A 56,400-nucleotide genomic window follows, 5' to 3' on the forward strand; every position below is an offset into this window, starting at 1 on the left:
GCCGAAGCCCGGAGCGTGGGCTGTGACCTGCACACCGACGAGTTCCTCGCCGGTTCTGCCGGTGATCGCACGCAGACCGTCCACCGCTACGCCGAACGTGTCACCGGCTGGCCCGCCGACCGGATCCGCGGCGCGGGCCACTGCTGCCGCCTGTCCCAGATGGATGGGGCGGAACTCGCGGACACGGCGTCCTCCCTGAAAGACGCCGGGATCCACGTCATCGCCCTGCCGGCGACGAACCTCTACCTGCAGGGCGGCGACGGTCCACCCGGTCCCCGGGGACGGGGCATCGCCCCGCTCACCGCCCTGCGCAACCACGGTGTCGCCGTCGCCGCCGGCGGCGACAACATCCGTGACCCCTTCAACCCGACCGGCCGCGGCGATCCACTCGAGACCGCGTCCCTGCTGGTCACCGCCGCGCACCAGACCCCGGAACAGGCCATCGACCTGGTCACCGTCGGCGCCCGCGCCGCCCTGGGACTGCCACCGGCCGGCCCCGTGCCCGGGCAGACCGCCGACCTGCTGTGCATCCGCGCCCCGGACACCCCGGGTCACGCCACCGCAGCGACATTCCTCGCCGCGGCACCGGCCGACCGCACCGTCATCTCGGGCGGACGCCTCGCCGCACAGACCACCCTGACCACCCACCTCCCCGACCTCCGGCCGGTCGGCTGAGCTTCACGGCTCATCAGAGCAGCTCAGCGACCGACCCCGCACCTTGAAGCGAAAAAGGAGAACCCCCGTGAGTACCCCGACCACCCGGAGCGACCCGACCACCCCACTCGTCAGTTTCACCGGCACCGGCATGACATTCGACGGCGGCACGACCGCCCTGACCGGAGTGTCCCTCGACGTGCGCCCCGGTGAGTTCATCAGCGTCGTCGGCCCGTCCGGTTGCGGCAAATCCACCCTGCTACGCCTGGCGTCCGGCCTGGAGACAGCCACCGACGGCGTGATGTCCACCTCCACCGACCGGATCGCCTACGTCTTCCAGGACGCCACCCTCCTGCCCTGGCGCTCGGTGAAGGACAACGTCATGCTCCTCGGTGAACTCGATCACCTGCCGAAGGCCGAGCAGGAGCAGCGCTGTACCGAAGCGCTGGAGACTGTCGGGCTCACCGGGTTCGAGGACCACCTGCCCCACCAGCTCTCCGGCGGCATGAAGATGCGCGTCTCCCTGGCCCGCGCCCTGACCATCGAGCCGGAACTGTTCCTCTTCGACGAGCCCTTCGCCGCCCTCGACGAGATCACCCGTGAACGTCTCGGTGTGGAACTCACCCAGCTCTTCGCGGAGAAGAGCTTCGGCGGCCTGTTCATCACCCACTCGGTGAGCGAGGCGGTGTTCATCTCCACGCAGGTCGCGGTGATGTCCGGCCGCCCCGGCACCATCGTCGACGTCGTCGACGTGCCCTTCGACTTCCCCCGCAGCCCCGAGCTGCGCTTCACCCCGGAGTTCACCGCGATCGCCGAGCGGGTCTCCACCTCCCTGATGGCGGCCCACTCATGACGACAACTGCACCCACCCCCACCGCACAGACCACGTCCAAGGAGGACGCCGTGTCCGTCTCCACCGCCACCACCACCGCTGCCGCGATCCCTGCCAGCTCCGCACCCGCCCCCGGCCGGCCGAAGCGGAAAGTCAACATCCCCTACGCCCCGGTCCTGCTGCCGCTGGCCGTCCTCGCCGTCGTCGTCGCCGTCTGGTACCTGGTCAGCTACGTCTTCCTCGACGAATCCCGACGCTTCCTCATGCCACCGCCCGACCAGGTCGTCACCGAAGGGTTGTTCGGCCCGAACGCCGGCGAGATGTGGCAGGCCCTGTGGCAGACCACGAAGATCGCGATGACCGGCCTGCTCATCGCCGCAGTCGTCGGCATCGTCTGGGCGATCGTCATGGCCCAGTCGAAGCGCGCCGAAACGGCCCTGTTCCCCTACGCCGTCTTCCTCCAGTGCATCCCGGTGCTGGCCCTCGTCCCGCTCATCGGCTTCTGGTTCGGCTTCGGCTTCTCCGCGCGCGTCTTCGTCTGCGTACTCATCGCCCTGTTCCCCATGGTCTCGAACACCCTCTTCGGTCTGCAGTCCGTCGACCCCGGCATGCGTGACCTGTTCGCCCTGCACAAGCCTTCCCGACTGACCGTCCTGCGCAAGCTCGAACTGCCCGCCGCGATGCCCTCGATCTTCGTCGGCCTGCGCACCTCCGGTGGCCTCGCAGTCGTCGGCGCGATCGTCGGTGACTTCTTCTTCAAGCAGGGGACACCTGGCATCGGCGTCCTGCTGGACAACTACCGCTCGCGACTGCAGTCCCCGGACCTGTTCGCCGCGATCATCCTGGCGTCCCTGCTCGGTGTCGTCGTCTTCCTCGTCTTCGGCCTGATCAGCAACCGTGTCGTCGGCCGCTGGTACGGCAAGTAGTCCCTTCTGCACGTTTCCCCGCACGTTTCCTGACAGGAGCCCCCCACCATGAAGTACACCGTCTCTGCCTTCCGTACTCTCGCCGCCACCACTCTCGTCGCCACCACCGCCGTCTCCCTCGCCGCCTGCGGTGGCGACGACAGCACCTCCGCCGCGTCCTCCTACGACGGCGAGATCGGATCGACCGACCTCTCGGCCGTCTGCCCGTCCACCGTCACCGTCCAGACCGACTGGTTCCCCGAGGCCGAGCACGGCCACCTCTACCAGCAGCTCAACTACGGCGGCGAGGGCAAGGACGCCGTCACCATCGACGCGGACAAGAAGACCGTCTCCGGCCCGCTGTTCGACGGCGACAACGGCTACACCGGTGTCGACCTGGAGATCCGTTCCGGTGGCCCGGCGATCGGCAACCAGTCCGTCACCTCGCAGATGTACCAGGACCAGGACATTCTCCTCGGCTACGTCGACACCGACCAGACCATCCAGCAGTCGGACGCCATGCCCACCGTCGGCGTCATGACGACACTGGAGAAGTCACCGCAGATGATCATGTGGGACCCGGAGACCTACCCGGACGTGCACTCCATCGCCGACCTCAAGGACACCGGAGCGACCGTACTGACCTTCGCCGACATGTCCTACATCAAGTACCTCACCGGCGCGGGCATCCTCGACGAGTCGCAGATCGACGAATCCTACGACGGTGCACCCGCCACCTTCGTCGCCGCCGGTGGCGAAAAAGCTCAGCAGGGCTACTCCTCCTCGGAGCCCTACAACTACGAGAACACCATCGACGGCTGGAAGAAGCCCGTGGACTACCAGCTCATCCACGACGCCGGTTTCCCGACCTACAAGTCCTCACTGGCCGTACGGGCCGACGCCAAGGACGACAACGCCGACTGTCTCAAGGAACTCATCCCGGTGCTGCAGCGCGGCACGAAGGACTACATGGAGGACCCGACGGCCGCCAACGACCTCGTCGTCCAGTCCGTCGCCGACTTCAACTCCGGCTGGGTCTACGACCAGGCGAACGCCGACTACGGCGTGGCCAAGATGCGTGACGAGGGACTGGTCGCCAACGGCGCCGACGGCACCCTCGGTTCCTTCGAGGACGCCCGCCTCGAGGAACTCGTCGACATCCTGACCCCCATCTTCGCCGAGCAGAACACCCCGGTGAAGGACGGCATCACGATGGACGAGATCGCCACCAACGAATTCCTCGACCCGTCGATCGCGCTGGGGTGATCCGGTGAGCCAGGCAGTGCACGAGGGTGTGAAGGTCAGCACCGACGTCGGCCATCTCTTCGCCGTCGCCGATGACTCCGGACGCCCCGACTTCTCGCCCACGGACGTCGACGCCCTGGTCGACGACCTCATCGCGGTGCTCGGCCCCCGTGGTGTCTCCCAGCTGCCGCGTGCGGTCGACCGGGCGTCCCGCGACGGATCGGGCATGTCCCCGGTGATCACCGCGCAGTTGGACGCCGGGGAACTCAGCGTCCCCGATGTGGTCTGTTACCCGCGGGCCGCCGAGGAGGTGCCGGAGATCATGCGCGCCGCGGTGCGCCACGGCGTGCCGGTGACGACGCGTGGCAAGGGCACCGGCAACTACGGGCAGGTGCTGCCCCGGTTCGGCGGGCTGGTGCTGGACATGACCTCACTGACCACCATCCACGAGATCGACACGGAGGCCGGCACGGTCACCGCCGACGCCGGGGCGAAGATGCTCTCGCTGGAAAGCTACGCCCAGGAGCACGGTCAGCAGCTGTGGATGTACCCCTCGACGGTGCAGTCCACGCTCGGAGGGTTCCTCGGTGGCGGCTCCGCCGGCACCGGCACCATCGTCCACGGCCGCAACCACGAGGGCTTCGTCACCGCGGTCGACATCGTGCCCGCCACCGCCGACGCCCGGATCATCCACCTCGAGGGTGAGGACGCCCAACCCTACGTACACACCTACGGGGTGGCGGGCGTCATCGTCCGGGCGACGGTGAAGGTCGAACCGCTGGGTGACTGGCGGTCGGTCTACGCGTCCTTCCCCGACCGGTCCTCGGCCTTCGCCGCGGCGACCGCGGTGATGCGGGCGCGGCTGCAGCCCCGGCTGATGTCCGCCGACGGTCCCGACATCGTCGCCGCCCTGCCCGATGACGAGGCGCTGGTGCCGGGTCGCGGCAGTGTGCGCGGCATTCTCGACGTCTCGCGGCTGCCGGAGTTCGAGGCGATCGTCGCGGACCGCGGTGGACGCATGGAGGCGTCCCGCACCGGGGTCACTGCGTCCGTGAAGCTCTCGACACTGTCCTACAACCACCCGACGTGGTGGCTGCAGAAGAAGGAGCCGGGCCGATGGTTCCACATGGAGTGCCAGGGCACGGCGGTCGTCGACCGGTTCGAGGAGGTGCTCGACGTGTACTCGGTGACCGGCGACGACGGGACCGCGCAGCGGGCGAACTTCCACCTGGAGGTCGGCAACGACATGATGTTCGGCATGCTCAACGGGCCGGTCCTGCCCGGAGAATCCATCGGGACGGTGCGGGAACGGATAGCCGCCGGCGTGCCGCAGCTGGAGGCACTCGGGGTGTCCGTGCACTCCCCGCACCAGTGGTACATCGACCTGGAGCCTGAGCGGGTGCGCCGGTTGGCCGCGGACTTCGACCCGTACGGCCTGCTCAACCCCGGGAGGTGGATGTGAGTACCGCATCCCGTCGCTGGGCCGATCTCACGACCGCGGAGGTGGGCCGGGTGATTACCGCGTCCTCCCTGGCCGTGGTGCCGGTCGGTGCCGTGGAGCCCCACGGACCGCACCTGCCGATGTCCACTGACCTGGTGATGGCCGAGGCCGTGGCGTCCACGGTGGTGTCCCGTGCCGTGGCCGCCGGGCATGACCTGTGGCTGCTGCCGTCGCTGTCGATCACCAAGTCCGATGAGCACGCTGCGCTGCCGGGGACGCTGTGGCTGTCCGCGCCCACGCTCTTCGCCACGTTGGTGGATCTCGGCCGGTCGCTGGCCGCCGCCGGGGTGCGCAGGGTGCTCTTCGTCAACGGGCACGGCGGCAACTCCGCACTGCTGGAGGTCGCCCTGCGTGAACTGCGTCGACGCTTCGACCTGCGGACTTTCCTGGTCTCTTCTCCACCGACCCCGGGCGAGACGGAATGCGGCTTGGGCATCCACGCCGGCTGGTCGGAGACCTCGATGATGCTGCATGTCGCACCGTCGCTGGTGGACATGGACGCCGCTGCGGCGTTGGGGCCGAAACCTGCGACTGCCGTGGCGTCCTGCGACCATGTCGGATTCGGGAAGGCGGTGAAGTTCGGGTGGTTGTCCACTGACTTCGATGCGTCCGGGGTCGTCGGCGATCCGACGGGTGCGTCGGCTGAGGTCGGTGAGCAGCTCTTCGAGGACTACGTCGCCTCCGTACTGGATGCGGTGCCGGAGATCCTGACCTTCAACCCGGGGAACCTGTCATGAGCACTAGCGTGGGTGTCATGGACCAGACCGCTGACCCCGCCGTCCTGTTCGACGCCTGGATGGTGGAGTTCCGCGCCCTCATCGCCGAGGACGCCGGGCTGACCTGGCCGCCGACGTCCACAGACCTCTCGGAGGTACCGCCGGTGCTCATGACGCTTGCCACGGTCGGTCCCGACGGCTACCCGCGGACCCGGAATGTCATGGTGAGCCGGACGGACGCCGGCCAGATCTTCTTCCACACCGACTCACACTCGGAGAAGGTGCGGCATCTGGAGTCGAACCCGAAGGTCTCGCTCACCGTTCTCGCCGCCGACCGGTCGAAGCAGGTCACCGTTGTGGGAGACGCTGTCCGGTCGACACCGGGCGAGGAGGCGGAGGCTTTCGCTGCGCGTTCCCGCTACCTGCAGCTGCTCGCCTGGCTCAGCGACCGGGACCTGGCCGAGAAGCCGGCGGAGGAACGGCACCGGGAGTGGGCGCAGTTCAGCGCTGAAAACCCTGACCTGGCGTCCTGTCCGCCGGAGACCTGGGCCGGCTTCGCCGTGGTCCCCCGGGAGTACCTGTTCTGGACCGCCGACAGTGACGGGCCCTCGCAGCGGGTGCACTATGTGTGCGCTGAGAATTCAGTGAACGGCTGGACCACTGAGGTGCTCCCGGGCTGAATCCACCTCGGACCACCCGTCGCCATGTCCGCATCACGCAGTGTGAGGCTGTTCTGACATGGCCCGCAGCGACCTCAGGCTGCGTGATGCCGACACCTGCTCCGTGACGCCCCCTGACGCCCCCTGACGCCCCGTGACGCTCCATGACGCTCCGTGACTGCCGGGAAACGTGCCGGAAACTCCCGGCCCGTAGCCTCGTCACAGTCAGCGAGAACAAGCAAGAACGAGCAAGAACGAGCAAGAACGAGCACGGACAACCACATAGCCGCGGTGCACGACCGTTGCCTTTCCCCGTCGGCAAGCGCAGGAGGGGCACAAGAGAGCATTCCTGCACACCGCCGACTGACCGTCAACTGACATGTCACTGACCCCAGCCGGACCCAGGAGGTTCCATCTGCCATGAGCACGCTCTTCACCGACGCCGTCATCATCCCCGTCGACCCCGCCCAGCCCCGCTGGTTCCGCGGCTGGCTCTCCGTCGACGACGAAGGACGCATCAGCGGTCTCGGTGAAGGTGCACCGGACCAGGCGACCATCGAAGCTGCCGACACCCTCGTCAACGTCGAGGGCGCCTTCCTCGCACCCGGGTACATCTCCGCGCACAGCCACATCTACACCGGCGGCATGCGCGGCATCGCCCACACCGAACCGCTGTACACCTGGGTCACGCAGAACTCCGCGATGCTCGCCGAGGCAGACCCGGAGATCATGTACTGGCTCTCCCGCGCCGGTGGACTCGACCACCTCGCCGCGGGTGTGACCAGCGTCTACAACTTCACCCAGTCGCGCGTGGTGTGCCGGTTCGACTACGCATCCTCCACGCTGAAGGCGGTGAAGGTCCACGACCCGGACTTCGTCACCCGCCAGATCGACGGCGTGGCGGACGCCGGTATCCGGTTCGTCACCTCGGTACGCGTCGACGACGAGCAGCTTCCCGAGGCGGACGCCGTCGCCGGATTCGACGCCGCGATGTCCCACCTGACCACCATCGACGCCAAGACCCCGGCACTGAACCTGGGCGGCTCCGTCTACGGCGCGGTGCAGTGGGCCTCCGGCCGACGGACCGCCGAGCTGGAGAAGGAGCTGATGGCGAAGTGGGCGATCACCAACCAGGCACACTTCGTGGAGACCGCCGAGCAGATCGAGATCCAGCAGGCGAAGTTCGACTGGTACGACGACGCCGGTGTGCTCGGCACCGACTTCGCCTTCGGGCACTTCGTCCACCCGACCGAGCGGATGGTGGACCGGGTGGTGGAGTCCGGCACATCGGTGGTGTGGCAGGCGATGTCCAACGGACGGCTCGGCTCCGGCATCGCCGACATCACCGGGCTGCTGGCGAAGGACGTGACCGTGGGTATGGGTGTCGACGACCAGTCCTGCACGGACACCTCCGACCCCTTCGAGAACATGCGCACCGGACTGTTCACCCAGCGTGCGGTCCATTCGGACGCCTCAATCATGTCAGTGGACCAGGTGCTGCACCTGCACACCCTGGGCTCGGCATCCTCGATCGGAGTGGCGGACAAGGTGGGTTCGCTGACGGTCGGCAAGTACGCCGACCTGGTGGTCGTCAATCCGCGGCACCCGGCGACCGGTCCGGTGTGGGACCCGGTGGCGACCTACGTTCTGGCCTGCGGGCTGCGACACCTGCGCCGGGTATACGTCGGCGGCAAGGTCGCCTTCGACGCGGACCTGCCCGGTGGTGTGACCGGTGCCGACGGCGTGACCTACGACGAAGTCAACCGGGCCGCCGACGAGGGCATGGTCCGCTCCGCCGTCGCCGGCGGGTTCACCCCGGCGTACTGAGCATCCCTACCGGGGCGGGTGATCCGCTGACAGCGGATCCGCTCCAGGCAGCATGGCCTTGTCGGCGCGTCCTCACCGGTCGCAGGGTGGACGCCATGTCAGAGAACACACCCGACCCCACCCGAATCCTGGACGCCGAGATCTACCGCGACCTCTTCGAACGACGCACCGTCGTCCTCGGCGACGCCCTCGAACAGGACACCTCCAACCGACTCTGCGCCTCGGTCCTGCTCCTGTCTGCCCGTGATCCTCAGGCGGACATCGCCCTGCTCATCAATTCCCCCGGCGGCTCGGTGCCGGGGATGCTCGCCATCCGCGACTGTCTGCGCGGCATCCCCAACGACGTCGCCACCGTCAACCTCGGTATGGCCTACAGTGCGGGCCAGTTCCTGCTGTCAGCCGGGACGCCGGGCAAGCGCTACGCCCTGCCACACTCCAAGGTGCTGCTGCACCAGGGGTCCGGCGGGATCGGCGGCACCGCACAGGACATCGAGATCCAGGCTGCGGACATCGCCCATACCCGCGATACCGTGCTCGGCTGCATCGCCGACGACACCGGACGCCCGCTCGAGCAGGTCACCAGGGACTCGCTGCGCGACCGCTGGTTCACCGCCGAGGAGGCGAAGGAGTACGGATTCATCGACCACATCGTGCCTGACCTGGAATTCCTCATCGGACCCGGCGCACTCACCGCCCGCCGTTCCCGGCTCGGGCTGGGGGCGTGACCATGACCAGCTACCCGATCCCCTATGTCACCACCTCCACCCCGACCGGTGAGAAGACGGTCGACATCTACAGTCGCCTGCTCGATGAACGCATCGTCTACCTGGGCACACCCGTCGATGACGGCGTGGCGAACGCGGTAATTGCGCAGTTGCTGCACCTGGAGAGCGAGAGCGCGGACGCCCCGGTCTCGCTGTACATCAACTCCCCCGGCGGTTCGCTGTCGGCGACGATGGCGATCGTCGACTGCATGGAATTCATCGGGCCGCAGGTGGAGACGACCTGTGTCGGCCAGGCTGTCGCGTCTGCTGCACTGCTGCTGGCCGCCGGTACGCCGGGCCACCGCGCGATCCTGCACCACGGGCGGGTGGTCCTGGCCGCACCCGTCACCGAGGGAGGACGCGGCACCATTCCGGATCTCATCATCGAGGCCGAGGAGATGGAGCGGATCCGTCGGCTGCAGGAGTCGGTGCTGGCGTCCCACTGCGGTCGCACCGCGGACCAGGTCAGGGAGGACACGGAGCGGCAGCTGGTGCTCGCCCCGGATGCCGCGGTCGACTACGGGATCGTCGACAGGGTGCTCACGCAGCGCACATGAGGACGGCCCCGCCGGTGCCGGTGGTCGTGGCAGGGGACGTCGGCGCCCAGGACCGGATCGCGCCACGGGTGAGCTCGAAGGAGGACTTCCCCAGTGCCCCGGCCACCGCCTCGAGCATCTCCGACGACGGGTCCTTCATGCCCCGTTCGAGTTCAGAGAGGTACTGCGGCGAGATCCCGGCACGGTCGGCGGTGTCCCTGAGACGTTCTTTCCTGGCGGTACGGTGACGTGGCAGGAGGATGTCGGCATCACGCAGCCTGAGGGCGCTCAAGCCCCCTCGCCAACGACCTCAGGGCGCGTACTGCGGACATGCCGGGGTGTCTCCCTGAAAACAAGTGCAGACCGGGACCGGCACGGATAGGCTCACCTTCATCGATGTAGTCAACCAAGGAGCCCTCCGTGCCACTTCCTCCCGTTCTGCAGTCACCGCTGTCCGTGCCCGTGGTGGCGTCCCCCATGTTCATCGCGTCCTCCCCGGAGCTCGTCATCGCGCAGTGCACGTCCGGGATCATCGGTTCCTTCCCGGCGCTCAATGCGCGCCCCGCCGAGAAGCTGGACGAGTGGCTCACCCGGATCGAGGAAGGCATCGCCGCTTTCCAGGAGGAGAATCCCGACGCCGTGGTCGCGCCGTTCGCGGTGAACCAGATCGTCCACCACTCCAACGACCGCCTCCGGCAGGACATGGCGACGATCGTGAAGCACAAGGTACCGATCGTCATCACCTCACTGGGTGTCGTCCCGGAGATCAACGAGGCTGTCCACTCCTACGGCGGCATCGTCCTGCACGACGTGATCAAGAACCGCCACGCACAGAAGGCAGTTGAAGGCGGAGCGGACGGCATCATCGCCGTCGCCGCCGGAGCCGGCGGACATGCGGGCAGCCAGTCGCCGTTCGCACTGCTCAACGAGATCCGCCAGTGGTTCGACGGCCCACTGCTGCTGTCCGGGGCGATCTCACACGGGCGCTCCATCTTCGCCGCCCTGGCCGCCGGCGCGGACTTCGCCTACATCGGTTCGCCGTTCCTGGCCACCCCGGAGGCGAACACCGTCGACGACTACAAGCAGATGATCGTCGACAGCAACGCCTCCGACGTCATCTACAGCAACCTGTTCACCGGTGTCCACGGTAACTACCTGCGTGGGAGCATCGAGAAGGCAGGCCTGGACGCGGACAACCTGCCGGAATCCGACCCCTCGAAGATGAACTTCGGCTCCGGCGGCGGGAACGACGCCAAGGCGTGGAAAGACATCTGGGGCTGCGGCCAGGGCATCGGCTCCATCACCGGGATCCAGCCCGCCGCGGACCTCATCGCACAGTTCAAGGACGAGTTCCGGGCCGCGGTGGACGCGTTCGACGAGAAGGTGCGTGTCCGGCAGCTGTAGCTCTACGCCGGCCCGCCGGGGAGGCATGACTTCACTGACGCTGCCTTATTCTCCCCGGATTTTTCCGAGGTGTACCGCAGCCATGCCGAGTGCGGCGATGGTCTCCCCGTCGGTGATGACGGTGCCGACCATCGCCAACAGTGCCCTCACTGCCACCAGAACCGGACTGCGCCCGCAGGCCGCGGGCGATGAACACCGTCTCCGGTGCGGCGCAGATCCCGTTGAGGGCGTTCATCGTTCCGGTCTGCGTCCACTCGTCCGCCTCGAACCCGGTCTCCACCAGCAGTTCTCGACGTGCGGCCGCCAGAGCGTCCTGCCCGTCTGTGCCGCCCGAGACCACCTCGAGGGATCTCCCGACGGTGCACCGGTCGATATCGACCATGAGGACGCGGTCGTCCTCGTCGAGAGCGATGATGATGACTGCGGGGTTGCGTAGTTCGACGACACCGTAGATGCCGTCGGCACCATCGGGACGCACCACCTCGTCCTCACGGACCCGGATCCACGGATTCCCGTAGGCGAACTGCGAGGATGTGGTGGCTCAGGCTGACGTGGAGCCTTGCGCTGTATCCGTACGCTCACTCATGCGGGCCAGCCTACGACGTCGCACCAGGGCATGTAGGCATCACGCAGTCTGAGGCTGTCTGGGACCCCTCGTGAGCGACCTCACGCTGCGTGTTGCCGACATGCCCTGCCAGCGTCCCGAGCCGAACGCCTACGCTGTGAACCATGCGCATCACCGTCATCGGGGCCGGCGTCACCGGCCTGTCCTGTGCCCTCGAACTCGCCGGAGCCGGCCATGAGGTGACTGTCGTCGCCGACCACGGCCCCGGGGACACCGTCTCCGCCCGCGCCGGCGCACTCTGGTTCCCCTACGACGTCACTGTCGAGAATGCCCCTGACCTGGAGAAGCGCTCCCTGATCAGGTTCGTCGAGCTGGCAGACCAGGCCGAGGCCGCGCAGTCCGGGGGCGCGGACGACGTCACCGACGACATCGCCCCGGTCGAGATGCGCCGCGGCTTCCTCCGTGAGCGCCTCGACCCGCCGGACCGCTCCTGGGTCCCGACCGTCACCGACGTTCTCGGCGAGAACGCCGTGACCGAGGTCGAGCGGGAAGGTACACGAGGAACCGAGCGGGGTGTCGAGACGACCCTGCCGATGATCATGACCCCGACCTACCTGGCCTGGCTCATGGACTCCTGCCGGATCGCCGGTGTGGCGTTCCGGTGGAAGACGGTGGAATCCCTCGACCTGCTGGTCACAGGCGCCTACAACACCGCTCCCCCGGAGGCGGTCGTGATCTGCGCCGGCATCCGTGGCGGTGAGCTGCTGGGTGGGGACGACGAGATCACTCCGGTCCGCGGGCAGGTCATCGTCTTCGCCAACGGTACCGATGATGAAGGGGACGACGAAGAAGACAACGAAGAAGACAACGAAGAAGACAACGAGGGTGAGGACAGCGGCCCCGTCCTCACCGACTGGTACGTCGACGACGATGATCCGGCGAACATGACCTATATCTTCCCCCGCGTGGACGACATCGTCGTCGGTGGTGTCGCCGAGGTCGGGAACTGGAACGAGGATCCGGACGCGGAGACCGCCGAAGCGATCCTCGCCCGGGCAGAGGCCCTGGTCCCGGCACTGAAGGAGCTGCCGATCCTCGGTCACGGCGCAGGGCTGCGTCCTTCCCGGTCCACCCTGCGCATCGAGCAGGTCGACACCGACGAGGTGAACATCCCGGTCATCGCCGCCTACGGACACGGCGGAGCTGGTGTGACCCTGAGCTGGGGCACCGCCGAGCGCGTCGCGGAGATGGTGGACGCACTGTAGGTCAGCCGCTGATCAGGCCGAAGGTTCCCCGAGCAGCAGCACGAGGAACTCGCAGAGGACGCCGGGCTTCACGGTGCCGTCCCCACCGTCGATCTCGAGGGTGAGCTCAAGGGTGACCAGCGTGCCGGAACCCTTGGGGGTGACATCGACGAGCAGGGCGTGCGCACGGATCCGGTCGCCGACGTGCACCGGGACGGGGAAGCGCGCCTTGTTCAGCCCGTAGTTGATCAGTGCGGGCCAGGCGGAGAAGTCGAAGGTCTCCCCGGCCAGGGTCGGCAGGTACGAGAGGCTGAGGAAGCCGTGGGCGATGGGTCCGCCGAAGGGGCCGGCGTCCGCCCGCTCCTTGTCGACGTGGATCCACTGGTGGTCGTCGATGGCGTCCGCCATGGTGTTGACCCGCTCCTGGGTCATGGTGGTCCAGTCGGTGACGCCGAGGTCCTCGCCCTTCGCGGCGGTCAGTTCCTCGGTGCTGGTGAAGCTGCGCATGGAGTCTCCCGGGTGGTTGAAAGGTCAGATAAGTGAGTCGTCGAGGTCATGGAGCCGCCGGTCTTTCGAGGCGACGAGGTCGAGCCGGGCGTCCGCCCGGGGCAGCAGGTGGTCGATGAAGAAAGACGCCGTGAGCAGCTTCGACTCAGCGAAACTGTCGGCGCTTTCTCCGGTACCGTTCCTCTCCCCCAGGGCACGGACCTGGTCGGCGAGCAGCCAGGCGACGACGATGTCGCCGGCGGCCTCGAGGTACATCGTCGCGTTGGCCAGGGCGGTGCCGGCGTCCTTGTCCTCCCAGACAGTAGCGGTGGCTTCGGCGAGGCGCGTGGCGCGGGACCGCAGCGGATCGGCGAGTTCCGGGTGACTGTCCGCCAGCGCGTCGCAGGTCGCGGTGATCCGGCCGAGCAGGTCGCGGAAACCGGAGCCGCCGCTGAGCAGGACCTTGCGTCCCAGCAGGTCGATGCCCTGGATGCCGTGGGTGCCCTCGTGGATCGGGTTGAGCCGGTTGTCGCGGTAGAACTGCTCGACCGGGTGGTCGCGGGTGTAGCCGGAGCCGCCGAGGACCTGGATCGCCAGGCTGTTGCCTTCCAGACACCACTGCGACGGCCAGGACTTCGCCACCGGGGTGAGCACCTCCAGCAGCAGGTGGGCGGCCTCTCTCTCCTCCGGGGAGGACGCCGCCACGGACTCGTCGAGCACCTTCGCGGTATAGAGGACCACCGCGACCGCACCTTCGGCGTAGGCCTTCTGCTCCAGCAGCATGCGGCGCACATCGGCGTGACGGATGATCGGCACGGCCGGGGTCTTCGGGTCCTTGGCGTCCAGCGGACGGCCCTGGATGCGTCCACGGGCGTAGTCACGGGAGTGCAGGAAGCCGGTGACGCCGAGGGCTGTCGCACCGGCGCCGACGCCGATGCGCGCCTCGTTCATCATGTGGAACATGTAGAACAGGCCCTTGCCCTCCTCACCGATGAGGTAGCCGACGGCGTCGTCGTAGTTCAGCGCGGTGTTCACCGTGCCGCGGTAGCCCATCTTGTGGTTGATGCCGACGAGGCTGACGCCGTTGCGCTCGGTGAAGCAGCCCGGTTCGCCGGGGTTCTCCAGCCACTTCGGCACGATGAACAGGGACAGCCCCTTCACACCGGGACCTCCGGTGCGGGCGAGGACGAGGTGGACGATGTTCTCGGTGACCTCCTGGTCGCCGCCGGAGATCCACATCTTGTCGCCGCGGACGCGGTACGTGCCGTCATCCTGCTTCGTCGCCGAGGTGGTGAGGTCGCCGAGAGCGGAGCCGGTGCCGGGTTCGGAGAGGTTCATCGTGCCGGACCAGCGGCCGTCGAGCATCGGAGGCAGGAACTTCTGCTGGAGTTCCTCGGTGGCGTGGGTGCTGATGAGGTTGGCCGCACCCGTGGTGAGCAGCGCATAGGACACGGTGCCGAGGTTCGCCGCCTGGAACCAGAGGAAGGCCGCCCGGTAGATCAGTGCGGGCAGGCGGAAGCCACCGTGCTTCCCGTCCATCGTCGCCGAGAGCAGACCGGCTTCGGCGAAGGCGTCGAGGGCGGGCTTCACCTCGTCGATGAGCTGCACCTTGCCGTCGACGAGCGTCGGTTCGTTGAGGTCACCGGTGCGGTTGTGCGGTGCGAAGAGGTCCTCGGCGAGCTGCCGGGAGAGGTCCAGCAGGCCGTCGAAGGTCTCCCTGCTGTGCTCGGCGAAGCGGTCGAAGCCGGTGAGGGATTCTGCGTCGAGCCAGTCGTAGAGGCAGAAGTTGATGTCGGTGGCGTCGAGGATCAGTGATTCTCGGGTGTCCATGTGACTCCTCGGGGTCGGTCCAGGGTCGGGGCGGCTGTTCTGAACTGTGATTCATTACATTACCTGACCCAACATACCCGACTCCCCTGCCGTTCACCGGCGGATCGTCAACGCCTCACAGTCCTCGTCGCCGGAACAGTGACCGCGGCACCAGCACCGCCAGCACCCGGGTGACCCGACTGCCGCGTCCGGACAGGTCCTCGACCGCACCGTCCAACAGTCCGCGCAGGTCCTCCCGCGAGTCCGAGTAGTCCCGGCCACCGAAACGCTCCGCTGAGGCCGCGGACGCCAGCGCCTGCACCTGGTCACCGCCGAGCTGCTCGGCCCAGGCCTCGGGCGTGCGGGCCCGCAGGTCTCCCGACGCCGGGCTCAGCCCGAGGTCCGTGGCCTTCGCGGTGGCCTCGGACCAGGCGTCCTGCGCCGGGTGACCGCCGGAGGTGATGCCACGGCGACGCCACCGGCCCACCAGCCACCGCACCAACGCCGGAGCCAGGAGCAGCAGGACCACACCTACCGCCACCAGCACCGGGAGCGGGATCGTGAACCCGGAATCCTCCTCATCAACCTCCGGGGACGCCGGATCCTCCGGCATCTCCTCGGGCTGCGGGATCGTCGAGGGCTCTGAGGGCTCTGAGGGCTCCGGTGGTTCCGGGGTCTCCGAGGGGGTCTCGGACTCGGCCGGCGGTTCCTCCGAGGGCTCCGGTGGTTCCGGGGTCTCCTCAGCCGGAGTCTCCTCGGCGGGCTGTCCTTCCGCGGAAACCTCCAGGCCACCGGGACCACCCGGCGTCGGCTCGAAGGCGACCCAGCCGATGCCGTCGACGAGGATCTCCGGCCAGGCGTGCAGCTCCCGTGCCTTCACGTTCGTCGGGCCCTCAGCATTGGTCCGGGCCGCGTACCCCACCGCCATGCGGGCGGGGATACCCAGCTCACGCGCCATGACGGTGAAGGTCGAGGCATAGTGCACGCAGAACCCGGAGCGCTGGGTCAGCAGGGACTCCATGACGGAATACGGTCCCTCCGCCCCGGGGTCGTAGGGGACCGAGTCGTCGTAGCTGAAACCGCTGGTGCGGAACCAGTTCTCGAGCGCGTACCCGGCCTGGATCCGGTCTGTCACTCCCCCGGCCGCCTCGTTCGCGGCATCGCGCAGCGAGGTCGGCATCTCTCCCGGAAGTTCCAGGTAGGACGCCTGGTCGATCGTTCCGGTGTCCACACCGGACGCCGCCAGGGCACCGAGGTCCACCTCGCCGAGCCTGCTGGAGACCAGCGGCACCGATTCGACGGTGTACAGGTCACCGTCGCGGGTCACGGCCTTCGACGCCTTCGCGGTCGCGGAGTCCGTCATCCAGGTCCATTTGTCCGGTTCGAAGTCGCTCCGGTCCTCCGGCCTCTCCTCGGTGGGAACCACCCGGTACGCCGACTGCGGCAGCGGCAGCCATTCACTGCGCAGCCCGTCCATCGTCACCGTCGTCGACTGCAGGCCCGGCGGTGTCTGTGCCGACCGGGGTTCATCGAGGCTGACGGCGCCGTCCTCCCTGGCGTCCTCCTTCGGGGTCCAGCGCCCGTCCTCGAAGTCGGCGAGGGTGGCCAGCGTGAAGTAGTGCGCGCCCGGGGTCGCGGTCTCGAAGCTGAAGACGCGGGACCCGCTGCGTTTCTTCAGGTCCTCGGCCAGGGAGACGGTGACGTCCGGCACGGTGCTGTTCACCGGGGACTTCACCACCGCCGGGTTCCAGACGCGGTCGGTGGCGTCCGGCATCGCGGCGACGACACCTACCGCGATGACGCCGGCCAGTGCCGCCATCGTCAGGCCTGGCACCGAGATCCGGGGCGCGGCGGTCCAGGCCAGGAGCACCAGCAGGACGCCGGCCGCGATGATCAGCGACCGGTCGACGACCACACCCGTCGCGGCGACCGGCGCGAGCAGCAGCAGGGACAGGAAACCGCCGGTGGCGAACGGTGCACCTACCCCGACCAGCAGGGAGGACGCCGCGATCCCCAGCATCAGGCCCATGAGCAGCAGCAGGTCACCGACCGGACCGGCGGGGTCGAAGGGTGTCGCCGCGGTGTTGACCACCTGCGCCGCCTGGTCGAACATGTCGACCGGGTGGCGTAGCCACTCCCCCGCACGCCCGGTGCCGATGAGCAGGACGAACCACGTCACCGCGCCGGCCGAGGCGCCGCTGACCAGGGCGAGAGTCTCCCGGCGTGGCGGCAGGACCGAGGCCACGACGGTCGCAGGGAGAACGGTCACCGCGAAGATCAGGAGGATCTGCCACTGCCACGCACCGACGTGGAAGATGAGGTCCATCGACTGCAGGACCACGGCGCACAGCAGGGTGATGAGGACGCCGGCCATCAGAAGCCGGGGTCGGAAAGCTCTGGTCGGGGCGGCCATCAGCGACGCGCCTCCGGGGTGTTCAGGGCGAGGTCCTCCACGACGACGAGTTCACCGGTGGCTCCATTATCTCCGGCGCCCCTCATCCGGTCGGTGAGACCGCGGGTGACGGTGCCGGTGACGATCACATCGGCGGGGACCACCAGCGCGTCCCCGGGCGTGTCCCCGGCAGTGTCCGTGGTGCTGACGAGCGCGAGGACGCGGCGCACCTCGTCGCCGTGTCCGCAGGCCTCGACCGGGCGGTCACCGCAGGTGAGCAGCACCCGGTAGCCCTCCTCGAGCAGCCGGTCGGCGACAGTGACCGTCGCCGAGACCGCCGCCTCGAAGGACACCTCAGAGCTGTAGCAGTCGGCATCGGTGACCAAGTGCACGGTCGCGTCCTTCAGATCGGGGGCGTCGTACTGGTTGACCAGCAATTTTCCCAGTCGGGCGCTCTGTTTCCAGTGGACCTGACGCACGGCGTCCCCGGTGCGGAACTCACGCAGCACACCGGCTGGGATGCCGGACACCGCCGAGTAGTCCACGGCGGCGCCGTCACCGTCGTCGGAGCGGGCCGGCAGCGGGCCGGGGATCTCCTCGGGCAGACCGTCGAGCGGACGGGGCAGGACGAGGAGGTCACGCCCGGCGTCCACCCGGATCCGGCGGACAACCAGGCCCAACGGGTCCGGCAGGACGAGCCCGGCGATACCGGTCCACTGCACACCACGCTGCCGGGCACGGAAGTTCACCTGGGAATCGACCGGGGTCCGGGCGACTGTGGCGTTCTGTCGGACAGCGCGGTCGCCGAAGAGCCACAGCACCCGGGTGTGCAGCTTGAGCGGCAGGCGTTGGACGACCGTCGCGGAACAAGCCACACCACCGCCGACGGTCGGGGTGGTGTCCGGCACGTCGACCTCGGTGCGCATCTGTGCCAGCGGCGGCACCACCAGCACGAACAGCAGGGAGAGCAGCAGCATCACCGCGGGAAGCACCATGAGGTAGCGCAGATCCTGGAGTTCGAGGACGCGCCACAGCACCACGAGAATCACGGTGCAGACGAGGAAGCCCCACCCACGCCCGGTGAGCGCGACCGGCAGGGTCTTTCGCTTCGCCCTCATCGCCGACCCGTCACTGCAGCCCGGTCGAGGCGACGATCCGGGAGACGAGATTCACCGCCGTGGAGTGGGCGTCGCCGACGGTGGCGAAGCGTCCCCGCAGCGACAGACGGTGCGGCAGCACCATGGCCGCCAGGTGGGCGACATCATCCGGGATCACGAAGCCGCGGCCCTGCATCGCCGCACGTGCCCGGGCCGCCCGGATCAGGTGCAGGGTGGCACGCGGGCTGGCGCCCAGGGCGATGTCGGGGTGTCGCCGCGTCGCCGAGACAATGTCCACCAGGTAGCGGGCGACCGGCTCGCCGACGGCGATGTCGCGGACCGCACGCTGCGCGGCGAGGACGTCGTCGACACCGACGACGCTGCGCACCAGTTCCTCAGGACGCCGTGCACCGTGGGAGAGCACCATGTCGATCTCCGCCTGCGGCTCCGGGTACCCCAGCGAGATGCGGGTCATGAACCGGTCACGCTGCGCCTCGGGCAGCGGGAAGGTCCCGGCCATGTCCTGCGGGTTCTGGGTCGCGATGACCATGAACAGGTCCGGCAGGTCATGGGTGGTGCCGTCGACGGTGACGCGGCGTTCGGCCATCGCCTCCAGCAGGGCGGACTGCGTCCTCGGCGAAGCACGGTTGACCTCGTCACCCACGGCGAAGTTCGTGAAGACGGGGCCGGGGTGGAACTGGAAGCGTTGGGCCTCGTCGTCGTAGACCGTCACACCGGTGACGTCGGTGGGCAGCATGTCCGAGGTGAACTGGATGCGCCTGACCTCGGCATTCACCGAACCGGCCAGGGCGGTCGCCAGGGTCGTCTTGCCGACACCGGGGACGTCCTCCAACAGGACATGACCGCCGGCGAGCAGGGTGGTGATGACGGCGTCGATCGCCGCGGTCTTGCCCTTGAGGACCTGCGCCAGGGAGGTGTGCAGGGTGTGGGCGAGATCGCGGACCGCGGTGACGGCGGCGTCAGTGGTGCCGGTGGTGCCGGTGGTGTCGTTCATCGACGCGTCCTCCCCCTCAGGATCCGCGGTAGGTGGAGTAGCCGAAGGGGTTCAGCAGCAGCGGAATGTGCAGGTGGGAAGGGGTCGCCGGGTCCACCTCGGGGTCCTCGACAGTGAAGGTGATGTCCACCCACGGGTAAAGGGTGGCGGTGTCGGCGGCGGCGAGGAAGTCACCGGTGTGGAACCGCAGGCGGTAGGTGCCCGGGGCCGGGTCGACGGTGAAACGGTACCGGCCGTCGGCGTCGGTCGTGGCGGACTCCAGGACGGTCGGCTCGGCGGTGACGTCCGGGCCGTGGTCGGTGACCTCGAGCTTGACGAGCTCGACCTGCAGACCCTGGGCGGGCAGACCGGTGGTGGTGTTGAGGCAGTGCGTGGACAGACTCATGATGGTGCTCCTTGTGGGTGTGTACTGCTCGGTGTTATTCAGTGACGGTGCCGCGCAGGCGCAGTCCGTTGATGGCGTCGAGCTGGCTGATGCTGAACAGCCACTCCTCGGCCGGGTCGACGGTGAGCCGTCGCTCCAGCTCGGCCCGGATCTCCGCACTCGACCGACCGGCGGCCTTGATGAGAAAATTCCAGCCGAAGTGCTCCCGGTAGGTCGGCTGGAGCTCACGCACGGCGTCCAGGTCGGCGGACTCCGTCGCACCCGCCTGCTCGGAGGCGGACCGGGAGCCGGCGGAGACGCTGCCGCCGATCGGGGGGTGGGCGTTGACCGCCGCCAGGACCTCCGACTCCGGCTGGGCCGCAAGCAGGGAGGACGCCGCGTCGACGAGTGCGTCGACCGAGGTGAACGGGCGGGCGTCCGCCACCGAGACGGCCAGCGGAGCGGAACCGAAGACGGCCTCCAGTTCCGGGGTGACGTCGGCGGCCGGGGCGTCGTTGAAGTCGGCGAGGGTGAACGTGGTCATGGCGCCATCGTAGCCATCCCCGCACCCGGCGTCCCCACCAGCGTGCCGTTGACCACCACCCCCGCGACCGTCCGGTCGTCGCCGAGCATGAGGCAGGCGAAGAGGAGCTCCTCGGTGGTGGTGCACCGTGCGGCACGGTGGGCGAGGACGGGATCGGCGGGTGTCCCGGACGTGGCAGTGCCGGCTGCCGGGTCGAGGATGACGAGGTCGGCGTCCTTCCCCGGTGTGATGCTGCCGACGTGTGCGTCCACCCCGAGGGCACGGGCACCGTCGAGGGTGGAGTGGTGCAGCAGGTCGGCGGCGGTCAGCGGGGCGGAGCCGGTGGAGCTGGCGAGGAGACGGGAGACCTTGTACGCCTCCCCCGCCGTGGCCAGCGGGGACAGCGAGGTGCCGGCGCCGACATCCGAGCCGAAACCGATGCGCAGGTCCGGGACCTTGCTGCGGATGTCCTTGAGCGGGAAGAGTCCGGAGCCGAGGAAATTGTTCGAGGTCGGGCAGTGTGCCAGCGAGGCTCGGGCCTCGTCGAGACGGGTGAGTTCGCGGTCACTGAGGTGGACCGCATGGCCGAAGACGGCGCGTTCCCGGACCAGACCGGCGCGGTCGTAGACGTCGGTGTAGTCGGTTGCCTGCGGGAACAGTTCTGCCACCCAGTCACATTCGGCGGTGTTCTCGGCGAGGTGGGTCTGGATGACGACGTCCGGGTGGTCGGCGGCGAGCTCACCGAGGGCCCGGAGCTGGGCGTCCGAGGAGGTCGGTGCGAAGCGCGGGGTGATGGCGTACTCCAGGCGTCCGGTCCCGTGCCAGCGGTCGATGAGTGCCTTACTGTCCGCGACGGCGGACTCGGGGGTGTCGAGCAGGTCGGCCGGGGCGTTGCGGTCCATGCACATCTTGCCCGTGATGATCCGCAGGTCCTTACGCTGCGCGGCCGTGAACAGGGCGTCCACGCTGTGCGCGTGGACCGTGGAGAACACCAGGGCGGTGGTGACACCGTTGCGGAGCAGCTGGTCGGTGAAGAACTCCGCGGTGGCCTCGGCATGGGCCTTCTCGGCGAAGCGGGCTTCGGCGGGGAAGGTGTAGCGGTCGAGCCAGTCGAGCAGCTGCTCGCCGGGCGAGGCGATCATCCCGATCTGCGGGTAGTGGACGTGGCAGTCCACGAGGCCGGGGATGATCAGTGCGTCGCCGTGGTCGAGGAAGGCAGTGTCAGGGTAGGCGCCCAGGATGTCGGACGCCTCCCCCACCGCCACGATGGTGGAGCCGTCGACGACGACGGCGCCGTTCGGGATGTCGAGCAGTTCGGGGGTGCTGGGCGAGGTGTTGGTGGAGGTCGCGTCCTGCGGGGTGACGACGTGACCGAGGTGGATGTCCACGGGGATTCTCCTGGGGAATGGGGTCGCAGAGGGGCTGGGCGGTGTGATGCCCGCTCACGCCCCGTGGGCGATCTGTCCCCTGGTCCACGCCCGGAGGTGTCCTGTCCCGTGTCTCATGGGCACGAGTATGCCGGAGCCGTGTTTCGGCCGTGTCACATCGGCGCATCGCGCAGCAGCCGGGCTACTCCTGCTTCCGCTCCTCGGCGGCACGGATCTCCTCCGCCTTCGCCGCGGCAGCACGGGCCTCAGCGACCGCGGCCCGGGCGATCTCCGCCTTCGACTGCGCCCACACCGCCGCACGCTCGGCGTTGTTGAGCACCACCGAGGTGGACTCCGAGTCCCCGGTCGGGCCGGATCCGTCGGTCTCCTCCGGCCCCTCGGTCTTCTTCCCCTCCAGCGCCGGGGCGAGGTGCCCGCCACCGGTGCGGTTGAGCAGCAGGTTGAGGACGATCACCGTGATCGCACCGGCGGAGATGCCGGAGTCCAGGATCATCTCCAGCTCCTCCGGCAGCTTCTCGTACATACCCGGCAGGACGCTCGGTAGCATGGCCACCGCGATGGACACACCGACGATCAGGGCGCGGGTCTCGTTCCACACGACCGTGGACAGCGTCCTGATACCGGAGGACGCGACCATGCCGAACAGTGCGACTCCGGCCCCGCCGAGCACCTGGGACGGGATACCGGTCGCCACGGCACCCATCTTCGGCAGCAGGCCGAGGATGATGAGGATGATGCCGGCCGCGGTCACCACGAAGCGCGAGGCGATGCGGGACAGCGCCACCAGGCCCACATTCTGGGCGAACGCGGAGTACGGGAAGGTGTTGAAGACACCACCGAGGACGGTGGCCAGACCGTCGGCCCGCAGACCGTCGGAGAGCGTGCGACCGTCGACCGGCTTCTTCACCACGTCACCGACGGCGATGATGTCACCGGTGGTCTCGGTCATGATGACCAGGCCCACGATGACCATGGTGAAGATGGCGGCGGCGTCGAAGGTCGGGGCACCGAACTGGAACGGGGTGGGGATGTCCACCCAGGACGCCGGGCCGACCTCGGACCAGTCGGTCATACCCATGAACTGACCGATGACGGTACCGACGATGATGCCCCCGAGCACCGCCAGGGACTTCGCGCGAACCGGGGCGAACCGGTGGATGCAGATCACGACGATCAGCGTCAACAGGGCGAGCAGGAAACCCTTGGCGGTTCCGATCTCGGACTCTTCACCGTTGCTGTTGTGCACCCAGCCGGCCGCGACCGAGAGCAGCGACAGGCCCACCACGGTGATGACGGTGCCGGTGACGATCGGCGGGAAGTACCGCACCAGCCGCGCGAACAGCGGCGCGAGGAGGATCATCATCACGCCCGCGGCGATCACCGAACCGTAGATCGCGGTGACGCCGTGCTCGGAGCCGATGGCGATCATCGGCGAGACAGCGACGAAGGACACGCCCTGCATCAGCGGGAGTTTCGCACCGAATCGCCACAGTCCGACCGACTGGATCACCGAGGCCAGACCGGCGACGAACAGGTCGGCGACGATGAGATGGTGCAGGTCAGAGGAGTCGAACTGACCTGCGTTGATCAGCGCGCCACCGACGATGAGCGGCACGGCCACCGCACCGGCGTACATCGCCAGCACGTGCTGCAGGCCGAGGATGAACAGCCGGGGCCACGGCGGACGCTGGTCGACGGGATGGAGGGCAGGCGAGTCGGCTACGGGGTCGGGGGCGGACTCACCCGGCGCGGCATTCGGCGATTCGGTCATGCGGAGAATTATGACACCCGTACTGTTTGAGATCTGTGTCCGGGGGATCATGGCGCCCCCGGTTGTGGTCAGGCTCTCGTCGGTGGTTCCGCTGTGCTCCCCGCGCCCCCGGTGTCTTCAGCGGCGCGGATCTCCTCCGCCTTCGCCGCGGCAGCCCGGGCTTCGGCGACCGCGGTGCGGGCGTCCTCCGCCTTCCGTGCCGCCCAGGCGGCGGCGCGCTCGGAGTTGTTGAGCACCACCGAGGTGGATTCGGAGTCTCCGGTGGGGCCGTCGTAGGTCTCCTGTACAGCACCCAGCCCCGGAGCCAGATGGCCGCCGTCTTCGCGGTTGAGCAGCAGGTTCAGCAGGATGACGACGATCGCTCCGGCGGAGATGCCGGAGTCCATGATCATCTCCAGCTCGGTGGGCAGCTTGGCGTAGAGGTCCGGCTGGACGCTCGGCAGCATCGCCACGGCGATGGCCACACCGACGATGAGTGCCCTGGTCTCCGTCCAGGTCACCGTGGACAGCGTCCTTATCCCGGACGCCGCGACCATGCCGAACAGTGCCACACCGGCACCACCGAGGACCTCGGAGGGGATGCCGGTGGCCACTGCACCGAACTTCGGCAGCAGACCGAAGATGATGAGGATGATGCCGGCGGCGGTGACCACGAAGCGGGACGCGATGCGGGACAGTGCCACCAGGCCGACGTTCTGGGCGAAGGCCGAGTAGGGGAAGGTGTTGAAGATGCCGCCGAGCATGGTGGCCAGGCCGTCGGCCCGCAGACCGTTGGACAGGGTCTTTCCGTCGACCGGCTTCTTCACCACGTCACCGACGGCGATGATGTCACCGGTGGTCTCGGTCATGATCACCAGACCGACGATGGCCATGGTGATGATTGAGGCGATGTCGAAGGTCGGGGTACCGAACTGGAAGGGCGTCGGGACGCCGACCCATTCGGAGCTTCCGACCTCGGACCAGTCGGTCATGCCGACGAACTGGCTGATGATCGTGCCGACGATGATGCCGCCGAGGACGGCCAGCGACTTCAGGGCGCGGGGAGCGAAACGGTGGATGAGGATGACCGTGACCAGGGTGATCAGGGTCATGATGAAGCCCTTCACCGTGCCGCCGTCCGGCTCCTCACCGTTGCCGGCCTGGTTGTTGAACACCCAGCCGGCGGCGACGGAGAGCAGGGACAGCCCGACGACCGTGATGATGGTGCCGGTGACGATCGGTGGGAAGTAGCGCACCAGGCGGGCGAACAGTGGTGCGATGAGGATCATCAGCACACCGGTGGCGATGACTGAGCCGTAGATGGCGGTGATGCCGTGCTCGGAGCCGATGGCGATCATCGGCGAGACGGCGACGAAGGACACACCCTGCATCAGCGGCAGTTTCGCGCCGAATTTCCAGATGCCGACCGACTGGATCACCGAGGCGATACCCGCGACGAACAGGTCCGCTGCGATGAGGTGGTGCATGTCCGACTGGTCGAACTGCCCTTGCGCGACCAGTGCGCCACCGACAATCAGGGGGACGGCGATCGCACCGGCGTACATCGCCAGGACGTGCTGCAGGCCCAGGATGAACAGCCTGGGAAGGGGCGGACGCTGGTCGACCGGGTGGACGGTGGATGCCGCGTCGGGCCCGGTGGTCTCAGGAGCGGAAACATTCATGCCCCTCAGTGTCTGCGAGGCGTGTTACCGCCCGGTGACACCGATGTTGCAGGACGCGTCCGCAGCCCACTCCCGGGTCCGCGCGACATCATTGTCCATGCACTCGATCAGCTCCTCGACAGTGTCGAAGGCCAGCTGGCCGCGCAGCCGCTCACACAGATGCACCGCCAACTCCCGGCCGTAGAGGTCCTTCGAGTGCCCCGCCGGGAAGTCGAGCACGAACGCCTCCAGCAGGAAGACGCCCTCCGGGCCGTAGAAGGTGGGACGCCGCCCCATGGACACGGTGACGGTGAGACTCTCACCGGTTGACCGGTCCTCGGCCACACCGGCCCACACACCGGACAGCTCCACCTCCTGGTCCGGGGTCAGTCCGGTGACGGCGATGTTCGCGGTCGGGAAGCCGAGTTCGCGTCCCCGCTTGTCACCGTGCTCGACGGTGCCTGTGACGATGTGCATGATGACCTCCTCGTGAGTGCGTGGGGCGTCCTACCGGAAGTTGGGGATAACCTGGTCGATGAAGAGCTGCAGCGAGGCCTTCTTCTCTTCAAAGGTCATCGAGTTGTCGATCCAGTAGGAGTACTCGTCGTAGCCCATGTTCTCGTAGTCTTTCAGGCGGGTGGTGACCTCCTCGGGAGTGCCGATCATCGCGGACCTGTGCAGCGAGTCGGGAGCGAACTCGGGGCGCTCGGCGACGGTCTCCAACGGCTGCGGGTCGAGGAAACCGTTGACCGGCTCCTTCCTGCCGAAGGCCCAGGAGCTGAAGGTGCGGTAGTAGCGGCTCACGGCCTCGGCGGCAGGACGCCACGCCTCGGGCTCGTCCGGGGAGTGGACGAAGGTGTGGCGCAGGACCATGATCTCCGGCTTGCGCCCGATCTCCGGATGGTTGGCGACCGCACCGTCGAACTTGTCCTTGAGGTCACGGACCTCGGCGTCGTCCTTCATCAGCGGGGTGACCTGGACATTGCAACCCTCGGCGACGGCGAAGTCGTGGGTCTCGGCGGTACGGGCGGCGACCCACACCGTCGGGCCGTCGTCCTGGACCGGCTTCGGCACAGAGGTGGAGGTCGGGAAGGACCAGTGCTCACCGTCGTGGGCGTAGTCCCCGGCCCAGAGTTTCTTCATCGCCGGGATGAGTTCGCGCAGGTAGGTGCCGCCGTCCTTGGCGGACAGGCCACCGGCCAGGCGGTCGAACTCGAACTGGTAGGCACCACGGGCCACACCGATCTCGGCGCGTCCCCCTGAGATGACGTCGAGCAGCGCGGTCTCACCGGCGGCGCGCACCGGGTTCCAGAACGGGGCGATGATGGTGCCCGCGCCGAGCCGGATGGTGCTGGTCTTGCCGGCCAGGGCGGCCAGGGAGACCATCGGGTTCGGGGCGACGGTGTACTCCATCGAATGGTGCTCGCCGGTCCAGACGGTGCCGAATCCACCGGCCTCGGCCAGCTGCACGAGCTCGACGAGGTTGTTCCAGTGCTCTTCGTGGGTGATGGAGTTGTCCCAGCGCTCCATGTGGATGAACAGTGAGAAACGCATTATGAGTTCCTTTCGGCGATAGTGACGTTGGTGCGGGCCCACAGGTCGTGCGGTACCTCGCGGACGATGACGGTGATGTTCTCGGGGGCGGCGTCCACGGTCTGTTCCGCGACCTTGTGGACCCCGTCGATGAGCGCCCTGAGCTGTTCGGGGCTGCGTCCTGCGGCAATGGAGATGTCGATGAGAGACATGTGGGTTCTCCTCAACTAGCCACGCATGACGAAGGGGTCGGCGACCGGACCCTCGTCGGTGTTGATCCAGACGGACTTCAGGCGGGTGTACTCGTTCATGGACTCGATGCCGTGCTCGATGCCGACACCGGACTTCTTGAAGCCCTGGCGCGGCGACATCGGCGACATCGCCCGGTAGGTGTTGATCCACACCGTGCCGGCCTCCAGGCCACGCGACATACGCATCGCCCGCTGCAGGTTGGAGGTCCACACACCGGCGGCGAGGCCGTACTCGGTGTCGTTGGCCTGTGCGAGCACCTCCTCCTCCGTCTCGAAGGGGATGACGGCGGTGACCGGGCCGAAGATCTCCTCCCGGCAGACACGCATGTCGTTGGTGGCGTCGGTGAGGACGGTCGGCTGCAGGAAGTAACCCGGCAGGTCGACATCCGGGCGCTCACCGCCGTAGTGCACGGTCGCACCCTCGGACTTCCCCAGCTCGATATAGGACTTCACCTTGTTGAGCTGGTCTTCGAAGGCCAGGGGTCCCAGCTCCGTGTCGTCGTCGAGCGGGTCGCCGATCCTGATGGTGGACGCCCGCCTACTGACCTTCTCCAGCAGCTCGTCGTAGACGGAGCGGTGGGCGAAGACGCGGGAGCCGGCGATGCAGGTCTGGCCGGCGGCGGCGAAGACACCGGCGACGACACCCATGGCGGCGTTGTCGACATCCGCGTCCCCGAAGACGATGTTCGGGGACTTACCGCCGAGCTCCAGGGTGCAGCCGATGAAGCGTCCGGCGGCGGACTTCGCGATGCCGGAGCCGGTGGCGGTGGAGCCGGTGAAGGAGATCTTCGCCAGGCGCAGGTCCTCGACCAGGGCGGCACCGGCTTCCGAGCCGTAGCCGGTGACGACATTGACAACACCGTCGGGGAAGCCGGCCTCGGAGGCGATCTCGGCGAGCCGGACGATGGTGCGCGAGGTGTACTCCGAGGGCTTGATGACCAGGGTGTTTCCCGCGGCCAGCGCCGGGGCCAGCTTCGAGATCGTCAGCGTGATCGGCGAGTTCCACGGGGTGATCGCACCGACCACGCCCAGCGGCTCGCGCATGGTGAAGTTGATGATGTCCAGGCTGGTCGCCGGGATCTGGGAGCCCTGGACCTTGTCGGCCAGTCCACCGTAGTAGTAGAGGTACTCCGGCACGCTCTTGAGCTGGCCGCGCATCTCGCGCAGCAGCTTGCCGTTGTCGAGGCTCTCGTAGAGGGCGAGTTCGTCGCCGTACTCCCCGATGAGGTCGCCGAAGCGGCGGAGCAGGTGGCCGCGCTTCGTGGCGGTCAGGCCGGCCCAGGCGGGGTTGCGGAAGGCCTGGGCTGCGGCATCGACGGCGGCGGCGACATCCTCGTCGGTGCCGCGGGCGACCTCGTAGAGGGTCTCGCAGGTGGCCGGGTTGATGGAGGCGAAGTACTCGCCGGACGCAGGGGCGCGTCGCTCTCCGTTGATGAAATGGTCGATACGGTCAGTGATGGTGGAAGACACAGTTCTCACTCCTTCCGGTGGTGTTGACGGGTACTGACGAGCTCAGCGATCAGGGCGCTGAGCAGCTCCGCGTGGGTGTCCGGCACCATGTGCCGGGCGCCCTGGATGATGTGGACGTGGGTGCCGGGGACACGCTCGGCGATCCGGTACGACATCTCCGGGGTCGACCCCGGGTCCTCCGATCCGGTCACGGCGAGCACCGGCACGGTGATGCGGTGTAACTCGGGGGCCAGTTCGGCGTCCCCGGTGGCGAAGACCCGGTAGACGTGCAGGTAGGAGGGCACGTCATTGGCCAGCAGGATGCGCCGGGTGCGGTCCCGCAGGGCCGGGGCGCCGGGAATGCCGGCATCGTCCGGGAACCAGCGGTCCACCGCACGTTCGGCCCCGAGGGCGAAGTCGATCCCGGCGGTCTCGAGGCGTCCCGCGACGGCGGCAGCCTCCTCCTCATTCCGGTCACACACCGAGTTCACACAGGTGAGAGTGAGGACGCGGTCCGGGTGGTACACCGCGACGTACTGCGCGATGAGGGCACCGACGGAGAAACCGACGAGGTGCACGGGCCCGGCCGGCATCCGGTCAAGCACGTCCGCCGCCAGGTCGCCGAGGCTGACCCCGTGGGTCAGTGGCGGCCGGGCGCCGTGACCGGGCAGGTCGAGCGCGACGACGTCACTGTCCGGGAGTGCATGGCCGAGTTCGGCGGACACGGCGTCCCAGATCGTGCGGTCGAGTCCCACCCCGTGCAGCAGGACAACTGATGCGGCGCCCACGGCAGGTTCCTACTTCTCCGCCGCGTTGAAGGACGCCAGGCGCTCCTGCGGGCGACCGGACGCCGTGCCGCCGAGGGCGATGACGATCTCGTCGGCGTGCGGGGCGTCCGCCACCCGGCACTCCACCGTCTGGTGGTGGGAGCGGACGGTGGCGTCCGTGAAGTGCTTCAGCGGCATGTCGAAGGGGGCGCCGGAGACGCCGCGCTTCTCGACGGCGGGCAGCAGGGTCGAGGCGTTGGCGGCGTCCCGGAAGTGATTGCCGAACTTCAGGGTGTGGATGAGCGCGGAGCCGTGCTCGATCTCGCCGTCGGTGCCGACGATCGCGGCCTTGCCGAAAGCCTCCAGCGGGCCACCGAGGGCCTCCATGACGCGCGGGGCGAGTAGGGCTCCCAGGTCAGAGGCGGTGGCGTCGATGCCGGGGGTGAGATCCTCGACGAAACCCTGGCCGGCCCACGGGTTCCTGATGACTGCGGCGACGACGACCACGCGCTTGGCGGGGCTGACCTCGCGTCCGCCCTCGGTGAAGATTTCGTCGACGGTGGTGGTGAGCTTGCGGAGTTCAAGAGCCATCAGATTCTGCCTTTCAGGATGTCGGTGGTGACGGGGATGTCGGTCGTGCGGTCCCCGATGCGGGGGAAGGGACGCGGTCCGGTGGACGCCGCGGCGATGACACAGATCTCGTCGGCGTGCGGGGCGTCCGCCAGGGAGACGTCGATGGTCTGGTAGTGGTCCCGGTTGGCTGCATGGGTCTTGTGCCACATCGGGACGTGGACATTCGTGCCTGGTTCGGTACGGCCGTCGGTGAAACAGATGATCGAGGTGCCTTCGAGCATCTCCCGGAGGAGATTGCCGAAGTACGGGGTGTGGATCAGCGCGCCGGCGTGCTCCAGCTCGCCGTCCGTACCGACCAGCGCCGCCTTGCCGAAGGCCTCGATGTTGCCGGCGCCGCCGAGGGTCTCGAGAAGACGGTCGGCCAGCAGCTTGGCGATCACCGGGGCGATCTCCCGGGTCGCGTCATTGAGGTCGGTGTCGGGGCCGGTGGAGGCCCCGTCAACGATCCACGGGTTCTTCACCACGGCGATCGCCGCGGCCTTGTGGACCGGGGTGGCGAGGACCGCACCGGCCTCGGCGACGACCTCCTCGGTCACGAGAGTGACCCGGCGGACGCCGAGGGCGGCACCGAGCTCCTCGAAAGTGGTGGGTGTACTCACTGCTGCTCCTCTGTTTCTGCTGTGTCTGCTGTGTCTGCTGTGTCTTCTGTGTCTTCTGCGGCTTCTGTGTTCCCGAAGGTCCGGTACAGCGCCGCCCGACTGGACGCGTGCACGTGGTCACGCATCGCCATCTCGGCGCCGTAGGGATCTTTCTGCCGGATCGCCTCCAGCACCTTGTGATGCTCCCGGTCGGACTCGGTGAGCCGTTTCGGGTCTGCGACGGTGCGCTCGACCAGCCGCTGGTAGGCCAGCTGGTTCATCAGCCAGGTGTAGGTCTCGGAGAGTTTCGAGTTGTCCGCACCACGGATCAACGTCCAGTGGAACTCGGCGACCAGTTCGGCGTACCGGGCGGAATCGCCGTGGGCCGCGGCGGCGTCCGACTCATCGACGTTGCGCTGGAGGGCATCGAGTTCCGGGATGCTGCCGCGACGGGCCATGAGGGACGCCGCGAGCCCCTCGAGACTCTCCTTGATCTGGAACATCTCGACGATCTCCCGGCGCGAGGGCTCGTGGACGAAGGTGCCGACGCGGGGACGGATGTGGACCAGTCCCTCCATCTGCAGGACTTTGAAGGCCTCGCGGACCGGGGTGCGGCTGACGTTGAACTCCTCGGCCAGCGCGGTCTCGGGGATGAGCTCCCCGGGGGCGAGCTCACCGGAGATGATGCGGGACCTGATCAGTTCGATCAGAGGGGTTCCCGGGGCATTTTCAGTGGCTGTATGTTGCATACAAGCGACTGTGCCATGGACTGCCGGCGCACGCAAGGGTCCGCGGGCATGTTTTTCACCGGGGGTAACCATCTTCCACCCCTCGCCCTGTTTCCGGGAGATGACGCAGATTGTTACATCTACATGCTGGCTTAGCACTTCCATGGGAGTTTCCCCGTTACGCTGACGTGCCCCGTCGGAGCTCCGCGACCGGGAGGTGGCGTCCTTCCGGAAAAGTTCTGTCTCCCCCATTGACGTGACCACGCTCACTGTCTACCGTGTCTTGAATACAAGAGACGACGTCCTGTTGCATGCAACGCCAGCACAGGCAGCCAACCGAAAGAGGTGCATATGACCAACTCCCTGAAGACGTCCATCACGAACGCCTGGGACGCCGCCTGGAACAAAGGTGACGTCACCGTCTTCGACCAACTCACCGCGCAGAACTACCAGCGTCGCAGCACCCGCTCCACGTCCACCACCGGGCTCGACGCCATCAAGCGCGACATCCTCGCCATCCGCGACGCCTTCCCCGACCTCACCACCACCGTCGACCACATCGTCATCGACGGTGACGAGCGCGACTGCAAGGCCGCGGTCTACTGGCACTCCACCGGCACCTTCACCGAACCCTTCGGCGACGTGCCGCCGACCGGGACGAAGGTCGTCACCCACGGTTCCAACCTGCTCACCTTCGACGCCGGCCGTATCGCCCTCGAGGAAGCCACCTGGGACACCTCCGCCCTGCTCGCCGACCTCGGCCTGAAGTCGCTGGGCTCCGCCTTCGACCAGGACACCGACGCCGTCTGGGACAACCTCGACGGCGAGCCGACCAAGGAAGCACTCAAGGCCTTCAACCGGCAGTTCATCACCGGTGTCACCGTCGTCACCACCATGGACGACGAGGGTAAGCCCCGTGGCCTGGCCGTGAACTCCTACAACTCGGTCTCCCTGGAGCCGCCGCTGGTGATGGTCTGCATCCAGAAGACGTCCTCGACCTACGCCTCCCTGTTCGGCGCCACCCACATGGGCATCAACATTCTCGGCTGCAACCAGCGCGACACCCTGCGCACCTTCGCCTCCAAGGGCACCGACAAGTTCGCCGAGCTGGAGTGGCACCGGGGGCCGAACGGCTCGCCGCTGCTCGACGGCTCCTCCGCCTCTGTCGAGGTCGAGATCAAGGAACGGTTCCAGGCTCTGACCCACACCATCTTCGTGGGCCGCGTCCGCACTTCCGAGTCCACCGACAACGACCCGATCATCTACAAGGCCGGGCAGTTCTTCGAGAGCCACGAGCTGACCCCGCTGGACTAGGTCCTCGCACCCCCTGCCCGTCTTTTTCCGACCCCACTTCTCCTGAACCAGACAGGACACGAACACCATGAACGATGACAACCGGGATAGTCAGCGGACGCACGTCCGCAGGTATCCGGTCGATGCCCTGCGGAGAGCCACCACACAGTCCTCCGTCGGCCTCTACCCGCATGACCTCCACCCCGGGTTGGTCCCCGGTATCTCCGTCGAGGAGCAGCGGAACCGGTTCGGACTGAACAAGGTCGTCTTCGGCATCACCGCTGCCCTGATCGTCGCCTTCATCACCTGGGGCGTGATCAGCCCGGCCTCGGTGGGGACTGTCTCCTCCGCGATGTTCAACTGGGCGTTGAAGAACCTCGGGTGGCTACTGAACCTCACCATGCTGCTCGGCGTCATCGTCATGGCGTACCTGGCATTCTCCCGGTTCGGACGCATCAAGCTCGGCAAGGACGACGAAACCCCGGAGTTCTCACGCTTCGCCTGGGTGGCGATGATGTTCGGTGCCGGTATCGGTGTCGGCATCTTCTTCTTCGGTCCGTCCGAGCCGCTGTCCTACTTCATCTCCCCGCCACCTGAGACCGTGGACGCGGAGACCCCGGCGGCCCTCCACCGCGCCATGGCACAGTCCCACTACCACTGGGGACTGTTCATCTGGGGCCTCTACGCCATGGTCGGAGGTGCGCTGGCCTACAGCTCCTACCGCCGGGGACGCGTCACCCTGATCAGCTCCGTATTCCGGTCCCTCTTCGGGCAGCGGCAGACTGAGGGAGTGCCCGGACGACTCGTCGACATGATGGCGATCATCGCCACCCTCTTCGGCACCGCCGCGACCCTCGGCCTGTCCGCCGTGCAGATCGGTGAAGGAGTGAAGATCGTCTCGGGTGCGTCCGAGGTCACCAACACCGTCCTCATCCTGATCATCTCCATCCTCACCCTGTGTTTCATCATCAGTGCCGTCTCCGGCGTCTCCCGTGGCATCCGCTACCTGTCGAACATCAACATCACCCTGACCCTCGGCCTGGTGCTGTTCGTCTTCATCCTCGGCCCCACCCTGTTCCTGCTGAACCTCGTGCCCGCCGGCATCGCGTCCTACCTCGGCAACATGATGGACATGGTCAGTCGTGGACTGTCCTGGGGTGATGAAACCGTCGAATTCCAGTCCATCTGGACCGCCTTCTACTGGGCTTGGTGGATCGCCTGGACGCCCTTCGTCGGCATGTTCATCGCCCGCATCTCCCGCGGCCGGACCATACGCGAGTTCGCTGTCGTCACCACACTGGCCCCGACCTTCATCCTGATCCTGGCCTTCACCGTCTTCGGTGGCACCGCCATCACCTTCCACCGGGAGGGTAAGGAAGGATTCGACGGGTCGGCATCCTCCGAGAATGTCCTGTTCTCGCTGTTCGACAACCTTCCACTGGGCGCGATCACCCCGTTCCTCCTGATGTTCGTACTCGCGGTCTTCTTCATCACCTCGGCGGACTCCGCCTCCGTGGTCATGGGAACACTGTCGGAGCGGGGTAACCCCGAACCTCGGAAGATCATCGTGGTCTTCTGGGGCCTGTGCATGATGGGCATCGCCGTGGTGATGCTCCTGGTCGGCGGCGAGACTGCCCTGACTGGCCTGCAGAATCTCACGATCCTGGTGGCAATGCCTTTCTCACTGGTACTCATCGGTATAGCCGTCGCCTTCATCAAGGATCTCAGGACGGATCCTGCAGCGATCCGCAACGACTATGCCAAGACCGCTATCCAGAATGCGGTGGTCAAGGGCCTCGAGGAGCACGGCGACGACTTCGAGTTGTCGGTGGCCCCGGCAGTCAACGGACGCAGCGCAGGTGCACACTTCGACTCCACCGCCGAACAGGTCACCGCCTGGTACCGACGCACCGATGCTGATGGCAACGAGATCGAGTTCGACTACGAATCCAAGACCTGGAGCGACAGCCCGGTACCGGAGACTGATATCGACGTCACCGGTCAGAACGTCATCGACGCCACCGAGAAGAACGGAGGGGCCGGGGACACTGACAAGCCGCAATAGCCTGACCTCCCGTCACCCCATGCAGGTTTACGTCCCGCCAGGCCGGTCTGAGCCCGTCAGATCAGCCTCACGGGACGTGAACCTGCATCGCCTACCTGCCTGCCACGCTCACGCCCGGAGCAACAGCGGAATCCCCGCCCGCGGCCTCACCCCGTCACCTTAGTGCGCAGCAGCCGGTACTGCGGGGTGCACAGTGCGGCCAGCGACAGCAGGACGCACAGCACACCACCGGCAACGAAGACCAGGGCGATACCGCGTGATTCACCGGTGCCGACGAGCCAGGACCAGGTGTCCCGCCCGGCGTCGGTCTCCATGTAGGGGATCACCCACAGTTCCGCGAGCGGGGCGACGAGCAGACCGGTCACCGGTGCCGTCGCCGCCTCGAAGGTGTTCGCGAAGCCGAAGACGCGGCCCTGTTTCCGGTACGGGACGACCTGCTGGATGACGGTCTGCTCCGCCGCCTCGACCGCAGGGATCAGGGCCATCGACAGCCACGAACCGAGGAGGAACAGCCAGCCGGCGTCGCGGATCGTGAACAGGGCGCCGACCACACCGACCGCGGCGGCGCACAGCAGCATGGTGCGCACCGGATTGCGCCCCAGGCCCTTCGCCGCGACGAGTCCGCCGCCGACGAAGAGACCGGTGGCGGCCACGGCGAAGCCGATACCCCAGCCCCGCACACCGAACAGCTCGATGCCGTAGGGGTCCATCAGTGCCAACGTCACCCCGCCGAAGAGGTTGTTCAGCGTGGTGAAGAGAATGAGGGCGAGCAGCCCGGGTACGGCGATGACCGCGGCCCAGCCGCCGCGCAGGTCGACCAGACCGGTGGGGGACGCGTCACTGTCGGCGCTGTCGTCACCACCGGTATCTTCTGCACTGCCCGCCGCGTCCTCCCTGACCGTGAGGGACGCGAGGTGGAGCAGCACCGGGATGAGGATGCCGGTACCGATGACCATGGTCCAGCCCATGCCGAGATAGCCGACGGACAGCCCACTGAACACGCTGGTGACCAGCATCGACAGTCCCTGGACAGTGCCGACCATGCCGTTGGCGTTGGCGCGTCGTTCCTCCGGGACGAGAAGGGTGACCGTGGTGGACAGGGCGATGCCGCGGAGCTGCTCGACGACCGCGCCGGCGAGCATGATCGCCGTGAACAACCAGAACCACGGCTGGGTGATGTCGGACAGGCGGTCGGCCCCGGCGACGGCGAAGAACCCCAGGTCAATGAGGAACATGCCGAGGGCGAAGACCGTGGCCCAGACCATCACGGCTTTCTTGTCGAACCGGTCGACGAGCGTGCCGAAGAGCATGCTGCACACCGAGACGAACAGCATGTAGGCGGCGCCGACGGCGCCGGAGGCGATGACATTTCGGGTCTCGGCGTAGATCCAGAAGGTCAGGCCGAACCAGAGGAAGCTCGTGGCGAGGTTGGCCACGGCGGTGTTGACGAGGATGTGGACGAAGGTACGCATACCGGTGTAAGGGGTTGTGCGCGCGGATCTGCGCGGAGTTGTACGGGGCATTCTGCTCTCCGGTGGAGCGCGGGGGGCAGGGCAGCGCTGAGGGTGGGGACCAAGGGCCGCCCGACGTCCCCGCAGATGTGCGGTGGACCGTCGGACAGCGGAGGGAACGGGAGTGGCCTCGACCGTTCTCCGCTGTCAGCGGAGGGTGCGGAGCTTCAGGAAAGCGGTGCCGGTGTACATGGGTGGAGACATTAGCAGGACGCGGGCCCCCGGTGCACCCCTGGCCGGAGGTGGTTACTGTACCGTACATACCATTCCTGCACTGGACAGCCTTGCCTTTGCTAGGCTGCCCTTCATGCACACTCTCTCCGATCACGACCGTCAGCAGCACATCAACGCTGCCGTCGAGGCGCTGAAGGCACGCATGACCCGTCGATTCATCGACGTCGACGAGGCATTCGCCCAGCTCGCCTCCGAACTCCACTGGCAGACCGACCAGGCGGCCTGGGGCCTGCGCCGCGCCCGTCGTCAGCTCCGCGCCGCCCGCTAGAGGACGCGTCAGCTGTCGAAGCCCATCTTCAGGGCGTCCATCACCTTGAGGAACGGCCCCCGGCGTCCCTCATTCTCGTCGGCCTTGATCAGGGCCTTCGTCATCATCTGGACACCCAGCCACGCGGCAGGCTCCGGTGGGAAGGGCTTCGGCATCTTCCGCACCATCTCCAGCTCCGTGAGCTCGGTCTTCTCACCACTGAGCAGGTCCAGCATCACCCGGCCGGCGAAGCGCGAGGCACCCACGCCCAGCCCGGTGAACCCGGCGGTGTACGCCACCTTCCCGCCGTAGCCGGTGGTGAAGAAGGGGAAGAAGCGCGAGCAGGTGTCGATCGCACCGCCCCACTTGTGGCTGAAGACCACTCCCCCGTCGACGCCTTCCGGCGCATCACCGTCGAGCTGCGGGAACATCGCGTAGAACTGCCCGGCCAGGGTCTCGAAGGTCGCCGGACGCTGGTCGTACTTCGGGAGCACCTTCTTGCCGAAGTGGTAGACGGCGTCCCATCCGCCCCAGAGGATGCGGTTGTCGGCGGTGAGCCGGAAGTAGTGGAACCGGTTGGTCACGTCATCAAGTCCCTCCCGGTGACGCCACCCCACCGCGTCCAGCTGCGCATCGGTCAGCGGCTCGGTCATCAGGGCGTAGTCGTACACCGGCACGGTGTGTAGCACGGTCTTCTTCAACAGCGTCGGGAAGACATTCGTCGCCAGCGCCACCGTCGGCGCGGTGACCGAACCCTGGTCGGTGTCCACGACCATCCCGGCCAGTTCCTCGCGCAGGTCACGCACCATGGAGTGCTCGTGGATGACCACGCCTTTCCCGAGCAGGACGCGCTTGAGCTCCCAGCACAGCTTCGCCGGGTGGATCATCGCGTTGTTCCGCTCGTCGAGCAGACCGCCGAGGACGCCGGCAGCGTGCACGTGGTCCTGTACCTCCCCGGCATCCAGCCAGCGGAAGCCGTTGTCCGGGTCGTGGGCGGCCTTCAGGTCCTTGACCTGCCATTCCTCGAAGGCCAGCGAGAGTTCGCCGGTGCGCTCGAACTCGCAGTCCAGGCCGAGCCGTTCCACGGTCGCCTCGATGGCGTCGAGGTTCTCCAGGCCGAGTTCGGTGAGCCGTCCATTCTCGCCGGGCAGGTGGTGGTCGCCGTTCTCCTCACCGTGGGTGAGGCTGGCGGAGCAGAAGCCGCCGTTGCGTCCGGACGCCGCCCAGCCGATCTCGGTGCCCTCGAGAAGCACGATGCGGCGGGGCGTGCCGGCGGCCTCATCGTCCTCCACCGCCTGCAGCGCGGTCCACAGTCCGGTGAACCCGCCGCCGACGATGACCAGGTCGGCGTCCTCATGGCCGCGCAGCGCGGGCTCCGGGGCCGACCGGTCGGAGGTGTCCAGCCAGAACGGGGTGGTCGAGGCGTCCTTGAGGGCGCCGATGATGTTGAGGGATCCCATGGGTCAGCTTCCTGCCATTGTCTTGACGATGCCGGACGCGGATTCGCCGGTCTTCTTCAGTACCAGTCCGACCAGTGCCAGGGCGACGAGCGTGAGCACCAGCATGATCGTCGACATCGCGGCGACCTCCGGGCGCAACGCCACGCGCACCGCGGCGAAGATGTACACCGGCCACGGAGTGTAGCCCGGTTGCTGGACGAAACTGGAGAGGATGGTGTTGTCGAGGCTGAGGGTGAAGGCCATCAGCGCACCCGCCATCACGCCGGGGGCGGCGATCGGCAGGGTGATGTCCTTGAACCGGTGCCAGGCGTTCGCCCCGAGGTCCGCACCGGCCTCCTCCAGGGATTTGTCGACGGTGCCCATCCGGGCGCGGATGATGAAGGTCACCACAGCCAGGGAGAACATCGCATGGCTGATGACCAGGCGGACCATGCCGTTGTTCACCGGGCTGATGCCCCAGTCCACACCGAGGGTGACGAACCACGGGAGGAAGGAGATACCGTGGTGGAGTGATGGTCGGCGCTGGCCAGCTGGATCGGGCGGTCGACACCGACCTCGGCGCACAGGGCGTCGAGTTGGGCGGCGGTGGGGGCTCCGCCCGGGAAGTCCGACATGGACCAGCCGCCACCGGTGAGCCAGATGGTGCTGTCGAGGTCGGTGGCGGCGTCGATGATGCGGCGGGGCCCGGCGTCTGCATCGGTCCCCGGGGCGGGTCCCACCGAGGTGAGGACGCCGTCGGTGACGGTGAGGCTGTCGGCGTCCAGCACCGCATGGCCGTCGAAGATGACGGCGTTGACGATGGTGAAGCTGTCGCCTGGGACGTTCACGGGATCTCCTCGTCGGTCGGGGTCGGAGGGCGGGGCAGTGGGGCAGATCAGTGACGTACATCACGAATGACGTTCGTTTTAAGACACCGTACGTTGTTCATCCCTCGAACGGAACACCTGAAACCACTATTTAACGACCAAGTAACAACTGAAACCACACTCAGAGACACCGCCGTCCACGAATTCAGTAGAATCTGCGGATGAGCAGAGGAGGACACCCATGACCGAACTGGACCCCACGTCCAAACAGATCATCGAGCTGCTGCAGCAGGACGGACGCCGCTCGTACGCCGACATCGCCCGCTCCGTCGGACTGTCCGAGGGCGCCGCCCGGCAACGTGTCTCCCGGCTCATCGACTCAGGTGTGATGCAGATCGTCGCCGTCACCGACCCCGGCCAGCTCGGGTTTCTGCGGCAGGCGATGATCGGCGTCCGCACCACCGGCCCTGTCAGCCCGGTCGCCGACGCCCTCGCCGAGCTGTCCGCAGCGTCCTACGTCGTTGTGACGGCCGGCGTCTACGACCTCCTCGTGGAGGTCGTCTGCGCCGACGACCGCGAACTGCTCGACCTGGTCGACACGATCCGCGCCACGCCCGGCGTCCGCGAGACCGAGACCATGACCTACCTCGACATCAGGAACGAAACCTACAACTGGGGAACACGATGACACCACCGACCACCACACCAACGACCACACAGGACAGTCTCCGCGACCACCTGTGGATGCACATGGCCAGCCACCGGCACCTCTACGAGGGCGGGACCACACCCGTCATCACCCGCGGTGAGGGCCACCACATCTACGACGACGCCGGCCGCGAGTACATCGACGGACTCGCCGGACTGTTCGTCGTCCAGGTCGGCCACGGGCGCGAGGAGATCGCACAGACCGCCTACGAACAGTCGAAGAAGCTCGGCTTCATGCCGCTGTGGTCCTACGCCCACGAACCGGCCGTGCAGCTGGCGGAACGGCTCGCCGGCTACGCCCCCGGCGACCTCAACCGCGTCTTCTTCACCTCCGGTGGCGGCGACTCGGTGGAGTCCGCCTTCAAGCTGGCGAAGAACTTCTTCAAACTGCAGGGAAAGCCCGGCAAGCACAAGGTCATCTCCCGTGCCGTCGCCTACCACGGCACCCCGCACGGCGCGCTGACCATCACCAGCCTGCCCGGGCTGCGCAACCAGTTCGAGCCGCTGGTTCCCGGCGCGCTGAAGGTGCCGAACACCAACTTCTACCGGGCGGACGCCCGCTTCGACGGCGACGAGAAGGCCTTCGGACGCTGGGCCGCCGACCGGATCGAGGAGGCGATCCTCTTCGAGGGGGCGGACTCCGTCGCCGCCGTCTTCCTCGAGCCGGTGCAGAACGCCGGCGGCTGTTTCCCGCCGCCGCCCGGCTACTTCGAGCGGGTCCGGGAGATCTGTGATGAGCACGACGTGCTGCTGGTCTCCGATGAGACGATCTGCGCCTTCGGACGCGTCGGCTCGATGTTCGCCTGCGACGACTTCGGCTACGTGCCGGACATCATCACCTGCGCCAAGGGCTTGACCAGCGGGTACGCACCGCTGGGCGCGATGATCGCGTCCGACCGCCTCTTCGAGCCCTTCGGACGCGACGGCGAGACCTTCGGCCACGGCTACACCTTCGGCGGGCACCCCGTGGCCTGTGCCGTGGCGATGACCAACCTCGACATCTTCGAGCGGGAGGGACTCAATGACCGGGTCCACACGAATGCGCCGGCGTTCCGGTCCACCCTGGAGAAGCTGTCCGACCTGGACATCGTCGGTGACGTGCGCGGCGAGGGCTACTTCTACGGCATCGAGCTGGTGAAGGACAAGGCCACGAAGAAGAGCTTCACCGACGAGGAATCGGAGCGCATCCTCAAGGGGTTCGTCACCGGCAAGCTCTGGGAGGAGGGGCTGTACTGCCGGGCCGACGACCGCGGCGACCCCGTCATCCAGCTGTCTCCCCCGCTGACCTGTGGCCAATCGGAGTTCGAGGAGATGGAGGCGATCCTGCGCTCGGTGCTGGGTCAGGCGCAGGAGCTGCTGTAGGGGTTCGGTGGGGTCGGCGTCCTGCCTGCGTCGCCGCGGCGTCCCCCGGGAAAGAGGATGTCCGCAGCACGCAGGCTGAGGTCGCTGGCGAGGGGGTCAGACCGACCTCACGCTGCGTGATGCCGACATAGGGGTCAGCGTGTCACCGTCAGGGGAAGGGCAGCTCAGGCATGGGCGGCATTTCCGGGAGGTTCAGATCAGGCAGGTCCGGCAGCTGAAGGTCGGGCAGCCCCGGGATGCCGGGGGCGGGGGAAGGCGACGGGGAAGGCGCGGACGGCTGGAACGCGTCCACCACATCGCCGGTCAGCTGTGCGGCCGGCCCGTTCGTCTGGGCGGCCACCGAGAAGTCCGCACCGTAGGACGCCGAAGCGGTGAACGAGGTCTGGTCGTCCGACCAGCCCCACTTCGTGCCGATGACACCGGGCAGCACGGCGGTGCCGTAGTCCTGGCGCATCCCGTCGGCCGCCACCGGGGAGGCGCTGGCCAGGGCCGCGAGCACCGGGGAGCCCGGATCCTGACGCTTCTTCGCCTCCAGGTAGGTCACCGAATCGGCGGTGGAGGTGGTGGAATCGCCCCAGTAGCCGGGATCGTGGGTGTCGTTGAGGCCGTAGGCGTTCGCGGTCGTGGAGATCGACTGCGGGTACTTCGCGTAGAGCCGGGACGCGATGCCGTCATCCGAGGTCTGCAGCATGCGGGTGGCGTCCGCCTGGTCGGCCGGGGTGCCGTGGGCGAAGACGTAGTCGGCGATGTAGAGCTTGACGATCGACAGTGCCGGCCGGGACTCGTGCTGGTTGGCCGTGCCGGCGCGGAAACCGGTCCCCGTGTGCTCGACGGTGATCTGGGTCCGGGCGGGGGCGACGATGTGTCCGCCATCGTCCTGGCGCGGTGCGGGGGCGGCGGTGGCCGCCGGCGCGAGAGCGATGACGGTGGACGCGCCGAGGATGCCGAGGCTGCCGAGAGTGAGGGACGGACGTCGGGTGGTACGTGGTGCAGTCATTGTTTCAGCGTATCGCGGTCGGTGGTGCTGCGCTGCCGGACAGGTACCGGTCCGGGGCGCTTCTGTGTCAGGAGGATTAAATGCTGCGTGTCCGGGAGATTACATTCCGAATCAAACACGCTCCGACCTGCGCAGTTCCCTGGCTGAAGGCAAAACCTTGATCCAGTCATCTGATTACATGTTGGACCGATAGCGAATCGACTCCATAGGTTGTGAAGCACGACACAACCAAGGAGGCATCATGGCTCTGACGATCTGGCCCGGCCAAAAATCCGCCACCGCATCCGGCGCCGTCGGACGCGGAACCGGTGACGAGCCCCCTAAACCGCGTGTGCAGCTTTCCGCCGGTGTGATCTTCATCGTCGCCGCCATCCTCGCGGTCGGCACCATCTTCCTCGACGCACCCATCGAAATGTCGATGTTCTTCGCAATGGTGGCGCTGATGCTGATTCTCGCCGTCCGCGGCTTCAACTTCGACGAGATCCAGGACGCGGCCTTCAACTCCATGCGGACCGTCCTGGAGCTCGTGATGATCCTGCTCTCCGTGGGTATGCTCATCAGCACCTGGGCCCAGGCGGGCACCATCCCAGTGATCATCCGGTTCGGTCTGGAGACGATCAACCCGACCTGGTTCTACGTCACCGCGCTCCTGCTCTGCTCGATCACCTCCCTCGTCACCGGCACCTCCTGGGGCACGATGGGCTCCGTCGGTGTCGCACTGATGGCCGTCGGCGGTGCCCTCGACCTGCCGGCCGGGCTCACCGCCGGCGCGATCATCAGTGGCGCCTATTTCGGCGACAAGATGTCTCCGCTGTCCGACAGCACCAACCTTTCCGCCGCGATCACCGGCGTGCCACTGTTCTCCCACATCCGGTACCTGCTGATCACCACGGTCCCCGCCTACATCTGCACCGTGGTCCTGTTCACGGTGCTGGGGTTCGTCGTCGACCACAACGACAACACCGGCGATTCGATCGACACCATCGTCGACGGCATCAACCGAAGCTTCGACACCGGCTGGTTCTCACTGCTCCCGGTCCTGGTCACCGTGGCGATGCTGATCTTCCGCGTTCCCCCGTTCATCTCCATCTTCGCCGGCGCGGTAGGCGCGATGTGCGTCTCGATGACGACGCAGGGTGCGACTGTCGAGGACGTCATCGCTGTCCTGCACTCCGGATTCGTCCTCGATTCCGGTACCCCGGACATCGACGGCCTGATCTCCGGCGGTGGGCTTCTGTCCATGGCAGGTCTGGCGATGCTCTTCCTCTTCGCGGTCGGCACCTCGGGCCTGCTGAACAAGGGCGGATTCGTCGGCGTCATCATCGAGAAGTTCCTGCGCTTCGCCAACACCCGGCGTCGGCTGATGTCGCTGACTTCCCCGGTCGTCTTCACCTCGGTCGGACTCGGGGCGTCCTTCTCCTTCGCTGCGGTGATGGCCGGAACGCTCCTGCTGCCCGGGTACAGGAAGCTCGGGCTCGACCCCCGGAATCTCGGCCGCACCATCGAGGATTCCGGCACCGTCTACGATCCCTTCTTCCCCTGGTCCAGTGGCGGCATCTTCGCCGCCGGTGCGCTCGGCGTCGCGACGTTGGACTACATGCCCTTCCTCTTCTTCGCCTTCTTCTCGACCGGATTCGGACTGCTGGTGGCGCTGACCCAGTTCACCGTCGCCACCGTCCCGGACGAGGACGAGGAAGCTGACGGAAAGACCGGCGGAGAGACCACCGCCACGGGCGGGAGCCTCGCCGCCGAACCCGGGCCTGACACCCACGACACCCGCTGCTCCCACGACACCGAACTCCAGAAAGCAGGACAGAAATGACCGAGAACACCACACACACCGCCGTCGTCACCGGCGCTGCGAGCGGAATGGGCCGCGCGACCACTGAGCTCCTCCTCGACCATGGTTGGACCGTGATCGCCCTGGACCTCAACGAACTGGACTACAGCGCAGATGCGCTCCTGCCGGCCGCGGTTGACATCACCGACCGGGACGCGGTGGAAACGGCTCTCGCCGACGCCCTGCACGACAGCGGCCGTATCGACCTCGTCGCCAACATCGCCGGTGTCTTCCCGCCGTCGACGCTCGACACCTTCACCGAGAAGCTCTACCGGCTGACCTTCGACGTGAATGTGCTGGGCACGCTGAACGTCATCGCTGCGTCCCGCCCGTACCTCGGGAAGGGGTCGGCAGTGGTGAACTTCGCTTCGGTCGACGCCTTCACCGTCTCCCCCGGGCAGCTGATCTACGGTGCGACAAAGGCCGCGGTGGTGATGCTCACCAAGGAGCTGGCCCTGGAGCTCGCCCCCTCGGGAATCCGGGTCAATGCGATCGCCCCGGGCTGGGTGGACACCCCCGGCAATGCGGCGACGGGTCGTATGGCGGAGGCGGCGAAGTCCGTGCCCCTGGGGCGGGTGGCGCAGCCGGTGGAGATCGCCCGGTGGGTGGAGATGATCGGCGGAGAGGACGCCGCCTTCCTCTCCGGGGAGACTATCGTGCTCTCCGGGGCGGACGTCATGCGGTAACCGTCACGGAGCATCCGGGGGGATCTCCGACAGCCGGTCGAGGATGATGCGCTGCACCGCGAGCGCACCGGGGCTCAGGACAGCGTTCCGGCGCCGGATGAAGGCGAAGTTCTCGCGCATCACGGGCTCGAGCGGGGTCCAGTGGAGCCGGTGCGCGACCCCGGCGACGTCGGCCAACGGATAGGGGGAGATGGTGTCACCCACTCCGTCCGCCGCGAGTTCGAGGGCTGTCAGCGGCGACACCTCGATGTCCACCCGTATCTTCAGCCCCTGCTGCTGGGCGATCTCCATGAGGCGTCGGCGGGTCGGGTCGGAATCACCCCACTGCACCTCCGGCATGATGAGTGAAGCGTCCACGATGTCACGGACGGTCTTCGGGGCGGCGTCCTCCGGGGGTGTGGAGGAACAGTGGTAGACCTGGGGTGACCAGGCGACCGGTTCGGCCTCCAGGCCCGAGTCGTCGACCGGGAGCGCGACGATCGCCGCCTCCAGGCGCCCTTCCCGGACCTCGTCAGCGACCTGGACGGAATTGTCGCCGATGAGGCGCAGGCCTACGTCCGGGAACTCTTCACGGAACCGCTCGACGAGGATCCGGTGGAAGAGATGACGGGCCGTGCTGAAGGACCCGAAACTGACGGTGCCGCCGGTGAGTTCCCGGATCGGAGTGACCGAGTCGACCGCGGCCGCGGCGGTCGCGAGGACCTCCTCAGCGTGGGGGACGAGGGTACGGGCGGCGTCCGTGAGGATCAGGGTGCGGTTCGTGCGGATGAACAGGGGGACACCGAGCGTCCGTTCCATCCGTCTGATCTGCTCGGACAGGCTGGGCTGGGCGATGTAGTTCGCTTCGGCGGCGGCCGAGAGAGAGCCGTGCTCCACCGCAGCCAGGAAGTAGGCGAACTGCTGGAGGGTGATACCCGGGGACGGGCGGGGATGCGTCATGGCACCTCTCTGCTCAAGGTTTTAGCTCGAACTGCTGAAGTAACAAAGGTCTTCCCTTATCTTAGGTGGTCGCCGAGCATGGGAGTAGCCCCACCACACAACCTCAGGAGGAACGACCATGGGACGCTTTGCCATCATCGGAGCCGGCGCCGCCGGACTCTCGGCCACCAGACTGCTGCTCGACGCCGGACATGACGTCTCCACGTTCGAGGCCTCCGACGTCCCCGGCGGACACTGGAACACCGACTACGACGCCCTGCACCTCATCACCGCCCGGGACCAGACCCACTTCCCGGACTTCCCGATGCCCGCCGACTACCCGCACTTCCCGAGCCGTGACCAGGTCACCGCATACATCCACTCCTACGCGGACGCCTTCGACCTGCACCGTGTCATCAGCTACGACACCACGGTGATCTCGGCGTCCCCACTGGAGGCACCGGACGGTGACCCGGTCGGCTCCGCCGGCTGGTCCGTGGTGACCTCCCGCGGCGACGAGGGCGTCTTCGACGGCGTCCTCGTCGCCAACGGGCACCTCTGGGACGCCAAGGTACCGCCGGTCTCCGGGTCCTTCACCGGCTACCAGGTCCACACCAGCCGGTACCGCAACACCGAAGAACTGGAAGGACGCCGCGTCCTCGTCGTCGGTGTGGGTAACTCCGGCTGTGACATGGCGGTGGACGTCGCCCAGCACCGGCTGGAATGCGACATCGTCGTACGACACGGAGTGCAGTTCCAGCCGAAGATGTACTTCGGCATCCCGCGGTCCATGGTCCCCTTCCTCGGCGACTTCACCCCCGACGAGCAGGACCTGATCAACCGGCTCATGGCACGGGTCTCCATCGGCGAGAACAGTGCCTACCCGGGCCTTCCGATGCCCGAGGCACACACCCTCGCGGACGGGCCGACCACCGTCAACGACCTGCTGCTCTACTGGATCCAGCACGGGCGCATCGGCGTGCGGCCGGCGATCGAGCGGATCGAGGGGAAGACCGTCACGTTCGCAGACGGCATGTCGAAGGAGTACGACTCCATCATCTGGGCCACCGGCTTCCGCACGTCCCTGCCGTTCCTGGATTCAGGACTGCTGCGGCAGGAGAACGGGGCGCCGGTACGCTACGCCGGCGGGATCCTGCCCGAGGGCGTGGAGAACCTCTATTTCGTCGGACTCATCGCACCGCGTGGTCCGCAGATCCCGGTGTACGGCGAGCAGACCACACGGATCCTGCGGATGATCGCGCTGCACGAGGGAGCCGGTGACACCCCGCTACCGCTGACCTCCTACTTCCAGAAGGTGCAGGAACCCGAGACGAAGATCGACGTGGTCCGCAACCTGTGGAACGACGCGATGGCGGACACGGACGCCCACCTCCGGTCGCTGGAGGCGCTGGACCCGATGACGGTGTAGCAGGCATCCCCGCAGTGCGGTGAGGACGGCCGGCCCTCCGACCGTGACTCGATGCGCTGCCGTCTTCACGGGGTGCTCACCTGTTCCTGCGGGTGTTCCGGCAGAGCTTCCAGGGAACTGACGGGGTATCCGTAACATCCCGTAGTGTGTCGGCAGCAGCCCCCTGCGACGGAAGAGTCTGCGGGGCGGGTCCCCGGTGAACTATGCCACCGCCTGCCCCCGGTGGCCCACGGGGCGACCTGGATGTCGGCGTCCCGCAGCCTCAGGTCGTTGGCGAGGGGGCCTGACCAGCCTCAGGCTGCGTGATGCGGACATCGTCATGAGTTCCGGGTCGCAGGAGCAGCCTGCCGCGCAGCGACGGCCCGGGCGATCGCATTGCGCAGCTGCCGCATCAACTTCGGACGGTTCTTCATCAGCGTCCTGTTCACCCGCACCACGATCCACTCCCCGTCGGTGAGATCCTGCAGCTGCTCGAAATCCTTCTCCGTCTGCCCCTCCTCATCATGGTGCTTCCCGTCGTAGTAGAGCCCGATCCGCAGACTGCGGCAGCCGATGTCGAAGAAGGTCGTCCGGTCCCGCGTCCCACCCCACGATGTCTCCTCCCGGTACGCCACCTCCACCTGCGTCTCCCACCGATGCCCGTCCGGCAGCAGGTCACGCACGATGAGTCGGAGCTCGGTCTCCCGCGGCGACTCCGCCCCTGCCGCCACCAGGCGACTGAGCCGCCGTAGTTCCCTGCGGGAGATCAGACCTGTCGCGGCGTCCTCCAGCTGGTTCCACGTCACGGTCGAGCACTGCGCGAAGGCGTCGATCAGCTGCACCGCGCGGACCTGCCGGTCGGAGAGACCGTCGACCTGCACCACCTGCCACCCGTGCTTGCCGGACAGGACCGACCGCAGGCACTGGGCGAGCGCCACCGCCGCCGTGACCACGCGCATCTGCGGACAGAGTGGATCAGGGGCAATGGTGTCCCGCTCCAGGTCGAAACCCGGCGGCAGCGGACGGATCACCGGGCTCAGCGGACTCCCCTGCGCGATCTCCGTGCGGTCGGAACCGTTGGACCGGCCTTCCGCCAGGAGAAGCACGGCCGCCGAATCCGCCCAGTAGAGGAGTCCGTGGAACGGCGCCGCCGCCCAGCCGGAGATGATGAAGGTCGGGTGCAGCTGATGCAGCGCGCGGACCCGGGTGACCATGCACGCGGGGAATGCTCCGAGGTCTCGGGCGTCGGCAAGACCGGGCAGACGCTGATTCTCCACCATCATCCCGTCCGCGACCTGGATCCAGTCACGGTCGATGACCCACCTCGTCGTGCCCGAAGCGAGCAGCTCCTGCCTGCGGACCGGTAGGTGATCGGGCAGGATTCTGGTGCAGTACCAGGGACCTCTTCCTGCCGTGTGCAGGCCGTTCTCCTGTGCCTCGATGATGTGCGCCGGCAATTGCCGGACGATATGCGCCATAGTGTTGTCCCTCCCTGTGATCCCCCGCGGCCTCCCCGCGGCGCCCGCCCCGTCCCCCGGCACAGTGCATTTCCCGACAATACCTTCAGGACGCTGCCCTGGGGAAGCCCCTCGGCAACCATGTCGGCATCGCGCAGGCTGAGGTCGTTTACGAGGGGGCCAGAGCAGCCTCACGCTGCGTGATGCGGACATGCGGCGCGGCGAGACATGGTGCGGTGTGACGCGGTGGAGTGGGAGAAACGAGACCGCTACCCCAGCTCGTGGGCCAGCAGGTCCCGCGCGGTGGTGAAGCGGAACCGGTGCCCCAGGTTCGTCAGCACCACCGGCCGTGCATGCTGGTCGGCCAAGGCAAGCTCCGCGGCACCGTCCCTGCCCAGCAGCACCGCAGGTCCCACAGCCGGCACCGGTACGCGCAACGGCACCCGCACCTTCTGCGCCTCGGCCAGCACAGTAGCGAACTCTCCCTCGGTGATGTCCTCCGGGGCGACCGCGTTCACCGGCCCCACCAGGGAAGAATCCACCACGGCGCGGTGGTAGATGTCGGCGAGGTCGTCGACCCCGATCCAGGGGAAGTGCTGCCCGCCGGACCCGAGGCGTCCTGCCCCGACCCGGGATGAGGCGCCCAACAGCGACAGCAGCGGCGCTCCCCCGCCGAGCACCAGTCCGGTCCGGATACTCACCACCCGCACCCCGGCTTCAGCAGCGACGGTGCAGTCGTCCTCCCAGTCCGCGACGACGTCGGCGAGGAATCCGTCGCCCCTCGGGGCGTCCTCACCCACCGGTTCGGGGCGCGAGGCCCCGTAGAACCCGACGGCGGAGGCGCACACGAGGACCTTCACCCCGCAGGACGCCGCGACCTCGGCCAACCGTCGGGTCGGCCCGACCCGCGAGTCACGCATCGAGGCCTTGTGGGAGTCGGTGAAGCGTCCGAAGATCGGGGCCCCGGCGAGGTGGACCAGGGCGTCCACCCCGTTGAGAAGATCAGGGTCAGGCGCCGCGGGATCCCAGTGGCGTCCTTCTCCGGAATGGTTACGGACCAGCGGAATCACCGTGTGCCCGGCGGTCCGGAGCAGCGCAACGAGTTGCGTGCCGACGAGGCCGGATGCCCCGGAGACCGCGATGGTCAGCGGCGGAGTGTCGAGCTCCCGGAACTCCGCGAGGTGGGCGAGGTCGTCGGTGAGCTGGCGGCGGCGGTAGGCGGCGATGCGGCTGAGCAGGATGGTCGGGACGCGGGAGGTGATCCGGTCGGTGACTGTGGAGGTGCCGTCGCCACTGTCGGTGATGAGATGCTCGTGGTGCCACCCGGTGAAGCGGAAAGGCCGGTTCACGCAGTCGTCGACGAAGCTGCGCCCTTCGGCGAAACCCTCCGGATCATGGCGCGCTTCCCAGGTCAGCCGACCGGGGAGGGAGAAGGTGGTGGTGCCGTCGCGAAGGTCGGAGGCCTCGGAGCGGACCCGCATGCGCGCGAATCCCGGGGTCAGGCGGACGACGGCGCCGGGGCGGGTGTGCCAGTCCCAGACGTCGACTGCGGGGTGCGGCAGCTGGGTCTCGAACTCGTGGGTGGTGGTGCGGGCGGTGAGAGCGGTGGTGGGACGCATACAGGTCAAGGGTACGCGGTTAGACTGGGCATCCACCCCCGCGAAACCACCGCGCCGACCCGGGAGGACGCCATGGACAACCCGTACGCCGCCCATCTGCGCGCCACGGATCTGGACCGCACGAAGATCGCGTCCCTCATCGACCGGGCCTATGCGGAGGGCCAGCTCAACTCCCTGGAGCATGACGAGCGCGTGTCTGCGGCGATGACGGCCGCCACCCGTGGTGACCTGCTGGAACTGATCAAGGACCTGCAGGTGGAGCGTCCGGAGTTCTCGGCACCGGAGAAGAAGGCCAACCCGCTGATCCCGTCGCAGAATCCGGCGACCGGGCTGATCGTCGTGATTGTCGCTGTGGTGACCCTGGTCGTCGTCGCGGCCGTGGTCATGCTGGTGGGCCGGTCCGGATCCGATTCCCCTGCCCCTGCACCGGCAACACCGGCGGTCTCGGAAACTCCTGCCGGAGCATCTGAGGATCAGCCGACGGAATCCGAGTCCGAGGTCGCCACTGCCGTGCCTGCCGGGGACGCCGGCGGAACCGGTGAGGAACCCGGGGACACCACCCCGAAGATCTCGGTCTACGAGATGGAGACGACGATCCGCGGCGACTACCTCAACGACCGTGGCCACATCCCCGAGTACGTGACCTGCCCGGATGCCCTGGATGTGGAGCTCGGAGCGGCGGTGGAATGCTCGGTGGGCGATCATGGCGCCGTCTTCCCCGCGACGGTCACGGTCATCGGCGTGGACCTGCCGAACGTGACCTACAACGTGTCCATCACCGGGGTGTGGTGAGGTTCACGCCTGTACCTCGTGCGCCTGCCGCAGCCGCTGCGCCCATTCGACGAAAAGTCGGGTCTCCGCCGGGCCGAGGATGTCCGGGTCCGCCACGGCCCGCTCAACCACGGTGGCGAAGGCCGAGTCGCGGTCGTCGCGGTCCGCAGGCTCAGCGCCGGTGATCGCACTGATCACACCCTCCCGCACCGCGGCCGACAGTGCGGGATCCGGCTGGTCCAGGGCGATCAGGCGTAGGGTCACCCCGATATTCGTCGCCAGGATGTGCGCGGTGGCCTGCTCCGCGGACACGGCCAGGCGTCCTTGTGCTGCGGCCCGGGACGTCAGTGACAGCAGCACCTCGCCCGGCCGGGACTGACCGGCGGGAACGTAACCGGGCTGGACCTTGCCGAACATCAGGGCGTAGACGCCCGGATTGGCCAGCCCGAAGGCGACGTGGGCGTCCCACCCGGCACGGATGTCCTGGACGGGGTCCCCTGACGGTTCCGTCGACTCCTTCAGCGCCATGTACCGGTCGAAGCCGTGCTCCACGACCGCGTCCATGAGTCCCTTCTTCGAGCCGAAGAAGTGGTACGCCGTCGGCAGGGTGACTCCCACCGCTTCGCATACGGCGCGCAGGGAGAAGTCCTCACCGGGTGTCTGGGAGATCATGCCGACGGCCGCGTTGATCAGCTTCTCCCTGGTTCCCGTCGACAGCTGTCCAACCATTCTGCTAGCGTAGCCCATGTATCACCGAAATGGTGTTACATATCAGCGCTAGCCACACTTCAGGAGGCTCCTCATGACCGACCACACGCTCAACGGAAAGAACGTCCTCATCGCCGGCGGAGGCAAGAACCTCGGCGGCCTCATCGCACGCCAGGTGGCGTCCGAAGGCGCGAACGTCGCCGTCCACTACAACTCCGAAGCCAGCCGTGCCGACGCCGAAGCGACCGTCGAGGCGGTCCGCGCCCAGGGCTCCGAGGCTGTCCTGCTCCAGGCCGACCTCACCGACCCCGCCACTGTCGCCACGTTGTTCACCGACGCCGAAGCGGCGCTGGGGACCCTTGACGTCGCCGTGAACACCGCCGGAAAGGTCCTGCGTAAGCCCATCGCAGAGACCACCGGGGACGAGTACGACGCGATGTTCGACATCAACGCCAAGGCCGCCTACTTCTTCATCAAGGAGGCCGGCGCCCACCTCAACGACAACGGGAAGATCATCACCATCGTCACGTCGTTGCTCGCCGCCTTCACCGACGGCTACTCGACCTACGCCGGCGGAAAGGCCCCCGTCGAGCACTTCACCCGTGCCGCGGCCAAGGAGTATGCCGACCGCGGCATCTCGGTCACCGCGATCGGTCCGGGACCGATGGACACCCCGTTCTTCTACGGCCAGGAGACCCCCGAGCGGGTCGAGTTCCACAAGTCCCAGGCCATGGGGAACCAGCTGACGAAGATCGAGGACATCGCCCCCATCGTCCGTTTCCTGGCGACCGAGGGCTGGTGGATCACCGGTCAGACCATCTTCGCCAACGGCGGGTACACCACCCGTTGACACACTGACCCGCTACACCCCGACGCCGGCGTCCTCCAGGGCGAACCCGACGCGGAACACGGATGCCTGGTCGTAGGCGTTGCCGACGATCTGCAGTCCGGTGGGGACGCCGCGGGGCCCGGTGCCGGTCGGCACCGCCAGGGCGGGATGCCGGTTGCAGATGTTGAAGGGCACCGCCACGAGATCCGCCCAGTAGTGCCGGCCGTGACTGTCCACCGAGACCTGCGGTGCTTCGGCGGGGAAGGCGTCCTTCGTGGTCACGGGGGTGAGCAGTGCCGTCGCCCCGGACAGCAGCTGGCCGAGTTCCTCCCTGATCCGGGTCTCACGGGCGAAGGTCTCGTGCAGCGGCATGCGCGCCGCCGCAGCCATGGTGTGGTCGATGAACTGGGTGATGTACGGCGAGACCTCCGCACCGGTGGACTCGATGACGTCCGCCATCCCCGGGGCGAGGGTGTGCCCGTAGTGCGCCATGGCGACCGTCATGATCTCCTCGACCGTCCAGTCCGGGTTGCGGTGTTCGATGACGGCACCCCGGCTTTCCAGGGCGGACGCAGCGGCGGCGAGGTTGTCGCGGATCGCGGCGTCCACCGGGTAGTTACCGAGCGTCTCCGAGACGACGATGCGGCAGCCGTCGACCGACCGCTCCGGTACCTCGACCGGACCGACGGGGACGCTGTGCGGGTCGAGGGCATGCTGACCTGCGATGATATTGTGCATGAGCAGCGTGTCTTCCACGGTGCGGGCCATGGCGGAATCGCTGCGGTACCAGTCCATCGTCGACGGGTGCAGGCCCGGGACGACACCGTAGGGAGCCTTGTAACCGACCACTCCGCAGAAGGTCGCGGGGATACGGGTGGAGCCTCCGATGTCGGAGCCGGTGGCCAGCGGCGCATAGCCGGCGGCAAGCGCGGCACCGGATCCGCCCGACGAACCGCCCGGGGTGAACCCCTGGTTCCACGGATTGCGGGTCACCCCGTGGGCCAGGGAGTCCGTGGTCGTCGCGGCACAGAACTCGGGGTTGGTGGTACGGGCGACGAGCACGGCACCGGCGGCGCGGAGCCGTTCGACGATCGGGTGGTCGACCTCGGGGGTCACTGCGGTGGCAGGGACGGCCTGGTCGAGGCGTCGACCGGCGATACCGTGCTTCTCCTTGATGACGACAGGCACGCCGAGCAGGGGCTTGCCGGCAGGTGCCTCGCCGGTGGCCCACTGGGCATCGGCAACGGCTGCGGCGTCCCCGGCATCCTCGAGGAGCTCCACAACGGCGTTGATCGTCGGTTCGGTGGCCTTGATCGTCGCGAGGCATTCGGCGAGGACCTCGGTGGGGCGGCGGCGGCGGCCGGCGGCGTAATCGACGAGGAGCTCTGTGGCGGTGGGGGCGGCGAATCCGGCGGGTGTGGCAGGTGCGGCGGTCGTGGTCTTCCTTTCTACGCGGGTCAGCGAAGGCGCCCGGCGGTGCCGGGCGAGACCGGGGCGACAGTGCGGACCGGAGTGCGTTGCGTCGGCATGTCGGGGAACTCGGGGCGCTCCGCCTTGCCGGTGACGACGGAGACAATGACCATGACCACGAGGTTCGCGATGAAGGCGGGGATACCGTTGTTCATGCCCCACAGGGTGGTGTCGGCGATGGTGTAGCCGATGACGATAAGCTCGCCGACGACCAGTCCGGCGATGAGACCCTTCGCGTTGATGAACGTCGACCTGGTGCAGGACAGGATGTTCGCCGGGGCGAGCTGGGCGAGTCCGGCGTAGGTCAGCAGGTAGAGGTTCGCCATGAGATCCGGGCGGGCCAGCGACAGCCAGAGGGACGCCAGGAGGATGACCCCGGCAGCGGTCTTGCCGATGAGCAGGCGTCGTTCATTGGTGGTGCCGGACGGGATGAGATTCGAGGAGACCAGGGTGGCGATCGAGAGGACGCAGTGCGCGGCGGGGACGATCGCACACGAGATGCCGGCGATGAGGACGCAGCCCATGAGCCAGCCAGGCAGGGAATCCTGGGCGATGGACAGGATCGCGGAGTTCTCCTCACCTTCACCGACGGTGACGTGGCTGGCGGCGTAGAAGCCGATGACGATCGGGATGAAGGTGGCCAGGGTGTACAGCGGCAGCATGACGTGGTTCTTCGACACGGCGCGGGAGCCGTCGGCGGCCAGGACCGCGGGCCAGCTCTCCGGGAGGGTCATGCCGCCGAGGCCGATGCCGGAGACGATGACGCTGGTAATGAACCAGGTGATGCCGTAGGTCTGCGAGCCGGCGTCCACGGTGAGCTTGTCGCGGGCAGCGGCCATGACGCCGTCACCACCCCAGTCACCGGAGAAGTGCACGAGGACGCCGAACAGCACGATGAGCAGCGCGACGACCATCGCGACGTCCTTGAAGTATGCGGCGGACGCCACACCACGCAGGCCTGCGTAGGCGACGAACAGCAGGATGAGGACGGTGGCGATGATCATGGACGCGTTACCCGCGGACTTCTCACCGGTGGCGAAGGAGACCATGGTGCCGAGACCGACGATCTGGACCTGGACGATGGGGACGAAGAAGACGACGGAAACCAGGGCGACAAGCTTGCCGAGCAGCGGACTGCGGTACTGGTGGCCGACCAGGTCGGCATTGGTGTGGTAGTTGAAGACCTTGCCGAGCTTCCACACGACCGGGCCGATGACGAACATGCCGATGTACCCGAGGATGAGGTACGCGGGCAGGTAGGTCGCCGAGACACCGCCGAGGACGGTGAGCCCGGACATGCCGAGGAAGGTGAAGCTGGTGAAGATCGCACCAGCCTGGAGGAAGAACGTGGTGAGGCTGCTCATGCCACGGTTTTCGATGGACCAGCCGGTGTGGGTGTCCAGAGACTCACGGCGTCCGAGGGCGGCGAGGAGAGTGTGGTGGCCACGCCCCATCCGGCGACCCAGACCATCATCACGGGGAAGCCGAGGATGAGCGTGTCGTTGTTGACGAAGGGGAACAGCGGGGTGAAGACCAGGGCGATGACGGGCAGAGCACCGAGGAACACGCCGAGATCAAGGGCGCTGAAGGCCGAGAACCGGCGGCTGCGTGAGGACGTCGCGATCCTGAAAGCGGCGACGGCTTTCTTCGCGGGGGAACTCGACCCCCGCAACCGTTGATGATGGGCTTGATTGATCAGATGCGTTCGGAGGGCTTCACCATCGAGTCGATCTGTCGTGTCCTTCCGTGAGCAGGGCGTGTAGATCGCGGCACGCACCTACCGGGCCTGGAAGCGCCCCCGGATCGCGGCCCGGACTGTCACCGACGCGATGGTCGTGGACGCGGTCCGTGACGCAGCCTGGACGACCGTCGTCGACCAGGCAGGTGTGGAACGACGGAAGATGACACCGGAGGGCCTGTACGGGCGGAAGAAGATGACCGCGCTGATCCGCCGCACCGCGATCACGGGCGCGTCTTGCGGGGCGGTGGACCGCGCGATGCGGATCCTCGGACTGTCGGGCATCACGCGGGCGAAGGCGATCTGCACCACGGTCTTCCGCGACGGCCCGTACCAGACCATCGCGAACGTCGAGTTCGCGACTGCCGGCTGGGTCGACTGGTACAACCACCGCAAGCTCCACGGTAGCCTCGGAATGGTCAGCCCCGACGAGTACGAGGCGGCCTACTACGCGGCCCTCAGCAGAGAGCCGCTCCCAGCATAGAAGCGGCACAGAACCTGGGACGGTTCACCTGATCCGGCATCCGAACGGATGGCAAGGCCCCGGACCCCCGTCAGCCCTTCTCTGATCGCTGCTGCCACCGCTTCAGGTGCTGGGGAGCCACCACCGAGTTCAACCTCCAGACCGATGAGCTGACGACCTTCCACAGGGAATCCACTCGCATCAAGAGCAGCCTTTGTGTCGTCCCGGGTAGCTGCGGGAAGGTTCAGCAGTCGTGCCATGGCTGCTGTGCGGACTAGATCTGACCAGCCGGTGGTCTCCGCTGAGCTGAGACGGTCGATCGCCAAAGCAATGGCTGCCTGGCCGAGGACACGGACAGCACCGGCCGGATGACTGGTGGTCCCGTAGGCAAGAAGCCTGCCCCAGTCCCGCCCGCGGACGTGGACCGGGGCGACGGTCCAGCACTCCCCGCCCCCGGCATCAGACGTGTAAGAGCGGTCGTCCCGGACCCCTGCCGGCCGCGTGATTTCAGCCGACCGCCTGGCCCACCCGTCA

Annotated in this window: 55 protein-coding genes and 1 pseudogene (2 of these 56 running past the window's edge); 23 read left to right on the plus strand and 33 right to left on the minus strand. The window is 67.5% G+C overall.

Going from position 1 to position 56,400, the window contains the following annotated elements; translation table 11 throughout:
• From ACZ9GM_RS11020 to ACZ9GM_RS11065, 10 genes are all read left to right on the plus strand, one after another.
• A protein-coding gene (locus tag ACZ9GM_RS11020; RefSeq protein WP_291474484.1) for an amidohydrolase family protein crosses the window boundary here: on the plus strand, positions 1–675 show its 3' portion. The gene continues 648 nt to the left of window position 1, outside the view; the window shows 675 of its 1,323 coding nt (coding positions 649–1,323); its start codon lies off the left edge, out of view; its stop codon occupies positions 673–675.
• A 67-nt stretch (positions 676–742) separates the two neighbouring features.
• Entirely contained in the window at positions 743–1,507 is a 765-nt protein-coding gene (locus tag ACZ9GM_RS11025; RefSeq protein ID WP_476037841.1) for an ABC transporter ATP-binding protein, read from the plus strand.
• Positions 1,504–2,412 carry an ABC transporter permease gene (locus ACZ9GM_RS11030; RefSeq protein ID WP_291474485.1) on the plus strand — a complete coding sequence of 303 codons (909 nt, stop codon included), beginning with the start codon at positions 1,504–1,506 and terminating at the stop codon, positions 2,410–2,412. The genes ACZ9GM_RS11025 and ACZ9GM_RS11030 overlap by 4 nt, the downstream gene beginning before the upstream one ends.
• Positions 2,413–2,460: 48 nt before the next feature.
• The gene (locus ACZ9GM_RS11035; RefSeq protein ID WP_291474486.1) at positions 2,461–3,657 is read left to right on the plus strand and encodes an ABC transporter substrate-binding protein; all 1,197 of its coding nucleotides are present in this window, start codon (positions 2,461–2,463) and stop codon (positions 3,655–3,657) included.
• Positions 3,658–3,661: 4 nt separating this feature from the next.
• Entirely contained in the window at positions 3,662–5,098 is a 1,437-nt protein-coding gene (locus tag ACZ9GM_RS11040) for an FAD-binding oxidoreductase (RefSeq protein WP_476037842.1), read from the plus strand.
• Entirely contained in the window at positions 5,095–5,874 is a 780-nt protein-coding gene (locus tag ACZ9GM_RS11045; protein WP_291474487.1) for a creatininase family protein, read from the plus strand. The genes ACZ9GM_RS11040 and ACZ9GM_RS11045 overlap by 4 nt, the downstream gene beginning before the upstream one ends.
• Positions 5,875–5,891: 17 nt before the next feature.
• Entirely contained in the window at positions 5,892–6,533 is a 642-nt protein-coding gene (locus ACZ9GM_RS11050) for a pyridoxamine 5'-phosphate oxidase family protein (RefSeq protein WP_476037843.1), read from the plus strand.
• Positions 6,534–6,932: 399 nt separating this feature from the next.
• Positions 6,933–8,339 (plus strand): amidohydrolase family protein, encoded by a 1,407-nt coding sequence (locus ACZ9GM_RS11055; protein ID WP_476037844.1) that lies wholly within the window; start codon positions 6,933–6,935, stop codon positions 8,337–8,339.
• Positions 8,340–8,434: 95 nt separating this feature from the next.
• Positions 8,435–9,064, plus strand: a complete 630-nt coding sequence (locus ACZ9GM_RS11060) for a ClpP family protease (RefSeq protein WP_291474490.1) — start codon at positions 8,435–8,437, stop codon at positions 9,062–9,064.
• A 2-nt stretch (positions 9,065–9,066) separates the two neighbouring features.
• Positions 9,067–9,660, plus strand: coding sequence for a ClpP family protease (locus ACZ9GM_RS11065; protein WP_291474491.1), 594 nt, complete (start codon positions 9,067–9,069; stop codon positions 9,658–9,660).
• Here ACZ9GM_RS11065 and ACZ9GM_RS11070 read toward each other — a convergent pair.
• Positions 9,644–9,931: a helix-turn-helix domain-containing protein gene (locus ACZ9GM_RS11070; RefSeq protein ID WP_367273313.1), complete on the minus strand. Its 288-nt coding sequence runs from the start codon at positions 9,929–9,931 to the stop codon at positions 9,644–9,646. The two genes, ACZ9GM_RS11065 and ACZ9GM_RS11070, sit on opposite strands and share 17 nt — an antisense overlap.
• 128 nt (positions 9,932–10,059) lie before the next feature.
• Between ACZ9GM_RS11070 and ACZ9GM_RS11075 the strand changes: the two genes are divergently transcribed.
• On the plus strand, positions 10,060–11,043 hold the full coding sequence (locus ACZ9GM_RS11075; RefSeq protein ID WP_291474492.1) for an NAD(P)H-dependent flavin oxidoreductase: 984 nt from the start codon (positions 10,060–10,062) through the stop codon (positions 11,041–11,043).
• Between the two features lie 31 nt (positions 11,044–11,074).
• Here the strand turns inward: ACZ9GM_RS11075 and ACZ9GM_RS11080 are convergent, their stop codons facing one another.
• On the minus strand, positions 11,075–11,524 hold the full coding sequence (locus tag ACZ9GM_RS11080) for an NUDIX domain-containing protein (protein ID WP_476037845.1): 450 nt from the start codon (positions 11,522–11,524) through the stop codon (positions 11,075–11,077).
• A 248-nt stretch (positions 11,525–11,772) separates the two neighbouring features.
• Between ACZ9GM_RS11080 and ACZ9GM_RS11085 the strand changes: the two genes are divergently transcribed.
• Positions 11,773–12,873, plus strand: a complete 1,101-nt coding sequence (locus ACZ9GM_RS11085; RefSeq protein WP_476037846.1) for an FAD-dependent oxidoreductase — start codon at positions 11,773–11,775, stop codon at positions 12,871–12,873.
• A 12-nt stretch (positions 12,874–12,885) separates the two neighbouring features.
• Here ACZ9GM_RS11085 and ACZ9GM_RS11090 read toward each other — a convergent pair whose 3' ends face one another.
• From ACZ9GM_RS11090 to ACZ9GM_RS11175, 18 genes are all read right to left on the minus strand, one after another.
• Positions 12,886–13,359 carry a MaoC family dehydratase gene (locus ACZ9GM_RS11090; protein WP_476037847.1) on the minus strand — a complete coding sequence of 158 codons (474 nt, stop codon included), beginning with the start codon at positions 13,357–13,359 and terminating at the stop codon, positions 12,886–12,888.
• 24 nt (positions 13,360–13,383) lie between these two features.
• Complete coding sequence (locus ACZ9GM_RS11095; protein WP_291474496.1) at positions 13,384–15,168, minus strand: acyl-CoA dehydrogenase; 1,785 nt, start codon at positions 15,166–15,168, stop codon at positions 13,384–13,386.
• A gap of 115 nt (positions 15,169–15,283) precedes the next feature.
• Complete coding sequence (locus tag ACZ9GM_RS11100) at positions 15,284–17,560, minus strand: transglutaminase TgpA family protein (protein WP_476037848.1); 2,277 nt, start codon at positions 17,558–17,560, stop codon at positions 15,284–15,286.
• On the minus strand, positions 17,560–18,657 hold the full coding sequence (locus ACZ9GM_RS11105) for a DUF58 domain-containing protein (RefSeq protein WP_291474498.1): 1,098 nt from the start codon (positions 18,655–18,657) through the stop codon (positions 17,560–17,562). The genes ACZ9GM_RS11100 and ACZ9GM_RS11105 overlap by 1 nt, the downstream gene beginning before the upstream one ends.
• 10 nt (positions 18,658–18,667) lie before the next feature.
• On the minus strand, positions 18,668–19,651 hold the full coding sequence (locus ACZ9GM_RS11110) for an AAA family ATPase (RefSeq protein WP_291474499.1): 984 nt from the start codon (positions 19,649–19,651) through the stop codon (positions 18,668–18,670).
• Between the two features lie 16 nt (positions 19,652–19,667).
• Complete coding sequence (gene uraH, locus ACZ9GM_RS11115) at positions 19,668–20,036, minus strand: hydroxyisourate hydrolase (protein ID WP_291474500.1); 369 nt, start codon at positions 20,034–20,036, stop codon at positions 19,668–19,670.
• Positions 20,037–20,070: 34 nt separating this feature from the next.
• Complete coding sequence (locus ACZ9GM_RS11120) at positions 20,071–20,559, minus strand: 2-oxo-4-hydroxy-4-carboxy-5-ureidoimidazoline decarboxylase (RefSeq protein ID WP_291474501.1); 489 nt, start codon at positions 20,557–20,559, stop codon at positions 20,071–20,073.
• Positions 20,556–21,926 (minus strand): guanine deaminase, encoded by a 1,371-nt coding sequence (gene guaD / locus ACZ9GM_RS11125; protein ID WP_291474502.1) that lies wholly within the window; start codon positions 21,924–21,926, stop codon positions 20,556–20,558. Before guaD ends, ACZ9GM_RS11120 begins: the two co-directional genes overlap by 4 nt.
• A gap of 181 nt (positions 21,927–22,107) precedes the next feature.
• Positions 22,108–23,697, minus strand: coding sequence for a nucleobase:cation symporter-2 family protein (locus tag ACZ9GM_RS11130; RefSeq protein WP_291474503.1), 1,590 nt, complete (start codon positions 23,695–23,697; stop codon positions 22,108–22,110).
• Between the two features lie 68 nt (positions 23,698–23,765).
• Positions 23,766–25,358, minus strand: a complete 1,593-nt coding sequence (locus ACZ9GM_RS11135) for a nucleobase:cation symporter-2 family protein (protein WP_291474504.1) — start codon at positions 25,356–25,358, stop codon at positions 23,766–23,768.
• Positions 25,359–25,382: 24 nt separating this feature from the next.
• Complete coding sequence (locus ACZ9GM_RS11140; RefSeq protein ID WP_291474505.1) at positions 25,383–25,814, minus strand: riboflavin kinase; 432 nt, start codon at positions 25,812–25,814, stop codon at positions 25,383–25,385.
• 30 nt (positions 25,815–25,844) lie between these two features.
• On the minus strand, positions 25,845–26,891 hold the full coding sequence (locus tag ACZ9GM_RS11145) for an LLM class flavin-dependent oxidoreductase (protein ID WP_291474506.1): 1,047 nt from the start codon (positions 26,889–26,891) through the stop codon (positions 25,845–25,847).
• The gene (locus ACZ9GM_RS11150) at positions 26,891–27,082 is read right to left on the minus strand and encodes a tautomerase family protein (protein WP_476037849.1); all 192 of its coding nucleotides are present in this window, start codon (positions 27,080–27,082) and stop codon (positions 26,891–26,893) included. The genes ACZ9GM_RS11145 and ACZ9GM_RS11150 overlap by 1 nt, the downstream gene beginning before the upstream one ends.
• A 15-nt stretch (positions 27,083–27,097) precedes the next feature.
• Positions 27,098–28,591, minus strand: coding sequence for an aldehyde dehydrogenase (locus ACZ9GM_RS11155; protein ID WP_476037850.1), 1,494 nt, complete (start codon positions 28,589–28,591; stop codon positions 27,098–27,100).
• Positions 28,592–28,596: 5 nt separating this feature from the next.
• On the minus strand, positions 28,597–29,358 hold the full coding sequence (locus ACZ9GM_RS11160; protein ID WP_291474509.1) for an alpha/beta fold hydrolase: 762 nt from the start codon (positions 29,356–29,358) through the stop codon (positions 28,597–28,599).
• Positions 29,359–29,367: 9 nt separating this feature from the next.
• On the minus strand, positions 29,368–29,928 hold the full coding sequence (locus tag ACZ9GM_RS11165; protein ID WP_476037851.1) for an amino acid synthesis family protein: 561 nt from the start codon (positions 29,926–29,928) through the stop codon (positions 29,368–29,370).
• Positions 29,928–30,569, minus strand: a complete 642-nt coding sequence (locus tag ACZ9GM_RS11170) for an amino acid synthesis family protein (RefSeq protein ID WP_476037852.1) — start codon at positions 30,567–30,569, stop codon at positions 29,928–29,930. Before ACZ9GM_RS11170 ends, ACZ9GM_RS11165 begins: the two co-directional genes overlap by 1 nt.
• The gene (locus ACZ9GM_RS11175) at positions 30,566–31,297 is read right to left on the minus strand and encodes a GntR family transcriptional regulator (protein WP_476037853.1); all 732 of its coding nucleotides are present in this window, start codon (positions 31,295–31,297) and stop codon (positions 30,566–30,568) included. The genes ACZ9GM_RS11170 and ACZ9GM_RS11175 overlap by 4 nt, the downstream gene beginning before the upstream one ends.
• A gap of 330 nt (positions 31,298–31,627) precedes the next feature.
• Between ACZ9GM_RS11175 and ACZ9GM_RS11180 the strand changes: the two genes are divergently transcribed.
• On the plus strand, positions 31,628–32,590 hold the full coding sequence (locus ACZ9GM_RS11180) for a flavin reductase (protein ID WP_476037854.1): 963 nt from the start codon (positions 31,628–31,630) through the stop codon (positions 32,588–32,590).
• Positions 32,591–32,657: 67 nt separating this feature from the next.
• On the plus strand, positions 32,658–34,634 hold the full coding sequence (locus ACZ9GM_RS11185) for a BCCT family transporter (RefSeq protein WP_476037855.1): 1,977 nt from the start codon (positions 32,658–32,660) through the stop codon (positions 34,632–34,634).
• A 146-nt stretch (positions 34,635–34,780) separates the two neighbouring features.
• Here the strand turns inward: ACZ9GM_RS11185 and ACZ9GM_RS11190 are convergent, their stop codons facing one another.
• Positions 34,781–36,106 carry an MFS transporter gene (locus ACZ9GM_RS11190; RefSeq protein ID WP_476037856.1) on the minus strand — a complete coding sequence of 442 codons (1,326 nt, stop codon included), beginning with the start codon at positions 36,104–36,106 and terminating at the stop codon, positions 34,781–34,783.
• Positions 36,107–36,452: 346 nt separating this feature from the next.
• On the opposite strand from ACZ9GM_RS11190, the gene ACZ9GM_RS11195 reads away from it, so the two are divergent.
• Positions 36,453–36,647 carry a hypothetical protein gene (locus ACZ9GM_RS11195; RefSeq protein WP_291474516.1) on the plus strand — a complete coding sequence of 65 codons (195 nt, stop codon included), beginning with the start codon at positions 36,453–36,455 and terminating at the stop codon, positions 36,645–36,647.
• Positions 36,648–36,655: 8 nt separating this feature from the next.
• Here the strand turns inward: ACZ9GM_RS11195 and ACZ9GM_RS11200 are convergent, their stop codons facing one another.
• From ACZ9GM_RS11200 to ACZ9GM_RS11210, 3 genes are read right to left on the minus strand one after another with little or no spacing between them, the layout of a single operon-like run.
• Positions 36,656–38,086 carry an NAD(P)/FAD-dependent oxidoreductase gene (locus ACZ9GM_RS11200; RefSeq protein WP_291474517.1) on the minus strand — a complete coding sequence of 477 codons (1,431 nt, stop codon included), beginning with the start codon at positions 38,084–38,086 and terminating at the stop codon, positions 36,656–36,658.
• A 3-nt stretch (positions 38,087–38,089) separates the two neighbouring features.
• A complete protein-coding gene (locus tag ACZ9GM_RS11205; RefSeq protein ID WP_291474518.1) occupies positions 38,090–38,551 on the minus strand; it encodes an ABC transporter permease in 462 nt (153 codons plus the stop codon).
• Positions 38,527–38,913 (minus strand): hypothetical protein, encoded by a 387-nt coding sequence (locus ACZ9GM_RS11210; protein WP_476037857.1) that lies wholly within the window; start codon positions 38,911–38,913, stop codon positions 38,527–38,529. Before ACZ9GM_RS11210 ends, ACZ9GM_RS11205 begins: the two co-directional genes overlap by 25 nt.
• Positions 38,914–39,133: 220 nt before the next feature.
• On the opposite strand from ACZ9GM_RS11210, the gene ACZ9GM_RS11215 reads away from it, so the two are divergent.
• Together ACZ9GM_RS11215 and ACZ9GM_RS11220 are read left to right on the plus strand one after the other, a co-directional pair.
• On the plus strand, positions 39,134–39,580 hold the full coding sequence (locus ACZ9GM_RS11215) for an Lrp/AsnC family transcriptional regulator (protein WP_291474520.1): 447 nt from the start codon (positions 39,134–39,136) through the stop codon (positions 39,578–39,580).
• Positions 39,577–40,962 carry an aspartate aminotransferase family protein gene (locus tag ACZ9GM_RS11220; RefSeq protein ID WP_476037858.1) on the plus strand — a complete coding sequence of 462 codons (1,386 nt, stop codon included), beginning with the start codon at positions 39,577–39,579 and terminating at the stop codon, positions 40,960–40,962. The genes ACZ9GM_RS11215 and ACZ9GM_RS11220 overlap by 4 nt, the downstream gene beginning before the upstream one ends.
• A gap of 148 nt (positions 40,963–41,110) precedes the next feature.
• On the opposite strand, the gene ACZ9GM_RS11225 is transcribed toward ACZ9GM_RS11220, so the two are convergent.
• Complete coding sequence (locus ACZ9GM_RS11225) at positions 41,111–41,959, minus strand: hypothetical protein (RefSeq protein ID WP_476037859.1); 849 nt, start codon at positions 41,957–41,959, stop codon at positions 41,111–41,113.
• 241 nt (positions 41,960–42,200) lie between these two features.
• On the opposite strand from ACZ9GM_RS11225, the gene nhaC reads away from it, so the two are divergent.
• Entirely contained in the window at positions 42,201–43,781 is a 1,581-nt protein-coding gene (gene nhaC / locus ACZ9GM_RS11230; protein WP_476037860.1) for a Na+/H+ antiporter NhaC, read from the plus strand.
• On the plus strand, positions 43,778–44,485 hold the full coding sequence (locus tag ACZ9GM_RS11235; protein ID WP_291474524.1) for an SDR family NAD(P)-dependent oxidoreductase: 708 nt from the start codon (positions 43,778–43,780) through the stop codon (positions 44,483–44,485). The genes nhaC and ACZ9GM_RS11235 overlap by 4 nt, the downstream gene beginning before the upstream one ends.
• A 3-nt stretch (positions 44,486–44,488) precedes the next feature.
• Here the strand turns inward: ACZ9GM_RS11235 and ACZ9GM_RS11240 are convergent, their stop codons facing one another.
• A complete protein-coding gene (locus tag ACZ9GM_RS11240; protein ID WP_291474525.1) occupies positions 44,489–45,424 on the minus strand; it encodes a LysR family transcriptional regulator in 936 nt (311 codons plus the stop codon).
• A gap of 118 nt (positions 45,425–45,542) precedes the next feature.
• Here ACZ9GM_RS11240 and ACZ9GM_RS11245 point away from each other — a divergent pair, with 118 nt between their 5' ends.
• On the plus strand, positions 45,543–46,832 hold the full coding sequence (locus ACZ9GM_RS11245) for a flavin-containing monooxygenase (RefSeq protein WP_476037861.1): 1,290 nt from the start codon (positions 45,543–45,545) through the stop codon (positions 46,830–46,832).
• Between the two features lie 317 nt (positions 46,833–47,149).
• Here the strand turns inward: ACZ9GM_RS11245 and ACZ9GM_RS11250 are convergent, their stop codons facing one another.
• Together ACZ9GM_RS11250 and ACZ9GM_RS11255 are read right to left on the minus strand one after the other, a co-directional pair.
• Positions 47,150–48,289: a hypothetical protein gene (locus ACZ9GM_RS11250; protein ID WP_476037862.1), complete on the minus strand. Its 1,140-nt coding sequence runs from the start codon at positions 48,287–48,289 to the stop codon at positions 47,150–47,152.
• 248 nt (positions 48,290–48,537) lie between these two features.
• Complete coding sequence (locus ACZ9GM_RS11255; protein ID WP_476037863.1) at positions 48,538–49,887, minus strand: TIGR01777 family oxidoreductase; 1,350 nt, start codon at positions 49,885–49,887, stop codon at positions 48,538–48,540.
• Between the two features lie 72 nt (positions 49,888–49,959).
• Between ACZ9GM_RS11255 and ACZ9GM_RS11260 the strand changes: the two genes are divergently transcribed.
• The gene (locus tag ACZ9GM_RS11260; protein ID WP_476037864.1) at positions 49,960–50,679 is read left to right on the plus strand and encodes a DUF1707 domain-containing protein; all 720 of its coding nucleotides are present in this window, start codon (positions 49,960–49,962) and stop codon (positions 50,677–50,679) included.
• A gap of 3 nt (positions 50,680–50,682) precedes the next feature.
• Here the strand turns inward: ACZ9GM_RS11260 and ACZ9GM_RS11265 are convergent, their stop codons facing one another.
• Positions 50,683–51,387, minus strand: a complete 705-nt coding sequence (locus ACZ9GM_RS11265; RefSeq protein ID WP_476037865.1) for a TetR/AcrR family transcriptional regulator — start codon at positions 51,385–51,387, stop codon at positions 50,683–50,685.
• A 73-nt stretch (positions 51,388–51,460) separates the two neighbouring features.
• Between ACZ9GM_RS11265 and ACZ9GM_RS11270 the strand changes: the two genes are divergently transcribed.
• Positions 51,461–52,216 carry an SDR family oxidoreductase gene (locus ACZ9GM_RS11270; protein ID WP_312775836.1) on the plus strand — a complete coding sequence of 252 codons (756 nt, stop codon included), beginning with the start codon at positions 51,461–51,463 and terminating at the stop codon, positions 52,214–52,216.
• 12 nt (positions 52,217–52,228) lie between these two features.
• On the opposite strand, the gene ACZ9GM_RS11275 is transcribed toward ACZ9GM_RS11270, so the two are convergent.
• From ACZ9GM_RS11275 to ACZ9GM_RS11285, 3 genes are read right to left on the minus strand one after another with little or no spacing between them, the layout of a single operon-like run.
• Positions 52,229–53,656, minus strand: a complete 1,428-nt coding sequence (locus tag ACZ9GM_RS11275; RefSeq protein WP_476038352.1) for an amidase — start codon at positions 53,654–53,656, stop codon at positions 52,229–52,231.
• The gene (locus tag ACZ9GM_RS11280) at positions 53,653–55,029 is read right to left on the minus strand and encodes a sodium:solute symporter family protein (RefSeq protein ID WP_476037866.1); all 1,377 of its coding nucleotides are present in this window, start codon (positions 55,027–55,029) and stop codon (positions 53,653–53,655) included. Before ACZ9GM_RS11280 ends, ACZ9GM_RS11275 begins: the two co-directional genes overlap by 4 nt.
• The gene (locus tag ACZ9GM_RS11285) at positions 55,026–55,232 is read right to left on the minus strand and encodes a hypothetical protein (protein WP_476037867.1); all 207 of its coding nucleotides are present in this window, start codon (positions 55,230–55,232) and stop codon (positions 55,026–55,028) included. Before ACZ9GM_RS11285 ends, ACZ9GM_RS11280 begins: the two co-directional genes overlap by 4 nt.
• Between ACZ9GM_RS11285 and ACZ9GM_RS11290 the strand changes: the two are divergent.
• A pseudogene (locus tag ACZ9GM_RS11290) lies at positions 55,149–55,887 on the plus strand (transposase family protein); the annotation flags it as partial. The gene ACZ9GM_RS11285 and the pseudogene ACZ9GM_RS11290 overlap by 84 nt on opposite strands.
• Here ACZ9GM_RS11290 and ACZ9GM_RS11295 read toward each other — a convergent pair.
• On the minus strand, positions 55,851–56,400 hold the end of the coding sequence (locus ACZ9GM_RS11295) for a PucR family transcriptional regulator ligand-binding domain-containing protein (protein ID WP_476037868.1). The gene runs 599 nt beyond the window's last position; 550 of the gene's 1,149 nt are visible here — the last part of the coding sequence; its start codon lies off the right edge, out of view; it ends in the stop codon at positions 55,851–55,853. The pseudogene ACZ9GM_RS11290 and the gene ACZ9GM_RS11295 overlap by 37 nt on opposite strands.

The organism is Corynebacterium sp. UD i78, assembly GCF_056280545.1.

Excerpts from the sequence above, each read along its gene's own strand:
- ACZ9GM_RS11200 (WP_291474517.1), bottom strand. The coding sequence starts at position 38,086 with ATGGGATCCCTCAACATCATCGGCGCCCTCAAGGACGCCTCGACCACC.
- ACZ9GM_RS11030 (WP_291474485.1), top strand. The coding sequence starts at position 1,504 with ATGACGACAACTGCACCCACCCCCACCGCACAGACCACGTCCAAGGAG.
- ACZ9GM_RS11120 (WP_291474501.1), bottom strand. The coding sequence starts at position 20,559 with ATGACCACGTTCACCCTCGCCGACTTCAACGACGCCCCGGCCGCCGAC.
- ACZ9GM_RS11215 (WP_291474520.1), top strand. The coding sequence starts at position 39,134 with ATGACCGAACTGGACCCCACGTCCAAACAGATCATCGAGCTGCTGCAG.
- ACZ9GM_RS11185 (WP_476037855.1), top strand. The coding sequence starts at position 32,658 with ATGAACGATGACAACCGGGATAGTCAGCGGACGCACGTCCGCAGGTAT.
- ACZ9GM_RS11050 (WP_476037843.1), top strand. The coding sequence starts at position 5,892 with ATGGACCAGACCGCTGACCCCGCCGTCCTGTTCGACGCCTGGATGGTG.
- ACZ9GM_RS11250 (WP_476037862.1), bottom strand. The coding sequence starts at position 48,289 with ATGGCGCATATCGTCCGGCAATTGCCGGCGCACATCATCGAGGCACAG.
- ACZ9GM_RS11225 (WP_476037859.1), bottom strand. The coding sequence starts at position 41,959 with ATGACTGCACCACGTACCACCCGACGTCCGTCCCTCACTCTCGGCAGC.
- ACZ9GM_RS11175 (WP_476037853.1), bottom strand. The coding sequence starts at position 31,297 with ATGCAACATACAGCCACTGAAAATGCCCCGGGAACCCCTCTGATCGAA.
- nhaC (WP_476037860.1), top strand. The coding sequence starts at position 42,201 with ATGGCTCTGACGATCTGGCCCGGCCAAAAATCCGCCACCGCATCCGGC.
- ACZ9GM_RS11060 (WP_291474490.1), top strand. The coding sequence starts at position 8,435 with ATGTCAGAGAACACACCCGACCCCACCCGAATCCTGGACGCCGAGATC.
- ACZ9GM_RS11110 (WP_291474499.1), bottom strand. The coding sequence starts at position 19,651 with ATGAACGACACCACCGGCACCACCGGCACCACTGACGCCGCCGTCACC.
- ACZ9GM_RS11065 (WP_291474491.1), top strand. The coding sequence starts at position 9,067 with ATGACCAGCTACCCGATCCCCTATGTCACCACCTCCACCCCGACCGGT.
- ACZ9GM_RS11240 (WP_291474525.1), bottom strand. The coding sequence starts at position 45,424 with ATGACGCATCCCCGCCCGTCCCCGGGTATCACCCTCCAGCAGTTCGCC.
- ACZ9GM_RS11130 (WP_291474503.1), bottom strand. The coding sequence starts at position 23,697 with ATGACCGAATCGCCGAATGCCGCGCCGGGTGAGTCCGCCCCCGACCCC.
- ACZ9GM_RS11190 (WP_476037856.1), bottom strand. The coding sequence starts at position 36,106 with ATGCGTACCTTCGTCCACATCCTCGTCAACACCGCCGTGGCCAACCTC.
- ACZ9GM_RS11195 (WP_291474516.1), top strand. The coding sequence starts at position 36,453 with ATGCACACTCTCTCCGATCACGACCGTCAGCAGCACATCAACGCTGCC.
- ACZ9GM_RS11260 (WP_476037864.1), top strand. The coding sequence starts at position 49,960 with ATGGACAACCCGTACGCCGCCCATCTGCGCGCCACGGATCTGGACCGC.
- ACZ9GM_RS11135 (WP_291474504.1), bottom strand. The coding sequence starts at position 25,358 with ATGAATGTTTCCGCTCCTGAGACCACCGGGCCCGACGCGGCATCCACC.
- ACZ9GM_RS11090 (WP_476037847.1), bottom strand. The coding sequence starts at position 13,359 with ATGCGCAGCTTCACCAGCACCGAGGAACTGACCGCCGCGAAGGGCGAG.
- ACZ9GM_RS11245 (WP_476037861.1), top strand. The coding sequence starts at position 45,543 with ATGGGACGCTTTGCCATCATCGGAGCCGGCGCCGCCGGACTCTCGGCC.
- ACZ9GM_RS11150 (WP_476037849.1), bottom strand. The coding sequence starts at position 27,082 with ATGTCTCTCATCGACATCTCCATTGCCGCAGGACGCAGCCCCGAACAG.
- ACZ9GM_RS11165 (WP_476037851.1), bottom strand. The coding sequence starts at position 29,928 with ATGGCTCTTGAACTCCGCAAGCTCACCACCACCGTCGACGAAATCTTC.
- ACZ9GM_RS11255 (WP_476037863.1), bottom strand. The coding sequence starts at position 49,887 with ATGCGTCCCACCACCGCTCTCACCGCCCGCACCACCACCCACGAGTTC.
- ACZ9GM_RS11235 (WP_291474524.1), top strand. The coding sequence starts at position 43,778 with ATGACCGAGAACACCACACACACCGCCGTCGTCACCGGCGCTGCGAGC.
- ACZ9GM_RS11265 (WP_476037865.1), bottom strand. The coding sequence starts at position 51,387 with ATGGTTGGACAGCTGTCGACGGGAACCAGGGAGAAGCTGATCAACGCG.
- ACZ9GM_RS11100 (WP_476037848.1), bottom strand. The coding sequence starts at position 17,560 with ATGGCCGCCCCGACCAGAGCTTTCCGACCCCGGCTTCTGATGGCCGGC.
- ACZ9GM_RS11140 (WP_291474505.1), bottom strand. The coding sequence starts at position 25,814 with ATGCACATCGTCACAGGCACCGTCGAGCACGGTGACAAGCGGGGACGC.
- ACZ9GM_RS11085 (WP_476037846.1), top strand. The coding sequence starts at position 11,773 with ATGCGCATCACCGTCATCGGGGCCGGCGTCACCGGCCTGTCCTGTGCC.
- ACZ9GM_RS11105 (WP_291474498.1), bottom strand. The coding sequence starts at position 18,657 with ATGAGGGCGAAGCGAAAGACCCTGCCGGTCGCGCTCACCGGGCGTGGG.
- ACZ9GM_RS11055 (WP_476037844.1), top strand. The coding sequence starts at position 6,933 with ATGAGCACGCTCTTCACCGACGCCGTCATCATCCCCGTCGACCCCGCC.
- ACZ9GM_RS11035 (WP_291474486.1), top strand. The coding sequence starts at position 2,461 with ATGAAGTACACCGTCTCTGCCTTCCGTACTCTCGCCGCCACCACTCTC.
- ACZ9GM_RS11145 (WP_291474506.1), bottom strand. The coding sequence starts at position 26,891 with ATGCGTTTCTCACTGTTCATCCACATGGAGCGCTGGGACAACTCCATC.
- ACZ9GM_RS11095 (WP_291474496.1), bottom strand. The coding sequence starts at position 15,168 with ATGGACACCCGAGAATCACTGATCCTCGACGCCACCGACATCAACTTC.
- ACZ9GM_RS11270 (WP_312775836.1), top strand. The coding sequence starts at position 51,461 with ATGACCGACCACACGCTCAACGGAAAGAACGTCCTCATCGCCGGCGGA.
- ACZ9GM_RS11280 (WP_476037866.1), bottom strand. The coding sequence starts at position 55,029 with ATGAGCAGCCTCACCACGTTCTTCCTCCAGGCTGGTGCGATCTTCACC.
- ACZ9GM_RS11220 (WP_476037858.1), top strand. The coding sequence starts at position 39,577 with ATGACACCACCGACCACCACACCAACGACCACACAGGACAGTCTCCGC.
- uraH (WP_291474500.1), bottom strand. The coding sequence starts at position 20,036 with ATGAGTCTGTCCACGCACTGCCTCAACACCACCACCGGTCTGCCCGCC.
- ACZ9GM_RS11180 (WP_476037854.1), top strand. The coding sequence starts at position 31,628 with ATGACCAACTCCCTGAAGACGTCCATCACGAACGCCTGGGACGCCGCC.